This window comes from Methylobacterium oryzisoli (assembly GCF_046557895.1).
In the GTDB taxonomy this organism is placed as follows: Bacteria; Pseudomonadota; Alphaproteobacteria; order Rhizobiales; family Beijerinckiaceae; genus Methylobacterium; species Methylobacterium oryzisoli.
In genome coordinates, this window is sequence record NZ_JBKIBX010000004.1 from 58,771 (window position 1) to 115,372 (window position 56,602).

At 72.0% G+C, this 56,602-nt stretch carries 48 protein-coding genes (1 of these 48 cut by a window edge); 22 read left to right on the forward strand and 26 right to left on the reverse strand.

The window, feature by feature from the left end:
- Positions 1–92: 92 nt before the first annotated feature.
- From ACKUB9_RS05855 to ACKUB9_RS05875, 5 genes are all read right to left on the reverse strand, one after another.
- The gene (locus ACKUB9_RS05855) at positions 93–308 is read right to left on the reverse strand and encodes a DUF6894 family protein (RefSeq protein ID WP_407520154.1); all 216 of its coding nucleotides are present in this window, start codon (positions 306–308) and stop codon (positions 93–95) included.
- A gap of 761 nt (positions 309–1,069) precedes the next feature.
- A complete protein-coding gene (locus tag ACKUB9_RS05860; protein WP_407520155.1) occupies positions 1,070–1,798 on the reverse strand; it encodes a sigma-70 family RNA polymerase sigma factor in 729 nt (242 codons plus the stop codon).
- Between the two features lie 594 nt (positions 1,799–2,392).
- Positions 2,393–2,596 carry a hypothetical protein gene (locus ACKUB9_RS05865; RefSeq protein WP_410825779.1) on the reverse strand — a complete coding sequence of 68 codons (204 nt, stop codon included), beginning with the start codon at positions 2,594–2,596 and terminating at the stop codon, positions 2,393–2,395.
- Positions 2,577–2,711 carry a hypothetical protein gene (locus ACKUB9_RS05870; protein WP_407520157.1) on the reverse strand — a complete coding sequence of 45 codons (135 nt, stop codon included), beginning with the start codon at positions 2,709–2,711 and terminating at the stop codon, positions 2,577–2,579. The genes ACKUB9_RS05865 and ACKUB9_RS05870 overlap by 20 nt, the downstream gene beginning before the upstream one ends.
- Positions 2,712–2,867: 156 nt before the next feature.
- Entirely contained in the window at positions 2,868–4,124 is a 1,257-nt protein-coding gene (locus tag ACKUB9_RS05875; protein WP_407520158.1) for an MFS transporter, read from the reverse strand.
- 343 nt (positions 4,125–4,467) lie between these two features.
- Here ACKUB9_RS05875 and ACKUB9_RS05880 point away from each other — a divergent pair, with 343 nt between their 5' ends.
- Positions 4,468–5,751 (forward strand): YcaO-like family protein, encoded by a 1,284-nt coding sequence (locus tag ACKUB9_RS05880; protein WP_407520159.1) that lies wholly within the window; start codon positions 4,468–4,470, stop codon positions 5,749–5,751.
- Complete coding sequence (locus tag ACKUB9_RS05885) at positions 5,748–6,848, forward strand: TfuA-like protein (protein ID WP_407520160.1); 1,101 nt, start codon at positions 5,748–5,750, stop codon at positions 6,846–6,848. Before ACKUB9_RS05880 ends, ACKUB9_RS05885 begins: the two co-directional genes overlap by 4 nt.
- A 188-nt stretch (positions 6,849–7,036) precedes the next feature.
- On the opposite strand, the gene ACKUB9_RS05890 is transcribed toward ACKUB9_RS05885, so the two are convergent.
- From ACKUB9_RS05890 to ACKUB9_RS05935, 10 genes are all read right to left on the reverse strand, one after another.
- Positions 7,037–9,571: a lantibiotic dehydratase gene (locus ACKUB9_RS05890; RefSeq protein ID WP_407520161.1), complete on the reverse strand. Its 2,535-nt coding sequence runs from the start codon at positions 9,569–9,571 to the stop codon at positions 7,037–7,039.
- Between the two features lie 11 nt (positions 9,572–9,582).
- Positions 9,583–10,425, reverse strand: a complete 843-nt coding sequence (locus ACKUB9_RS05895) for a thiopeptide-type bacteriocin biosynthesis protein (protein WP_407520162.1) — start codon at positions 10,423–10,425, stop codon at positions 9,583–9,585.
- Positions 10,422–10,796, reverse strand: coding sequence for a hypothetical protein (locus tag ACKUB9_RS05900; protein WP_407520163.1), 375 nt, complete (start codon positions 10,794–10,796; stop codon positions 10,422–10,424). Before ACKUB9_RS05900 ends, ACKUB9_RS05895 begins: the two co-directional genes overlap by 4 nt.
- On the reverse strand, positions 10,793–12,919 hold the full coding sequence (locus tag ACKUB9_RS05905) for a B12-binding domain-containing radical SAM protein (protein WP_407520164.1): 2,127 nt from the start codon (positions 12,917–12,919) through the stop codon (positions 10,793–10,795). Before ACKUB9_RS05905 ends, ACKUB9_RS05900 begins: the two co-directional genes overlap by 4 nt.
- Before the next feature lie 28 nt (positions 12,920–12,947).
- Positions 12,948–13,292: a hypothetical protein gene (locus ACKUB9_RS05910; RefSeq protein ID WP_407520165.1), complete on the reverse strand. Its 345-nt coding sequence runs from the start codon at positions 13,290–13,292 to the stop codon at positions 12,948–12,950.
- Between the two features lie 167 nt (positions 13,293–13,459).
- A complete protein-coding gene (locus ACKUB9_RS05915; RefSeq protein ID WP_407520166.1) occupies positions 13,460–15,559 on the reverse strand; it encodes a B12-binding domain-containing radical SAM protein in 2,100 nt (699 codons plus the stop codon).
- Positions 15,544–16,662, reverse strand: coding sequence for a hypothetical protein (locus ACKUB9_RS05920; protein ID WP_407520167.1), 1,119 nt, complete (start codon positions 16,660–16,662; stop codon positions 15,544–15,546). The genes ACKUB9_RS05915 and ACKUB9_RS05920 overlap by 16 nt, the downstream gene beginning before the upstream one ends.
- Positions 16,662–17,030, reverse strand: a complete 369-nt coding sequence (locus ACKUB9_RS05925; protein ID WP_407520168.1) for a TIGR04076 family protein — start codon at positions 17,028–17,030, stop codon at positions 16,662–16,664. Before ACKUB9_RS05925 ends, ACKUB9_RS05920 begins: the two co-directional genes overlap by 1 nt.
- A gap of 93 nt (positions 17,031–17,123) precedes the next feature.
- Positions 17,124–19,064 carry a RiPP maturation radical SAM C-methyltransferase gene (locus ACKUB9_RS05930; RefSeq protein ID WP_407520169.1) on the reverse strand — a complete coding sequence of 647 codons (1,941 nt, stop codon included), beginning with the start codon at positions 19,062–19,064 and terminating at the stop codon, positions 17,124–17,126.
- A gap of 102 nt (positions 19,065–19,166) precedes the next feature.
- Positions 19,167–19,727: a hypothetical protein gene (locus ACKUB9_RS05935; RefSeq protein WP_407520170.1), complete on the reverse strand. Its 561-nt coding sequence runs from the start codon at positions 19,725–19,727 to the stop codon at positions 19,167–19,169.
- A gap of 213 nt (positions 19,728–19,940) precedes the next feature.
- On the opposite strand from ACKUB9_RS05935, the gene ACKUB9_RS05940 reads away from it, so the two are divergent.
- The 4 genes from ACKUB9_RS05940 to ACKUB9_RS05955 are packed head-to-tail and all read left to right on the forward strand — an operon-like array spanning position 19,941 to position 26,828.
- Complete coding sequence (locus tag ACKUB9_RS05940; protein WP_407520171.1) at positions 19,941–21,209, forward strand: NHLP bacteriocin system secretion protein; 1,269 nt, start codon at positions 19,941–19,943, stop codon at positions 21,207–21,209.
- A gap of 43 nt (positions 21,210–21,252) precedes the next feature.
- Entirely contained in the window at positions 21,253–23,406 is a 2,154-nt protein-coding gene (locus tag ACKUB9_RS05945) for an NHLP family bacteriocin export ABC transporter peptidase/permease/ATPase subunit (RefSeq protein WP_407520469.1), read from the forward strand.
- Positions 23,403–26,291 carry an NHLP bacteriocin export ABC transporter permease/ATPase subunit gene (locus tag ACKUB9_RS05950; protein WP_407520172.1) on the forward strand — a complete coding sequence of 963 codons (2,889 nt, stop codon included), beginning with the start codon at positions 23,403–23,405 and terminating at the stop codon, positions 26,289–26,291. Before ACKUB9_RS05945 ends, ACKUB9_RS05950 begins: the two co-directional genes overlap by 4 nt.
- Positions 26,292–26,300: 9 nt before the next feature.
- Positions 26,301–26,828, forward strand: a complete 528-nt coding sequence (locus ACKUB9_RS05955; protein ID WP_407520173.1) for a cyclic nucleotide-binding domain-containing protein — start codon at positions 26,301–26,303, stop codon at positions 26,826–26,828.
- Between the two features lie 960 nt (positions 26,829–27,788).
- Here ACKUB9_RS05955 and ACKUB9_RS05960 read toward each other — a convergent pair.
- From ACKUB9_RS05960 to purM, 3 genes are all read right to left on the reverse strand, one after another.
- A complete protein-coding gene (locus ACKUB9_RS05960) occupies positions 27,789–28,196 on the reverse strand; it encodes a hypothetical protein (protein WP_407520174.1) in 408 nt (135 codons plus the stop codon).
- A gap of 154 nt (positions 28,197–28,350) precedes the next feature.
- The gene (purN, locus tag ACKUB9_RS05965) at positions 28,351–29,016 is read right to left on the reverse strand and encodes a phosphoribosylglycinamide formyltransferase (RefSeq protein ID WP_407520175.1); all 666 of its coding nucleotides are present in this window, start codon (positions 29,014–29,016) and stop codon (positions 28,351–28,353) included.
- A complete protein-coding gene (gene purM, locus ACKUB9_RS05970; RefSeq protein WP_407520176.1) occupies positions 29,013–30,080 on the reverse strand; it encodes a phosphoribosylformylglycinamidine cyclo-ligase in 1,068 nt (355 codons plus the stop codon). The genes purN and purM overlap by 4 nt, the downstream gene beginning before the upstream one ends.
- Positions 30,081–30,225: 145 nt before the next feature.
- Between purM and ACKUB9_RS05975 the strand changes: the two genes are divergently transcribed.
- The 10 genes from ACKUB9_RS05975 to fabF all read left to right on the forward strand — a co-directional run bounded on the left by ACKUB9_RS05975 (position 30,226) and on the right by fabF (position 41,609).
- A complete protein-coding gene (locus ACKUB9_RS05975; RefSeq protein WP_407520178.1) occupies positions 30,226–30,756 on the forward strand; it encodes a CDP-alcohol phosphatidyltransferase family protein in 531 nt (176 codons plus the stop codon).
- Positions 30,757–30,843: 87 nt separating this feature from the next.
- Positions 30,844–31,956 carry an AI-2E family transporter gene (locus ACKUB9_RS05980; protein WP_407520180.1) on the forward strand — a complete coding sequence of 371 codons (1,113 nt, stop codon included), beginning with the start codon at positions 30,844–30,846 and terminating at the stop codon, positions 31,954–31,956.
- A gap of 1 nt (position 31,957) precedes the next feature.
- Entirely contained in the window at positions 31,958–32,662 is a 705-nt protein-coding gene (locus ACKUB9_RS05985; RefSeq protein ID WP_407520182.1) for a P-loop NTPase family protein, read from the forward strand.
- Positions 32,663–32,758: 96 nt separating this feature from the next.
- Positions 32,759–35,026 carry an RNA degradosome polyphosphate kinase gene (locus ACKUB9_RS05990; RefSeq protein ID WP_407520184.1) on the forward strand — a complete coding sequence of 756 codons (2,268 nt, stop codon included), beginning with the start codon at positions 32,759–32,761 and terminating at the stop codon, positions 35,024–35,026.
- Positions 35,027–35,118: 92 nt separating this feature from the next.
- The gene (gene ppx, locus ACKUB9_RS05995) at positions 35,119–36,663 is read left to right on the forward strand and encodes an exopolyphosphatase (protein ID WP_407520186.1); all 1,545 of its coding nucleotides are present in this window, start codon (positions 35,119–35,121) and stop codon (positions 36,661–36,663) included.
- A gap of 86 nt (positions 36,664–36,749) precedes the next feature.
- Positions 36,750–38,033 carry an ArgE/DapE family deacylase gene (locus ACKUB9_RS06000; RefSeq protein WP_407520188.1) on the forward strand — a complete coding sequence of 428 codons (1,284 nt, stop codon included), beginning with the start codon at positions 36,750–36,752 and terminating at the stop codon, positions 38,031–38,033.
- A gap of 88 nt (positions 38,034–38,121) precedes the next feature.
- Positions 38,122–39,057, forward strand: a complete 936-nt coding sequence (gene fabD, locus ACKUB9_RS06005; protein WP_407520190.1) for an ACP S-malonyltransferase — start codon at positions 38,122–38,124, stop codon at positions 39,055–39,057.
- A 15-nt stretch (positions 39,058–39,072) separates the two neighbouring features.
- On the forward strand, positions 39,073–39,813 hold the full coding sequence (fabG, locus tag ACKUB9_RS06010) for a 3-oxoacyl-[acyl-carrier-protein] reductase (protein WP_407520192.1): 741 nt from the start codon (positions 39,073–39,075) through the stop codon (positions 39,811–39,813).
- 232 nt (positions 39,814–40,045) lie between these two features.
- A complete protein-coding gene (locus tag ACKUB9_RS06015) occupies positions 40,046–40,282 on the forward strand; it encodes an acyl carrier protein (protein WP_238235754.1) in 237 nt (78 codons plus the stop codon).
- A 67-nt stretch (positions 40,283–40,349) separates the two neighbouring features.
- On the forward strand, positions 40,350–41,609 hold the full coding sequence (gene fabF, locus ACKUB9_RS06020; protein WP_407520194.1) for a beta-ketoacyl-ACP synthase II: 1,260 nt from the start codon (positions 40,350–40,352) through the stop codon (positions 41,607–41,609).
- 24 nt (positions 41,610–41,633) lie between these two features.
- On the opposite strand, the gene ACKUB9_RS06025 is transcribed toward fabF, so the two are convergent.
- Complete coding sequence (locus ACKUB9_RS06025) at positions 41,634–41,954, reverse strand: HigA family addiction module antitoxin (protein ID WP_407520196.1); 321 nt, start codon at positions 41,952–41,954, stop codon at positions 41,634–41,636.
- Positions 41,944–42,228 (reverse strand): type II toxin-antitoxin system RelE/ParE family toxin, encoded by a 285-nt coding sequence (locus tag ACKUB9_RS06030; protein ID WP_407520198.1) that lies wholly within the window; start codon positions 42,226–42,228, stop codon positions 41,944–41,946. Before ACKUB9_RS06030 ends, ACKUB9_RS06025 begins: the two co-directional genes overlap by 11 nt.
- Before the next feature lie 152 nt (positions 42,229–42,380).
- Between ACKUB9_RS06030 and mltG the strand changes: the two genes are divergently transcribed.
- The 5 genes from mltG (at position 42,381) to ACKUB9_RS06055 (ending at position 49,547) form a co-directional block, all read left to right on the forward strand.
- Entirely contained in the window at positions 42,381–43,742 is a 1,362-nt protein-coding gene (mltG, locus tag ACKUB9_RS06035) for an endolytic transglycosylase MltG (protein WP_407520200.1), read from the forward strand.
- Positions 43,743–43,755: 13 nt separating this feature from the next.
- A complete protein-coding gene (locus ACKUB9_RS06040) occupies positions 43,756–44,631 on the forward strand; it encodes a YicC/YloC family endoribonuclease (RefSeq protein ID WP_407520202.1) in 876 nt (291 codons plus the stop codon).
- Positions 44,632–44,687: 56 nt separating this feature from the next.
- Positions 44,688–45,350: a guanylate kinase gene (gene gmk, locus ACKUB9_RS06045; protein WP_407520204.1), complete on the forward strand. Its 663-nt coding sequence runs from the start codon at positions 44,688–44,690 to the stop codon at positions 45,348–45,350.
- Positions 45,351–45,494: 144 nt separating this feature from the next.
- Complete coding sequence (locus tag ACKUB9_RS06050) at positions 45,495–46,937, forward strand: dihydrolipoyl dehydrogenase (protein WP_407520206.1); 1,443 nt, start codon at positions 45,495–45,497, stop codon at positions 46,935–46,937.
- 12 nt (positions 46,938–46,949) lie between these two features.
- Entirely contained in the window at positions 46,950–49,547 is a 2,598-nt protein-coding gene (locus ACKUB9_RS06055) for a histidine kinase dimerization/phosphoacceptor domain -containing protein (protein WP_407520208.1), read from the forward strand.
- Between the two features lie 15 nt (positions 49,548–49,562).
- Here ACKUB9_RS06055 and ACKUB9_RS06060 read toward each other — a convergent pair whose 3' ends face one another.
- Together ACKUB9_RS06060 and ACKUB9_RS06065 are read right to left on the reverse strand one after the other, a co-directional pair.
- The gene (locus tag ACKUB9_RS06060) at positions 49,563–50,618 is read right to left on the reverse strand and encodes a lysylphosphatidylglycerol synthase domain-containing protein (protein ID WP_407520210.1); all 1,056 of its coding nucleotides are present in this window, start codon (positions 50,616–50,618) and stop codon (positions 49,563–49,565) included.
- Positions 50,615–50,950 carry a (2Fe-2S) ferredoxin domain-containing protein gene (locus tag ACKUB9_RS06065; RefSeq protein ID WP_407520212.1) on the reverse strand — a complete coding sequence of 112 codons (336 nt, stop codon included), beginning with the start codon at positions 50,948–50,950 and terminating at the stop codon, positions 50,615–50,617. Before ACKUB9_RS06065 ends, ACKUB9_RS06060 begins: the two co-directional genes overlap by 4 nt.
- A gap of 327 nt (positions 50,951–51,277) precedes the next feature.
- On the opposite strand from ACKUB9_RS06065, the gene ACKUB9_RS06070 reads away from it, so the two are divergent.
- Entirely contained in the window at positions 51,278–52,426 is a 1,149-nt protein-coding gene (locus ACKUB9_RS06070) for an AAA family ATPase (RefSeq protein ID WP_407520214.1), read from the forward strand.
- 393 nt (positions 52,427–52,819) lie between these two features.
- On the opposite strand, the gene ACKUB9_RS06075 is transcribed toward ACKUB9_RS06070, so the two are convergent.
- The 4 genes in view from ACKUB9_RS06075 to ACKUB9_RS06090 are tightly spaced (at most 4 nt apart) and all read right to left on the reverse strand, a layout consistent with a single transcriptional unit that may run on beyond the window.
- Positions 52,820–53,851 (reverse strand): ABC transporter ATP-binding protein, encoded by a 1,032-nt coding sequence (locus ACKUB9_RS06075; protein ID WP_407520216.1) that lies wholly within the window; start codon positions 53,849–53,851, stop codon positions 52,820–52,822.
- A 2-nt stretch (positions 53,852–53,853) separates the two neighbouring features.
- Entirely contained in the window at positions 53,854–54,897 is a 1,044-nt protein-coding gene (locus ACKUB9_RS06080; protein WP_407520218.1) for an ABC transporter ATP-binding protein, read from the reverse strand.
- The gene (locus ACKUB9_RS06085; RefSeq protein ID WP_407520220.1) at positions 54,894–55,820 is read right to left on the reverse strand and encodes an ABC transporter permease; all 927 of its coding nucleotides are present in this window, start codon (positions 55,818–55,820) and stop codon (positions 54,894–54,896) included. Before ACKUB9_RS06085 ends, ACKUB9_RS06080 begins: the two co-directional genes overlap by 4 nt.
- A gap of 4 nt (positions 55,821–55,824) precedes the next feature.
- A protein-coding gene (locus ACKUB9_RS06090) for an ABC transporter permease (protein ID WP_407520222.1) crosses the window boundary here: on the reverse strand, positions 55,825–56,602 show its 3' portion. It continues 176 nt past the right edge of the window; 778 of the gene's 954 nt are visible here — the last part of the coding sequence; its start codon lies off the right edge, out of view — the gene reads right to left on this strand; the stop codon is at positions 55,825–55,827.

Genomic DNA, 56,602 nt, shown 5'->3' on the forward strand with positions numbered 1-56,602 from the left:
CCCCCGCTGCCGTCGGTGCGACTCCGGGCCGTGCCGCGTGTCCGCGGCCCACATCCGGTTCCGGTCGTCATCGGGATGTCTCGGAAGCGGGCCTAGATGGAGATGATGCTGAGGACGGTGTCGGTGCTCGTGCGGACGAGGAGCTTCCACGATCCTTTGAGGCCGACCAGTTCGCCGTCGGCGCGCATCTCCTGAACCGCCGCTTCGGCCTGTTCCAGCGCGCCCTGTGCGTCGTCAACCTCAACGCCCTCTTCGTCGCGGATGATGGTGTTTCCATCAGTCAGGTCGAAGTAGAAACGTTGTGCCACGCGGCTCTCCCCGGCACGGTTAGCGAGGCCACCGTGTAGCCGCCCGGCTACGCAGTCAACCACAGCCTTACCTCCACACCAAAATATCCCGTATGCGTTTTTCAATTGCGGGCAATGGATGCGACGGCGACAACTTCGACATGATTGTCATTCTTTCGGATTGGTACTATGATAAAAATGGGTAGTCGATTCGGCCGGCTGACTGCAACTCCGCGGCTCACCAGTATGTGAGTGAGCGGTCTTGCACCGCCGGGATCGATTTCAAATGATGGGAATCAGATCAATGTTGATGCTGTCCAGAGCAAACGATGATTTTGTTGAAATCGTTCATTCGGACCAGAAGCAGAGAATACAGCTTCACCTTGCCAAGGTGATCAAGAGCCTGATGGTCTTGCAATCGAGCGTCAGAACATAAGCATTGCCTCATCGCAGACCACTAAGCCCAACGCCATAATTGCTGGGACGGATACGCCCACTTTCCTCATTACATTTCGATTCAGAGCGAAGCCGGAACGAGTGCTCGCCAGCAGCAACAGCGCACTTCCGACATGATCACCTCGCCAGCGTTGCCGCATTGTCACCTGAGAGCGGCGGCCTCACGCATCACCCCGATCATCTGACCTCTCCGCGAGCCACGTCCGCCCCAATGGGCTAGTGCCCTGATCCCGAGGGATCGGGCGACGGCCGGCCCTCGGCACCGCATCGGATTCTCACTCGCGGATGCACGGGACTCGACCAGTGGCGTCGCGACCGTGCCGCCCCTAGGGTGCCGCGGTGCGGGCGAGCCGGTCCTCATAGCCGAGCGCCTGCACCAGCGCGGCCCGCGCCCGGTTGACCCGGCTCTTCACCGTGCCGGTCTGACAGCCCATCAGCGTCGCCGCCGCCTCGTAGGTCAGGCCCTGGGTGGCGATCAGCAGCAGTGCCTCGCGCTGCAGCGGCGGAAGCCGACTCAGCTGCGTCCAGACCTCCCGCAGCTCGATACCGTCCTCCTGGCTGGGGAGCGCGGTCAGTTGCGCGGCGGCGGTGCCGTCGCTGTCCTCGACCTCGCGCTTGCGCTTGCGCATGGTCGTGTAGAACTGGTTGCGCAGGATCGTGAACAGCCACGCGTTCAGGTTCGTGCCGGGCGTGAAGCTGTGCTGGTTCTGCCACGCCCGCAGCACCGTTTCCTGCACCAGATCGTCCGCCTGGGTCTGCGAGCCGGTCAGCGAGGTGGCGAAGGCCCGGAGCGCCGGCAGGGCGCCCAGCAGCGCATCGCGGAACTGGGGCGTTGCCGGCTCGCTCGCGAGCACCTGCTCCAGCCGCCGGGCGAGGTCGAGCAATGGGCCTGGCTGAGCCTCGGTGACGAGGGCCTCGTAGGCCGCGCGCAGCTGCTTGCCGAGGTGGTCGCGCAGGTACGACGGCAGAAGAGGACGGGTATCGTTCGGCGCAGGCACGAGGATCGCAATCGGATGCTGGTCCGCTGGTGTGGTGTGCCTCAGACTGATTGTCATCGCGCGTCGATCTCTCGATTTCGGTTGCAGGTCATGGGTTGGTATGCAGATCGCAAGCTCTGCCGATGTGAGGCGCGATAATTAGATTTTTCATCTAAATATCGATCAAATATTTGATCGGTAGCGAGCGTAGTCGAAGCGATCGTTCGGCTCGTAGAGCGGAATTCTGGAGATCATCATGCGGGCAAATCTCCTCTGACGTTCGCAATCCAAATCACCGCTCACCGTCCAGGCCTGGGAGCGTTCCGTGCCAAGCTCGCAGCCCCATCGCATACAGCAAAGGCCTATGTCGAATTCACTGTACAATCATAGAGCGATTCAAAGCAAGCTCTGCCACCTCGTTGCGGTGGATCACCGAGGCATGGGACCAGGGGCTTGCAGGGGGTTCACGGCGCTGCCGGGTGATCAGCCCGGGGACTCGACCGGACGACCGTCACTGCTCGCTGCGGCGAGCCGCGGGTGTTCGATCCACCCGCCGATGCAGGCCGACACGCGCCCGAACGAGATACGAGGGAGCCCTGTCTGGGCCGCTGACCGCCTGCAGGCGTGCCCGGCTCGACGCGACGCGACGCGCGGCATGGCTCGCCGGCCCGTCTACGAGCGCTGGCGAGCGCGAGTCCTGGCGAGCCAGACCACCGGAACGAGAATCGCGCCCATCAGCACCGCGACGGCGACCAGCCCGGCCGGCGTTGCCCGGGCGGTCGCCTTGAGCGCGATGGCCTCCCCGATTCTCAGGTCAACCGACGCCCGCATCTCCTCCGGGTGCGACGGCCCGGCCTCAGTGCTGTCCGGCGGCATGCGGCCTCAGCCGGCGCAGCGACCGGAACGGCAGCAGCAGCAGCCGGAGAACCGCACTCACGATCAGCACGGCGAACACCGACAAGATCGCCCCGAGCACATTGATCACGCCCATGCCGCACCCCTCGCATTGCCCCGTTCGTGGGGCTGACCGCAAGGCACGCTTCGTTTGTGGCGGTTCGGCGTCGAGATTGCGGCCTCGGTTCGCTTATCGCTGCCCGCCGGCGCGAATCGCAGCCATCTCACGCCGCCCGCGCGGTGGCTGCGGCACTCAGGGCCGGATGATGCCGGCCGGCACCGGGCGCGGGAAGGACGTGGCGACCAGGGCCGCCGCCGCCAGCAGCAGGGGCGGAAAGGTGACCCAGCAGACCGTGTCCCAGCCGTAGGTGGTCAGCAGGCCGCCCGAGGCGAACGAGCCGAGGACCATCATGCCGAACACCGCGAAGTCGTTGAGCGACTGCACGCGCGCCCGCTCCTCCGGGCGGTGGCACTCCAGCACCATCGCGGAGGCGCCCACGAAGCCGAAGTTCCAGCCCACGCCGAGCAGGATCAGGGTGAGCCAGAAATGCGCCACCTCCACTCCGGTGAGGCCGGCGGCCGCCGCCGCCGCGGTCAGCACCAGCCCGGCGAGGACGATCCGCGGCGCGCCGTAGCGCGCGATCAGATGCCCTGTGACGAAGCTCGGCCCGTACATGGCGATCACGTGCCACTGCAGGCCCAGGTTCGACGCCTCCTGCGACAGGCCGCACAGGCGCATCGCCAGCGGCGCCGACGTCATCACGAAATTCATCAGCGTGTAGGAGACCACGCCGCAGATCACCGCCGTCACGAAGCGGGGCTGGCGCACGATCGCCCCCAAGGGGCGGCCCGCGGCCCGGTCCTGCGCGGCCGGGACCGGCAGCCGGACCCCGGCGAGGACCACCGCGCACAGGGCCGCGATGCCGGCGGCGGCGAGGTACGTGATCGCGAACAGGTGGGGCGGCCAGGCATGCATCGTGGCGGTCACGAGCTGCGGGCCGATCACCCCGGCGGCGACGCCCCCCGCCATGACGGCCGAGAGCGCCCGGGCGCGCTTGGCCGAGGGCACGCAATCCGCGGCGGCGAAGCGGAACGACAGCACCACCGCCGCGTAGGCGCCGCCGAAAACCGTGGCGACGCAGAACAGCCAGAAGGCGCTAAGCACAATCGCGGCGGCGGCCAGCAACCCGACGAGGATGCCGCAGGCCGTCCCCGCCAGGAAGGCGGCGCGGCGGCCGTGGCGCTGGGCGATCCATCCGGCCGGCAGGGTGCAGAGCGCCATGCCGACCACGAAGAGCGAGATCGGCAGGGTCGCGAGCGCCGGGCTCGGCGCCAGCGTGTGTCCGATGATGGCGCCGGTGGCGAAGACGATCGTGGCGTTCGCCCCGCCGAGCGCCTGGGCGATGACGAGCCGGGCGAGGTTGCGGCGCTCGTCGCGCGGGTCGACCGCGTCGCTCGCCGCGGCCACGAAGCCGGGCGCCGCGGCGGCATGGTGTCCTGCACGAGTCATCGATCGTCTCTCGCTGCGGTCTTCGCCCCGGCTCCCGTCCGAAAGACCGCTCCGCGCCCGCCGGTGCGGTGCTGGACCGGCCGGACGGCCTCCCCCTGGCGCACGTCTTCTCCGCAGGCCGCTCGACCGGAGAAGATTCGTATCGCCAGATCCCCCAAAGGTCAGAAAAATCTCCCCCGATCAACCGTCGTCACGACAGGTCGTGTCGCCGCCGGCTGCATACCTCGACCATGCGCGCGGGGCGCAAACACGGGACGTCGCCTGTCGAGCGAATGCCGTGAGGTCGGCCGCGCGCGATGCTATGCTGTTTCCCGGGTCCGATCGCGATCCTCGGGGCAGCAGCATGGCCTTGGTCCCGCCGCCCGGCCCATCGGCCGGGACTTTTTCGCCCGACCGCCCGTCGGCTGACCGCCGATCGGCCAAGCAGGCCCTGACCAACGGCAGCCGCGTCGTGCCGCCGGAAACGACGTGGGAGCGCATCAGGCCGCACCTGCCGGATCTCGGCGTCACCCGGGTCGGCGAGATCACCGGGCTCGACCGGATCGGCATCCCGGTCTGGTTCGCCGTGCGCCCCAACGCCCGCACCCTGTCGGTGTCGCAGGGCAAGGGGCTCACCGATGCCGCCGCCCGGGTCTCGGCCACCATGGAGGCGGTCGAACTCGCGCATGCGGAAGAACCCGGGCTGCCGGTCCGCCACGCGCGGCTGGAGGAGATCGCCGCCGCGGGCGAGGTGGTGGATGTCGCGGCGCTGCCGGCGGCGCGCCACGCCCTGTTCGGGGCGCGCACCGCGATCCCCTGGACGCAGGCGCGGGACTGGGCGACCGGCGCGCCGGTCTTCGTGCCCTACGAACTCGTGCACGCGGACGCGACCGTTCCGCGGATGCCGGGAATGGGCGCCTTCCTGCACAGCACCAACGGGCTGGCCTCCGGCAACACCCTCGCGGAGGCGGTCCTGCACGGCCTGTGCGAGTGCATCGAGCGGGACGCGGTGGCGCTCTGGTGGCAGGCCGGGGCCGCCCGGCAGGCCGCGACCCGGCTCGATCTGGCGCCGATCGCCCACCCGGCGGTCCGCGACCTCCTCGACCGGTTGCGGCAGGCCGGCGTGTCGCCGGCCGTGTGGGAGGCGACGAGCGATGTCGGCGTCGCGACGGTCCGGGCCGTGCTGTCGGACGACGCGGCCGATGCCGAGACGCGGCCGATGCCCGGCAGCGGCGGGGCCGGATGCCATCCGGACCGCGTCGTCGCGCTCTGCCGCGCCCTGACGGAGGCGGCGCAGAGCCGGCTGACCGCGATCGCGGGCGCGCGGGACGATCTCGGCCGGACGCAGTACGGCGAGACCCAGAGCGCGCAGGCGCTCGGCACGGTCCGGGCGCTGGCGGGCGCCGCCGGAAGCCGGCCCTTCGCGGCCGTGCCGACGCACGAGGCCGGCAGCGTCGAGAACGACCTCGCGTACGTGGTCGGGTGCCTCGCGCGGGCCGGGCTCGACCGCGTGCTCGTCGTGGACCTGTCTCGAAACGGCCTGCCGGTCCGCGTGGCGCGGGTGATCGTGCCGGGCCTCGAAGGGCCTGTGGACTCGCCCTCCTGGGTGCCGGGCCGGCGCGCGCGGGCCGCCGGGGCCGCCGCATGAGCACCGTCGTCTTCCTCGGCCCGAGCCTGCCGCGCGAGCAGGCGGCGCGCATTCTCGATGCCACCTACCTGCCGCCGATCCAGCAGGGCGACCTCCTGCGCCTCCTCGACCACGCGCCGCGCCACGTCGGCATCGTGGACGGCTACTTCGAGACGGTCCCGGCGGTCTGGCACAAGGAGATCCTGATCGCGATGAGCCGGGGCGTCCGCGTCTACGGCGCCGCCAGCATGGGGGCGCTGCGGGCCGCGGAGTTGCACGGCTTCGGCATGGTGGGGATCGGCACGATCTTCGAATTGTACCGCGACGGCCGGATCACCGCGGACGACGAGGTCGCGGTCCAGCATGCCCCCGAGGGCCTCGGCTACCTGCCCCTGACCCAGGCGCTGGTCGACATCCGCGCCAGCGCCGAGGCCGCGCGCGAGGCGGGCGCGATCGGGCCGGAGGCTGCCGCGGCGGTCGTCGCGGCGGCCCGGGCGCTGCATTACGGCGAGCGGACCTTCGAGGCGGTCGCGGCCCGGCTCGCGGGCAGGGTCGCGGCGCGCGAGATCGCGGCGTGGCACGACCACGCGCGCACGAATTTCGTCAGCCTCAAGGCCCGCGACGCGGCGGCGCTGCTGGCCGAGATCGGCCGCGAGGCGGCGCAGCCCTGGGTGCCGCGGCCGGCCGGCTACACGGTGGCCCACACGGTGTTCGTGGAGCGCCTCCTGAACGAGATCGCCCTCGAGCGGGCGGGCGGGGGCGGGCCGCTGCCCGCGGGGCTGCGCGAAGCGGCGCTGCTCGCGTTCATCGCGCGCGCCGCGTCCCGCGAGTTCGGCTGGTCGCCGGGGCCGGACGAGATGACGGAGGCGGCCGGCGCGCTGTTCGCCCGGCTCGGCCTGACCGACCCGGCGCAGGTGACCGCCTGGATGCAGGCGCACGGCCTGACCGAGGCGGCGGTGTGGGGACGCCTGCGCGACGACCTGCTCGTCGCCCGCCTGATGCGCCAGCACGAGGTCGAGATCGCCAGGGCGTTGCCCGACGCGCTGCGCCTCGCGCGGGCGTTCGGAGATCCCGGCACATCCCCTCACAAATCACCACCCCCTTTCCCGGACGACTGAAGCGCAGCGGAAGGAGATCCGGGACCCAGCCAAATGAAGTCGCGAAGCGTCCGCTTGTCTGCAACAGTGCAAAAGCGGATCCGCTTCGCGGCACATCTCTCCGGGATCCCGGATCTCCTTCCGCTGCCGCTTCAGTCGTCCGGGAAAGGGGGAGAACCACCGCTGGCTACCGTCAGCGAGAGGGTGAGTCAGGCCGCCGGATAGCCGCCGAAGAACGCGGGGTCCCCGGCCCAGGCGACGGCGAGTTCGGCGAAGTAGCGCTGGCCCTCCGCGTCCCGCACGACGAAGCGGTCGGGAGCGGGATGCACCTCCTGGAGCCGGAAGGCGGGGCCGTGGGCCGCGAGGTCCTGCGCCAGGATCTCGACGCCGAGCGCGCTCGCGGTGGCGAGCAGGCTCTCGGTCTGGTGGCGGCCCTGGAAGGTATGGACGAAGGCGGGCAGGCGGGCCTCCCGGACGAAGCGGCGCCAGAGGATGAACCGCTGGGCGCCGCGCGCCGCGACGAGACCGGCGCCGAAAGCCTCGGGCGGCGTCCAGCGCTCGGGGCTGATCGTCGTCGCCCCCAGATCGAGCCGCGGCAGGTGGTGCCATTCCGCGATCTCGCGCGACAGCCGCGGGATCGGGGCGAGCAGGGCCGGCCGGCCGAGACCGACCGCGACCCCGGACAGGATCGAGGCGAAGCGGTCGAGCCCGCCCAGATAGGCCGCCGAGCGGGCCGAGGGGATCAGGCCTACGGATTCTCCGGCGCGCTGCAGGACCGGCCGGCCGGCCGTGTCGCACGAGACCAGCGCGTCCCGCAGCGTCGCGGCATCGAGCGGGTCGAGGAGGTCGGGCGAGAAGCGCGGGCGGGCGGCGACGTTGGGCGCGCGATGGTTGCGCACCGCGAGGTCCGGGAAGCGCAGGTGCGGCGCGCGCGCCTCGATGGCGCGCAGCGACGCGTCCAGCCAGACCCGGAACGGGTCGGGGCCCCCGCTCCCGAACAGGTGGGAGAAGCGCGCGTAGAAGAAACACGGTTCGGGCGTGATGCCCCCGAGGCGCAGCACCGGCTCCTCCCCGCCGGCTCCGACGAGGAGAAGCGCCGATCCGGGCGGCAGCAGCACGCCGCCGCCGTCATCATCCGCCGGAAGGGCGAGCGAAGGCGCGGCGAAACGCGGCGCGATGGCGCGCTCCCAGCAGGCGAAGGCCGCCCGGGCCTGCGGCGCCTGATCGTCCGCGGCGGGCAGCACGCGCTCCTCCCAGGAGAGGCCGTGCGGTGCGGGCTCGGTGTCGAGGCCGCGGATCAGGAAATCCGCCAGCGGCACCGCTTCGCCGGCCGCCATGTGTCCGAACAGGCGGCGCTGCGCGATCCGTGATTCGATCGCGCCGAGGCCGAAGCGGTCGAAGGCGAAGGCGGCCCGGCAGTGCCGGTCGATCCCGCGCGCGAAGGCGTCCGTGAGGGCGAAGCGGAACGGCGCGCTCCGGTCCACCACCAGCACGTCGCCGCGCGGTCCGCGCGGCCCGTAGCGGTCGAGCAGGCCGGCCGCCACGGCGTTCGCCGCATCGAGCTCGGCCCGCAGCGCGTCGGGCGCAACCTGCTCGATTTCCGCCTCGATCGCATCCGCGATCCGCCGCAGCGCGTCGCGGCAGGTGCGCCACAGCGCCGCCTCCGGGGCGGGCAGGGACGCTGCGATCAGGTCGAGCGCCTCCCAGGTGTCGGCGTAGATCGCCGGGAAGGCGGCGTCGGACCAGAGCAGGCCGGCCTCGATCCAGCCCTCGGTGATCGCCCGCGCCACAGCGGGCGGGGCGTGGCGGCCCAGATCGGCCTGGATCTCCGCCAGTCGGCATGCGCCGCGCGGCGCCCTGGCCGCCAGCCAGTCCAGCACGGGGTGATGCGCCACCTCCAGGGCGTGCCAAGTGCCGTCCGCCACGGTGCCGAAGACCCAGCGGTCTGGATCGGCCCGGCGCAGGGTCGGGTTCACCCGCCACCCCACCGCCTCGATCCAGGGCCGCTGCCGGTTGAGGGCGTCCAGCGCGCGGGCGAAGGGCGCGAGGGCCGGGCTCACGCGCGTCACCGCGGCGGCGGGCCGGATGTCGAGGGGCCGCGCCGCCGCCATGCCCGGATCTTCGAGGGCGATGCCGGCCCAGAGGCCATTTGGCGTGGCGCGGCCGACCGCCCGCATCAGGTAGCGGTGCAGGGTGGCCTGAAGGCGTCGGCGGCTGCGCTCGCTCGGCTCGCCCGCGCCGGCCCGGTGCCATTGCCGGTAGGTCGAGGGGCTGGCGAGGCAGAGCGCCCGCAGGAAGGCGTCGCCGCGCGCGATCCGCGCGAGTTCCGCCCCCGCTCTGGCGAGTTCGGCCGCGTGAGCGGCCTCGATGGCCGCGCGCTCCGCCGCGTGCGCGTCCTGCCGCCGAACCATCCGGGCGAGCAGGTCCCCGGCCTCCGGGGGCAGGGCGGGCGAGCCGAGCAGGCGCGCCACCGCCTCGCCGGGCAGCGGCTTCGCCCCACGGTGCAGCCGGCGCTTGAGGGCGAGGGCGGCGCGCCGCTCCGCCCGGTCGGTCAGGCTCGGGATGAGGGCGTGCAGGCGCTCGGCGAGCGTCGCCCCGTCGCGGTCGATCGCCTCCCCGGCCTCGATCCAGGCATCCACGCGGGCCGCGAAGCCATCACAGCGCAGGGGTGCGAGCGTCTCGATCGGCCACGCCGCGATCCGCAGGATCGCCGGGCCGAGGGGCCGGTCGGGGACGGTCGGCACGCCGGGCGCCCTCACACGGCGCGCGCCCGCGGGCGGTCGTCCGGCGCGGCGCCACGCAGCGCCTGCCGGGGATCCCAGGCCGCCCTCATGGTGCGGGTGAGGGCGGCGGCCTCCGGCTGCCCGAGTCCGTGCCGGTTGAGGGTGAACAGGGCCACGAAGGGCAGGATCGTCCGCAGGCCTCCGGTCAGCCGGCCGCGGCTCCACGTGCGCAGGAGGCCCTGCGCCAGGGCTGCGTTGGCGCGGGCGTAGCCGTCGAGGAGTGCGGCCTCCGCCGCACCCGCAGGGGCGAGCGTGTCGAGCCCCGGCGGCGCGCCGGGATCGGCTTCTTCCGCCTCGTCCCCCAGTATCGCCGCGAGGTTGCACCACGTGTCCCAGACCTCCGGCCCGTCGCCCAGCGTGCGCCAGAAGAGGTCGTTGAGAAGGGCCGTCAGCAGCAGCGGCGTCGCGATGCGGGCGGCGCCGGCCTCGGCGAGGCGGTCGCGCGCGATCCAGGCGAGGCCGTCCGCCTCCCAATGGGCATGCACGCAGGCCATCGCCTCCCGCCCGCCGAACTGGCGTATTTCCGGCTCGTAAACACTCCAGAACCGCGCGGTGACGTGGCCCTCGGCCGCCAGTTGCGCGAGGAACGGCCGCAGCCGCGGGATCAGGGCCGCGCGCGGCGCGCGGAAGCGCAGGCGCAGGTCGGGCGGCTTGCGCTGGAAGACGAACCGCGTGACGAGGCGATCACGGCGCAGGGCCGGCAGATCGTCGGCGAGCCCGCGCAGCAGGGCGCGGGCGGCCGGCAGCGCCGAGCCGTCCGAACGCGCGAGTCCCACGTTGAGCTGAACCCACTCGCGGGCGGGACGCGCGCTCACGCGGGCGCCGCCCGCAGGCGGGCCGTGCTCACCGCGATCTGATCCGATACCAGCCCGTCGATCTCGCGCGCCAGCCGATCCTCCAGGAGGCGCACCAGCGCGAAATCGTGCATGGCGGTGGCGAAGGCCGCGCCGCTGAGGCCGGCCGTGTCGAGCCAGCCCGCCAGCGCCGCGTCGTCGTGCAGGCCGGCGGCAGCCCGAAACAGCGCCGCCTCGGCCTCCACCGCGGCCTGCGTCACGGCGAGCCCGCCGCGCGCGGCCTCGCGGCGGGCCAGGATGCGCAGGAGCGCCTTCTTGCGCACCACCGCCAGGGTCTCGCCGCAGGCGGTCGGTTCATCGGCCCCATCCGCGCGCGCAGGGCCGCCGTTCATGGCGCAGCCGCTTCCGGCGCCGCGGCTCCCGGGGCCGCCGGCACCACATCGAGGAGGCGGTGGCGCACGAGGTTCGTCACCACGTCGCGCGCGAAAGCGACATCCTCCCGGCTCGCGCCCTCGCCCGACAGGCCGACGATGATCTCGGCGGCGGCGCGATAGCGCGGATCGCCGCCGAGCGCCCGGAAGGTCGCCGGATCGAGCGCGATGCTGCCGCGGCGCGAGGTGATGACGCAGCGCTCCGCGTCCTCGTCCACGGCCGCCGCCCGGCTCCAGGCGAGGCGCCAGAGGGAGGAATCCGCACTTTCCGGCACCGAGACCCGGTACGGGAAGGTCTGCCCGAAATAGGCGGCGGCGTAGCAGAGCGACCATTCCTCCTGCGCCGGCCACAGGATCGGCGGCCACGCGTGGAAGCGGGAGAAGCGCGCGGCGATGCGCCCGTTGGCCTCCGCCATCAGGGCGGCGATCTCCGGCCGGCTCAGGCCCCGGGTGTTGTCCCAGGCGGTGCCGATGCCGAACAGGAAGTCGCGTCCCTCCGTCGGCGCCAGCAGGCGAAGCCCGAACCGCTCGGGCTCGGCGAAGTACGGCGTGTCGGTGAGGAGTTCGAGTTCGTGGATGTCGAGGGAATTGCCCGGATCGTCGAACAGGGCGGCGTTCTCGTCGAAGAAGGCCATCGTCGCCCGCGCGCTCGCCTCGTCCTCGCCCGGGAAGCCGATCATCGAAAAAACGTGGAAGCGGATGCCGGCCTCGGCGCAGTGGCGCAGCACCGGCGCCGCGTTCTCGACCCGGATGCCCTTGCGCATCCCGTCGAGGGTCGCCTGGCTTGCGGATTCGAGGCCGAAATAGAGCCGCCGCAGGCCGACCCGGGCGAGTTTCCGGCACAGGTCCGGGGTGAAGCCGGGCTCCAGCCGCGCGTAGCCCGAGAAGGCGCAATCGGTCGTGCCCTGCGCCTCGAGCGCGTCGGCGATGCGGTCGAGGATGCGTGGCGGCAGCGCCTCGTCGGCGATGAGGAAGTGGCGGCAGCCGTGCCGCCGGGAGAGCGCCCGGATGTCCTCGGCCATCGACTCGGGCCGGCGCGCGCGGTAGCGCTTGGGCGAGATGCGGTTGATGAAGGGTATGTCGCAGAACGTACACTCGTCGTGGTAGCAGCCCTTGCCCACGAGGACCGGCAGCACGAGGTGCGGGCTGAGGTAGCGGTCGAGCGGCAGGCCGTCGAAATCCGGCGTCGGGACGGCGGCGTAGTTCTCGATGTGGGTCGGGCCGGCCCGCACGGCGTCGCCGTCCTTGAACAGGAAGTTCGGCACCCGCGCGAGGTCTCGCCCGCCCTGCAGCTGATCGACGAGTTCGAGGAGCGCCGCCTCGCCCTCGCGGGTGACGACCCCGTCCGCGAAGGTCTCGAAGAAGGCGGGCAGGTGCGGCAGCCGGTGGGCGATCTTGGCGAGCGCCGTCCCGCCCAGCACCACCCGATGCCCGCGCTCCCGCAGCCGTCGGGCGAGCGAAAGGCCCGGGATGAGCTGCCAGCGCAGGGTCAGCGTGATGCCGATGAGATCGTAGCCGCCGCGGTCGAGGGCCGGGAGCACCTCGGCCTGCCAGTGATCCTCGAACAGGTTCGCACCCGGATCGGCCGTGACGGCGAGGAGGTCGGAAAAGCGGCTCGGATCGACGCCCTCCACGTCGTAGCGCAGCACCTCGGTCTGGTAGCGCAGGCGCCGGGGCGCCGCCGCCGAGACGAGGTCGAACGAATCGTAGATGCGCTCGCGCGCCGCGTTGAGCCGGGTCGGGTCGAGGAAGCGCACCGGATCGCGCAGGGTCGCGAGCGCGTCCCCGATGCTCTCGGCGAGTTCGGGCGCGCGGAAGGCCAGTTTCTCGTCGGCGTCGCGCTCCTCCGCGCTGCCAGCGTGCGCGCTACCCGCGTGCGCGCTGCGCGCGTGGCGGGCGTGCAGCGTCACGCCCGCCCGCGTCAGGACGTCCGGGCGCAGGAGCGCCAGGACGCCGTCGATGTCGAGGTCGAACAGGTCGACATGGACGCCCGCCGGGCGCAGCACCGCGGCGAGCGCCGGGAGCGGCAGCCGCGGCGCCCGCGGATCGCCGCCCGGCGGGTAGATGAGGGCTATGCGAGCCATGCGGTGGCGCCCGCGCTCGGCCCCCGTCCTACCAGGGGCACATCACGGTCGAGTAGGAGATCTTGGAGGCGTCGAACTTGCCCCCCTTGAGCGATGCCGCCTTGAGCGCGCTCGGGTTGAGCTGCGGGATGTTGGCGATGCCCGGCAGGCCGCCCGCGCCCATCATCCCGCCGCCGCCCGCGACCGCGTCCAGCGCCTCGCTGCTCAGCTCGTCGTTGCTGCCCGGAGCCGCGGCCGCCATGCCGGACTTGAGCTTCTGTACGTCCTCGTCGGGCATCTTCGCCTGTTCGAGGATCTCCGACCGCAGGTAGTAGTAGTTGCCCGCATCATCGGTGATCACCAGTCCGGACGGGCTGTCTTGCTGCTCGGCCATCTGACACCTCCTGATCTGTTAGGGCGTGGAAATCCAAAGTACACGTGTCGCGGCCCTGTCGCAACAGTGCTCCCAAGTATCGACGGTCGTCTCGCGCTTGATCGTCTTGGGGATTTCGGAATGGAACGCGCGCCATCCAGTCCGAATCCGGTCGGAACCGGCCGCCGTCAGGCGATGGCCGGTTCCGGCACACGCTGCTCCGGCGCGCGAGGAGCCGGGCCGTCGCGCGCCAGGGTGATCTGCAGGAGCCGCGCGCCGATCATCGCGTTGATCGCCGCGCGCGTCCCCGCCGGGTCGGCCTCCCCGCCCTCGATCGCAGCGCAGGCCGCCAGGAAGTCTCCGACGCGGCAGGGACGCGGGGCGGCGAGCAGGCCGAAGACCGGTTCGCCGACCGCGACGGCGCCGGTCCGCGAGGCGACCTGCACCAGCCCGTCGCCGCGTTCGGTCGCGGCGGCGGGATTCCAGGCGATGGTGAAGGGCCGCGGGTCGGAATCCTCCGGCAGGGCGGTCCGGTACGGGAAGTCCCGGCCGCGGTAGTGGTCGCCGTAGAGGATCGCGTATTCCTCGAAGCCCGGCCAGAGATGCAGGGGCGTGTTGTGGTGGCGGGCGTAGATCGTCCGCAGCACCGCGCCGTACCGGGCGACCAGCGCCATCACCTCGTCCTGCGACAGGCCGCGGGAATTCGACCAGCCGGTCCGCACGCCGATCACGAAGTCCTTGGCCAGCGCCTCCTCGGGCACGCCCACGCCGAGCTGGGCCGCATCCGCGAAGTAGCCCGTGCGCAGTTCGAGCCCGAAGGGGTGGATGTCGAAGGTGTTGCCCGGATGGTCGATGACGTCGGCGTTCTCCTCGAAGAAGCGCAGCGTGGTGCGGGCGCTCGCCTCGGTTTCTTCCGGGAAGCCCACCATCGAGAAGATGTGGAACAGGATGCCGGCCTCGCGGCAATGGCCGAGCACCGGGCGCACGTCCTCGATCCGGATGCCCTTGCGCATGTGGTCGAGGGTGGCCTGGTCGCCGGATTCGAGGCCGAAGAAGATCTTGCGCAGGCCCATGCGGGCGATCTTGGCGCAGACCTCCCGGGTGAAGCCGCGCTCGAAGCGCGCGTAGCCGACGAAGGAGAGGTCGCGGTCCCGGTAGGGCTCAAGCGCCTCCGCCAGCCGCTCCAAGAGCCGCGGCGGCAGGGCCTCGTCCGTGAACACGAAGTGCCGGCACCCCGTGCGCTCATTGAGCGTCAGGATGTCCTCGACGATCCGCTGCGTGGTGCGGACCCGGTAGGGCTTGCGCGAGACGTGGTTGATGAAGGGAATGTCGCAGAACTTGCACTCGTTGAAGTAGCAGCCCTTGCCGACGAGGATCGGCAGGACCGGCTCGGGCGCGAGGTAGTCGCCGAGCGGCAGTCCCGCGAAATCGGGCGTCGGCAACGCGTCCACGTCCTCGACGCGGGTCGGCCCCATCCGCACGCGCCCGTCCGCCACGGACAGGAGGTTCGGGACCTCGGCGAGGTCGCGCCCGTCGCGCAGCGCCTCCACGAGGGCGAGGATCGCGGTCTCGCCCTCGTAGGCGACGAGGCCGTCCGCGAAATGGGCGAAGAACTCGGGCCGCGCGAGGAGCGGCCCGACGAACTTGGTGAACACCGTGCCGCCGATGACCACGCGGTGCCCCCGCGCCTTGAGGCGTCGCGCGAGGGCGAGGCCGGGCAGGATCTGCTGGCGGTTGACGATCGACAGGCCGACGAGGTCCGGGCGCTCGCCGTCGAGCGCGGGCAGCAGCACCTCCCGCCAATGGTCCTCGAACAGGTTGGCGCGCGGATCGGCGGTCGCCGCGATCAGGTCCGGCAGCCGCTGCTCGTCGATGCCCGCGACGTCGTAGCGGATCGGGCAGAGGTCGTAGCGCACGCGGGTGCCTGCGGCGGCGAGCTGGACCGCGTCTTGGATCGTCTCGCGGGCGAACGCGAAGGCGTGCGGATCGTAGAACTGCACTCTGTCGCGCAGGATGCCGAGCGCGCGCGGCACGTCCTCCAGCAGGCGCTCGCCGCGCCGCAGAAGCCGCGCGATCTCGTCGGCGTCGTGGCCGGGCGGAGCCTGCGCGGCGCGGCGCAGGTGATGCGCCACGGATTCGGGCCTGAGCAGCCAGAGCAGGCCGCCCAGATCCGCATCCACCAGCGTCGTCGCGACGCCGGCCCGGCGCAGCACAGCCGCGAGGTAGGGCAGGGCGAGGTGGGGCGCCCGCGGGTCGGTGGCGGGCGGGAAGATCAGGCAGACGCGCATGCGAGCCTCCCCAGCACGGGCGAGGGCCACATCCGCTCCGGCGCGAGGGCGACCGGGCCGAAGCGCGCGAGGTAGAGCCGCGGCGACAGGTAGACCGTCACGGCGGGGCGCCCGCCCGCGCCTTGCAGCGAGGCCCAGCCGTGCAGGCCCTCGCCGTCGCCGGACTCCTCCCCGCCGAGCGCGCGGAACGCGGCTTCGTAGGGGGCGGAGGGGAGGCCGAGGCGGTGCAAGGCCGCGCAGAGGCGGTCGCGCAGCATAGCATCGGAGGCCCCGCAATGGGGAAACAGCCGCAGATGCGTGGTGACCCGGGCCGGCTCCGGCGCATCCGGCCTCAGGTGAAGGGCACTCAGCGCCCCCCGCCGCACAATGCGCCCAGGCCCCGCCAGACTTTCCACGAAGGCGCGGACCGAATCGCGGCTGTCGGGATCCGCAGCTTCAGCGAGCCGCGCCGCATCGGTCTCGGCGTGGCGGAGGTAGAGCTTCACCCGCGCCGCATCGCCGGGCAGGAGGTCGAAGCCGAGGAAGAGCAGGTCGTCGTCGGGGCCGAGCCGGGCGGCGATGCCCTCCCAGGTCGCGCCGAGGCCGAGGCGGTCGAGGGCTGCGCGGGCCGTCGCGCGGGCCTGCCGCCGGCCCGCCGCCATCAGGTGGAGGTAGACCTTGAACCAGGGCGCCTGCCCGCCGCGAAAGACCGCGCCGTGCCAGAGCACGCCTGCCGCCTCCGGGTCGAGATCCGCCAGGACCGGCAGCACGGCGCGCAGCCGCGACAGGTCGGCGCCGTAGCGGGCCTCCAAGGTGTCCGAGAGGGCGAGCGCCGCCGCGAGGTAGGAGCGGGGGGAGGGGGGATCGCCCTGCGCCTCGACGGTGACGCGGATCTCGCGCTGCTCCCCGCCGAGGACGAGGGAGAGGTCGCAGCCGCTCGCATCCGCCCCGAGGCCCGACCAGGGCGGAGGATCGGCGAGCGGCGCGTCGGCCCAGGACGCGGCGAGCACGCGCAGGCAGGCCACCATCGCGGCCGTCTCGTCACCCGGAAAGCCCAGGCTTCCGGCGAGCGCGCGCAACGGGCCGCAGGCCGCCTCGAACCGGGTCGGGGCGGCGGCGCCCATCAGTCCGCTCCGTCCTCGACCTTGGCGTCGACTTTGGCGTCGACCTTGGCCACCACCCGCCCGAGCCTGACGGCCGGGGAAGACGGCTCGGCCGGCGCCTCCTCGGTCACGCGCCGCAGCTCGACCGTGAGGAGGTTCAGCGTGTCGGGGCATTGCAGTTCGACCACGTCGGCGGCGCCCCAGGGCACGCTGCCGCCGAACTGCAGCATCAGGATCGCCGGATGGGCCGCGTGGTAGAGGTAGCCGCACATCCCGGCGGTGTTGCGCGCGCTCACCTCCAGCATGTCGCCGACCTTGTGCCCGGCGTTGCAGGTGCCCTTGATGCAGGTGACGGTGGCCCGGACGGGATACCCTCTCTCGCGGTTCATCGCGCCTCCTCGGATCCTGGCCCGGCCGCCGGCCCGGCGGCGAGAACGATGCAGACACAACAACTTGAGCGGAGCGGCCCGGGGCCGCTCCGCTCAGATGCGTAGGGTCTCGGTATGGGCGAAGGCGAGCCGCCGCCGCTCGGTGCCGACGCGCAGGTCGCCGATGTCGATGCGCGGCAGCGCCGTGTTGGTCCGGTGGGCGAGGTTGCGGCTGCGCTGCGCGATCAGCCGCTCGCCGATCTCCGGCTCGGTGACGAGGGAGACGTAGCGCTTCTCGTGCAGCAGCACGAAGCCGAGCGAGACGAGGAAGTCGAGTTTCTCGCGGTGCTCGGGCGGCACGCGCAGCTGCGACACCGGCTGCTTCACCGAATCGAGCACCGCCGCGAGGTCCGGCGTCAGCAGACAGTTCGGCACCCTGGCGACGGCCCGCGTGTCGGTGATCTCCATCCAGCCGCCGCCCCGGCGCGACAGGCTCAAGGTGGGCGGACCGCCCTCGGCGCTCCACGAGTTCGTCCAGTCGAGCACCGCCTGGTCGAGCTGCGCGACCAGATCCGGGTTGTCCATGAACTCGGTGGTGTACTCGCCGAAGAAGTGCAGGGCGATGCGGTCGGCGTACTCGCCGAACAATTCGTAATAGGCCGCCCAGGCCCGCAGGCCGCGGATGCCGTACCGCTCGGGCTGGTTGTGGTAGGGGCTGTAGCGCGAGATGCGGATCGGCCCCCAGCGCGTCGGCGGGCGCAGGTGCTGCATCAGCGGCAGCATCGCCAGCATCCGCTCGTAATCCACGCAGGTCTCGCCCGGGATCGCCGTCAGGATGTTCCAGACGACGCGCAGGCCGCGCGAGCCGGCGTCGCGCAGGACGCGCACGTTGTCGAGCCCGCTCACCCCCTTGTCCATCCCCTTGAGGATGTCGGTGGAGAAGGATTCGATGCCCGGCTGGATCTCGAAGATGCCGGCGAGGACGAAGCGGTCGAGGTCCTCGGCGCGGATCGGCGACTTCACCTCGTAGCTCAGCGCGCAGGGCGTGCCGCGATGGGCGAGCGCGTCGAGCACCGATTCGGGGAAGTCCCGGGCCATGATGTTGTCGCTGGCGTAGAATTTCGGCACTTGGTAGCGCTCGATCAGCGCCTCCAGTTCGCCCACGACGCGGTCGGGCGACTTCGCCCGGTAGTTCGTGCCCGGGAAGTTGTAGCCGCAGAAGGTGCAGGTCTTCTTGTCTCCCCACCAGCAGCCGCGCGAGGATTCGAAGATCAGGAAGTGCGGGGCGCTCGCCGCGAGCGCGTCGTTCTCGCGCAAGGGGGCGAGTTCGTCGAAGTAGTCGTCGTAGTCGGGCGGGGGCACGTCGTCGAGCTTGGGCACGCCGCGACCGCGGATGATGCGCTTGTCCGGCCGCCGCCCGTCCTCGATGTAGGCCTTGCAGAAGCGCGGGAACTCGACGTCGGATTCACCCGAGAAGACGAGGTCGAACACGTCGGTGAGTTCGAGGAGCGCGCTGCCGATCGGCTCGGCCGCGTTGGCGCCGCCCAGCACCGTCAGAATCGTCGGGTCGAGCCGCTTAACCTCGCGCGCGATGGCGATGCTCGCCATCGTCTGCTGCACCATGGTCGAGAAGCCGATGATCTTCGGATGTCCCGCGACGAGCCGCGCCGCGGTCTCGCGGATGTAGTCGGGAATCTCCCGCACCACCCGGGCGACCTGATCGTCGCTGGCGGAGGGGGGCCGGACGAGCTGGCGCAGCTTGGCGTCGGCCTCCGCGTCCTCCTTGAGCATGTCGAGCAGCCGGTCGAGCCGGTCGGCCCGTTCGGGAAAGGCCATCCCGAGGAAGATCGCCTCGCCGAGCAGGGTGCGCGACCCCGCGATCCGCACGCAGGCCTCGAACCCGAAGCGGGCCGCGAAGCTCAGGTTCGCGTAGTGCACCCGCGCCGAGACGCCCAGCGCGCGGCAGGCCGGAGCCAATATGCTCGGGCCGAGCGTCGGGATGCCGGGATACAGCACCGGCGGCACGACGAGGAGAACCTGTTCGGTGAACGACACGGGCAGTCCTCCGTCGCCGGACAAGTCCAAACGGATACCAGGAAGACTATAAAACGTCTTCGGGACTTGTAAAGAGCGTCTGCTTCGTCTGTGTGATACACATCACAAACGCGGTTGGACCGCCTTCAAGATCGCCTCGGCGTCGTCGATGAACTGGAGCGCCTGCCTCGTCTTGCCGGCCGCGACGGGATGGCGGGCGCACTGCTCGGAGAGGTCGCCGAGCCGGCGTCGCTCCGTGCCCAGGATCTTGAGAGCGTTCTCCACCGCGAAGCGCAGCACGCCGCGCAGCGCCCCGTCATCGATGGAGTCGTTCAGCTCGCCCTCGATGGTGATCAGGTACTCGTAGCTCCTGAGCTCCTCGGAGATCTGCAGGAGCGAGCGCATGGTCGAGCGGATGCACTCGCTGTCGCCCGCCGCGAGGTTCGGCCGCTCCGCCGTCTGGGTGACGTCGGTCAGCACCTCGGCGAAGAGCGGCTTGATCCTGGCGACAGTGGCGAGGTCGATCTCGCTCAGGATCCGGGCTTGGACGGGGCCGGGCAGGATCGCCGGGGCGGGCGCCAGCACGAGCACCGCTCCGAGCGCCGCGGCGGCGCGCACCCGCTGGCGGCGCGGGCCGCCGGGTCCGGCGCGAGGCCGCTCGGAACGCGTCGCGGTCGGGGTCATGTCCTGCCCGCCCTCTGCCGTTTGCGCCGATGGTAATCCTCAGGCCTCGAACGCGCCAGTTCCCAGTTGAGAATCCCCCGTGCGGTCCGCGCGACGACTTGGTCGTATCTCGCGGGCGCGGCCGGCGCCCCGCTGGTCATCCTGCCGAATCTCACTATGATGCCATCTGACCCACCGGCCGGGGCGGCGGGTCGGATTTCCGGACGAGGCGACATGAGCGGCAGCTCGCAGAAGCCCTTCCGCGCCATCGCGCTCGAACGCGCGACCTCGCCGGAACAGCTCGACCACCTCGTGCGCATCACCAAGCCGGTGGACTGGGTCCTGGCCCTGGTCATCCTGGTGTCGCTCGTCACCGCGCTGGTCTGGAGCATCGTCGGCAGCATCCCGACCCGGACTTCCGCCGAGGGCATCCTGGTCGCGAGCGGCGGCCGGGTGGTCGATGCGGTCTCGGCCGCGCCGGGCCGCCTCGCCTCCGTCGAGGTTGCGGTGGGCGACCACGTCGCGCAGGGGCAGCCGGTCGCCCGCATCGCCCAGACCGACATCGAGCAGCGCCACCGCGCCGCGATCGAGGTCTACCGCGAGCGGGAGCGCGAGCACGCCACCCTGGCGGCCAACGCCGAGGCGGAGATCGCCGCCAAGGCCCGGAATTTCGCCAAGCTCGAAGAGGCCTTCAACCAGATCGTCCAGGCCACCGACCAGCGGATCGACTACCTCGTCACCGAGATGAAGAACCTCGAGAGCCTGCTGGCGAAGGGCATCACGACCCGGCGGGTGGTGGAGGAGCGGCGGCGCGACCTCACCGACGCGCGCCAGCGCCGGGAGGACGCCCAGAACGAGGTGCTCAAGCTCAGGGTCCAGAAGACCGACCTCGAAACCCAGCGCCGGCGCGAGGTGCAGGAATCGCAGTTCCGCCTCAACGACGCGCGCCGGCAGGTGGAGCAGTTCGCCGGCGAACTCGGCCGCAACACGCAGGTCCTGAGCCCGATCGCCGGCCGGGTGCTGGAGATCAAGGTCGCGCCCGGCTCGGTCCTCAACGTCGGCACGGCCGTGCTGGCCGTCGAATCCGAGGGCGCGACGCTGGAGGCGGTGATCTACATCCCGGCCGACCGCGGCAAGACCGTGAAGCCCGGCATGGAGGTGCGCCTCGAACCGAGCACGGTGAAGCGCGAGGAGTTCGGCACCATGGTCGGCACCGTGGTGACGGTCTCCGACTTCCCCATCACCCCGCAGGGCATGGCGGCGGTGCTGCACAACGACAGCCTCGTCACCCGCTTCTCGCGCCAGGGCGCCCCCTACGCGGCGGCGGTGCGCCTCGCCCGCGACGAGCGCACGGTCAGCGGCTACCGCTGGGCGGTGGGGCAGGGGCCGGCGCTGCGCCTGACCAGCGGGACGCTGGCCCAGGCGGAGATCACCACGCGCGAGCAGCGCCCGCTCGACCTCGTGGTGCCGATGCTCAAGCGCCTGACCGGCCTCGCCGGCTAGCCCGCGGGACCCGCGCGTGCCCCGCTTCCAGAGCCTCTTTCGGATGGTGCCGGGGTGGCCGGGCGGCGGGCGGGTGAAGCGCACGCCGACCATCCTCCAGATGGAGGCGGTGGAGTGCGGCGCGGCCGCGCTCGCGATGGTGCTCGCCCATCACGGCGCCTGGGTGCCGCTCGAACAGCTGCGCGTCGCCTGCGGCGTCTCCCGCGACGGCAGCAAGGCCAGCAACATCGTCAAGGCGGCGCGCGGCTTCGGCTTCGCCGCCAAGGGCTTCCGCAAGGAGCCGACGACGCTTGGCGACCTGCCGATGCCCTGCATCATCCACTGGAACTTCAACCACTTCGTGGTGCTGGAGGGCATCGACGGCGACCGCGTCTACATCAACGACCCGGCATCGGGCCGGCGCCGGCTCAACATGATGGAGCTCGACCTCGCCTTCACGGGCGTGGCGCTGGCGATGGAGCCGACCGAGGCGTTCCGGCCCTTCGGGCAAAAGCCCCAGGGCCTGCGCCTGCTCCTGCGCGAACTCGCGAACTCGCGCGCCGCGGTGGCGCTGGTGATCGCGGTCAGCCTCGCGCTCATCGTGCCGGGCATCGTCATCCCGGGCTTCACCAAGATCTTCATCGACGAGATCCTGATCCAGCGCACCACCGGCTGGCTCACGCCGCTCCTCATCGGCATGGGCCTCACGGCCCTGTTTCGCGCCGGGGTGACGGCCCTGCAGCAATCGCTGCTCCTGCGCCTGCAGACCAAGCTCGCCGTGGTGATGATCAGCCGCTTCCTCTGGCACGTGATGTCGCTGCCGATGGAGTTCTTCGCCCAGCGCCACGCGGGCGACATCGCCAGCCGGGTCGCGGCCAACGAGCAGATCGCCCGGCTGCTCTCGGGCGGCGTGGTCAGCAACGTGCTGGGCCTGACCTCCGTGATGTTCTTCGCCGCCGCGATGGCGGTCTACGACGTGCTCCTCACGGCGATCGGCGTCGCGCTCTCGCTCGTCAACGTCGTGGCGCTGAAGCTGATCGGCCAGCGCCGCGAGGACCTGAGCCGCAGCCTCGCCCTCGAACAGGGCAAGCTCATCGGCAGCACCATCGGCGCGGTGCGGACCATCGAGACCCTGAAGGCGAGCGGGCTGGAGGACGAGGCCTTCGGGCACTGGGCCGGCATCCAGGCGAAGTCGCTCAACGCCGAGCAGGAACTCGGCGCCTCGTCGATCCTGCTCGACATGGTGCCGACGCTGCTCTCGGGGCTGACGCTGGCGGCGATCCTCGGGCTCGGCGGCCTGCGGGTGATCGAGGGCTCGCTGACGCTGGGCGGCCTCGTCGCCTTCCAGTCGCTGATGGCGAGCTTTTCCGAGCCGATCACCGGCCTCGTCAACCAAGTGGGCAGCATCCAGACCATCAAGGGCGGTCTGGAGCGGCTGGAGGACGTCTACAACTATCCGCTCGACCGGCCGAAGCCCGCCGATGCCGTGCCGCCGAAGCTCGTCGGCCGGATCGACCTCGTGGGCATCGAGTTCGGCTACTCGATCCTGGAGCCGCCGCTGATCCGGGACCTGTCGATCACCATCGAGCCGGGCCGCCGCGTGGCGCTGGTCGGCCTGTCGGGCAGCGGGAAATCCACCCTCGGGCGCCTGATCTGCGGCCTCTACAAGCCGTGGTCCGGCGAGGTGCGCATCGACGGCCGCCGGCTCGACGAGATCCCGCGCGACGTCTTCGCCAACTCGGTCGCCTACGTGGACCAGGACATCTTCCTGTTCGAGGGCAGCGCGCGCGAGAACCTGACCCTGTGGGACCCCACCGTGGCCGAGCCCGACCTGTCGCTGGCCCTGAAGGACGCGTCGATCCACGCCGAGATCGCCACCCGGGCCGGCAACTACGATTGCCACGTGCTGGAGGGCGGCACGAACTTCAGCGGCGGCCAGCGCCAGCGGATCGAGATCGCCCGCGCTCTGGTGGCGAACCCCTCGGTGATCGTCCTCGACGAGGCCACGGCCGCCCTCGACCCGGTGACCGAGAAGGCGATCGACGACAATCTGCGCCGGCGCGGCTGCACCTGCGTGATCATCGCCCACCGGCTCTCGACGATCCGCGACTGCGACGAGATCATCGTGCTCAAGCAGGGGCGGGTGGCCGAGCGGGGCACGCACGAGCACCTGATGGCGCAGGGCGGCGCCTACGCCGACCTCGTGGCCCAGCAATGAGCGACGCCCGGCTGCGCCCCGTCCCGGCCCCCGGCGAGGCCGCCCTGACCCGGCGCCTCGTCCTCGACGGGCGCGAGCCCCGCCGCCTCGACACGGCCGGCCCGGTGCTGGAGGTCACGGCAGGCTATGCCGACCTGTTCGCGGTGCGGTTCACCCCGGACGGAATCGGCGAGAGCGCCCGCGAGCACCTCTTCCGCGTCGAACCGGGCGAGATCATCGCGCCGATGCCGGACCGCGCCGACGGCGAGGGGCGCCTCGCGATCATCGCGGTGGGCGGGCCGGACACCGAGGCGGAGGCCTCGCCCCGGGAAACCTTCGACCGGCTCGACCTCGTCCAGGGCTGGCTCATGCGGCTCGCCTGGGTGATCGCCGGCCCGAACCCGGCCTGGGACATCCGCGAGGCCGAGGGCGGCGAGATGGAGATCGAGCCTGGCGCGCGCCGCCGCGGCCCGGCCCGGGCGCTCGCCTGGGTGAGCGTCGCGGCGGGCGGCGCCCGGCTGATGGGGGCCGGGCCGGAGATCGCGCCGGGCGATCCGCCCGTGCCGCTCGCCGCAGGCGTCTGGATCGAGGCCGGCCCGGAGGGAAGTCGCCTCGTGCCCGCGCCCGCGCCGGATGCCGCCGTCACCTGGGCGGCGCTCGACCGCTTCCATGCCGTCGCGCTCGATCGGCTCCACGACCAAGTGGTGGAGCGGCCGGCCCGCGAGGCGGAGCGGCTGGCCCGCCGCGCCGATCTCGATACTGCCCGCCGGGTCGAGCTGTTCGACCGCCTCGCCGGGATCGTGGTCCGGCGGCCGGCGCGCGCGCCGGCGGCGGCCGACCCGGCCGACCCGCTGCTCGCCGCCTGCCGGATCGTCGCCGAGACCATCCCGGCGCTCATCGTGCGCCCGCCCGGCCGCAGCGCCGCGCGCGAGGATTTTTCCGAGGTGATCGAGATCGCCCGCTCGTCGCGCCTGCGGGTCCGCCAGACCCTGCTGCGCGGCGACTGGTGGCGGCAGGATGCCGGGCCGCTCCTCGCCTGGCAGGGCGAGGCGCGCGCGCCCGTGGCGCTGCTGCGCGAGGCCCGGCGTTACGTCCTCGTCGAGCCCGGCAGCGGGCGGCGCCGGGTGGTCGACCGGCGCCTCGCGGAAGAGCTCCATCCCGAGGCCGCGAGCTTCTATCCGACGCTGCCCTCGCGCCCGCTCGGCTTTCGCGACCTCCTCGCCTTCGTCCTCCGCCACGCCGCGCAGGGCAACGTGCTGCGCATCGTCCTGCCCATCACGCTCATGGGCCTGCTGACGATGGTCTCGCCGCTGATCACCCAGGCGCTCGTCAACTCGGTGATCCCGCGCAGCGAACTCGACCAGCTCCTCGTCTGCGCCATCGCGCTCGCCATCACGGCGCTCGCCACGGCGGGGGTGCAGACCGTGGAGGGGCTGGCGATGCTGCGCGTCGAGGGGGTGATCGACTGGAAGCTCCAGGCCGCGATGATCGACCGCCTGCTGCGGCTGCCGGCCTCGCTCTTCCGCGACTACACGGTGGGCGACCTCGTGGACCGCTCGCTCGGGATCGACGCGGTGCGGCGCATCCTCACCGGGCGGACCCTGCGCAGCCTCGTGGCGGGCTCGTTCTGCTGGTTCAGCATCGCCCTGATGCTGGTCTACGACGCGACGCTGGCGCTGATCGCCGTGGTGCTGGCGGTCCTGCGCGGCCTGATCATCATGGCCACCAGCGGCCTGCGCCTCTACCACGAGGGCCGGCACTTCGCCGTGCAGGGCAAGGTCTCGGGGCTGGTGCTGCAATTCCTGTCGGGCATCGGCAAGCTCAAGGTGGCGGACGCCACCGTGCGGGCGCTGGCGGTCTGGTCGCGGCACTTCGCCGACCAGCGGCGGCACTTCATCGCCTCGCAGCGCACCGCCAACCTGCTCGAAGTGGTGGAATCGGCCTACACGCCGCTCGCCACCATCGTGATCTTCGCCGCGGCTTCCGCCACCGGCAGCACGCTGACCGAAAACCTCGGCGCGTTCCTGGCCTTCTTCGCCGCCTTCGGCCAGACCATGGGCGCCATCGGCTCCTGGGCCTCGGGGGTGAGCGAATCGCTGGTGGCGATCCCCCACCTCACCCGGCTCAAGCCCCTCATCACGCAGGCGGCGGAAATCTCCGACGAGCGCAAGCCGCCGGGCGAACTCGCCGGGGCGCTCGAACTCTCGCGCGTCACCTTCCGCTATCAGCCGGGCGGGCCGCCTGTGCTCGACGCGGTGTCGCTGCGGGTCGCGGCCGGCGAGTACGTGGCGATCGTCGGGCCGTCCGGCAGCGGCAAGTCCTCGCTGTTTCGCCTGCTGCTCGGCTTCGAGCGACCGGAATCCGGCGCCGTCTTCTACGACGGCAAGTCGCTGGACACGCTCGACACCAGCGCGGTGCGCCGCCAGCTCGGGGTCGTGCTCCAGAACGGGCGGCTCGCCACCGGCAGCCTCTACGACAACATCTGCGGGGGCGTGCGCCTCTCGCTCGACCAAGCCTGGGAGGCCGCGCGCCTCGCCGCCCTCGACGGCGACATCCGCGCCATGCCAATGGGCATGCACACCCTGGTGGCCGAGGGCGTGAACACCCTCTCGGGCGGCCAGCGCCAGCGCCTGCTGATCGCGCGCGCCATCGCGCGCCGGCCCCGGATCCTGCTCCTCGACGAGGCGACGAGTTCCCTCGACAACCGCTCCCAGGCGGTCGTCAGCGCCTCGCTCGGCGCGCTGAACGTCACGCGGCTCGTCATCGCGCACCGCCTGAGCACGGTGCGCGAGGCCGACCGCATCGTGGTGCTGGTCGACGGCAAGATCGTGCAGGAGGGGACCTACGAGGCGCTGAGCAGCGCGGCGGGCGTCTTCCTCGACTTCACGCGCCGGCAATTGCTGTAGGGGCTCCGCATGCGCAAGGTGCTCTACATCTTCGGCTTCCTCACCGACGGCGACATCGCCTGGATGGCTCGCACGGGCACGCGGCGGCGGCTCGCCGACGGCGAGGTGGTGATCCGCGAGGGCCGGCAGCCCGAGGCCCTGGTCCTGCTCCTCGACGGCGAGTTCGTGGTCACGGGCGAGGCGCACGGCGAGATCGCGCGGCTCGGAGTCGGCGAGATCGTCGGCGAGATGTCGCTGGTCGATACCGGCCCGGCCTCGGCCACCATCACGGCCCGCGGGGAGAGCCTCGCGCTCTTCCTCGACTACCCCGCGCTGCGCGACAAGCTCGATCAGGACGAGGGTTTCGGCGCCCGTTTTTACCGGGCGCTCGCGGTCTTCCTGGCCGACCGCCTGCGGGCCACGCGCCTCGCCCGGGCGCCGCTCGGCGACGCGGACGCGCTGTCGCTGGACGAACTCGATCTGACGATCATCGACCACGTCCAGGCGGCGGGCGAGCGCTTCACCCGCATGCTCACCATCCTGAGCGGGCCGCGCTGATCGATCGTCGTGCAGCTCGCGGCAATCCCTCGTCTGCCCGGGCGACGCCATGCCCACTGCGCCCAGCGTGGCGCGGGGAACCCCACTCCCGTGCGGGCGATGGCCTGTGCGGACATGCTCCGGTTGCGGCGAATTGGGCGTCTTTGCGGGTCAGCGGAGACGGCCGATGCAGGGACCGGGGTCGGCGACGTGCACACCGAAGCGCGCGGCGCGTGGCTGTTCGAGCGGATCGTCACGGCCGGCAGCGTGGTGCTGAGCACGGTGGGCGACAGCCAAGCCGGAACGGCGTCCCGCGACCTCCTCGCCCTGCACCGATTGGCGCGCCATCCTGCACGCCTGCACGGCGCGCCCGGGCCTGCGCCGAGCGTTCGATCGTGGCCGGCAGGACACCAGCGAGATCAGCTTCACCCCCGCCGCGACGGGCCGCCATGGCCTGGGGCCAGCCGGCAACGGCCGCAATCCCGGCCTCGTCCTGCACCGGAGCTGGGGGCGTGTGCGAGGGTCGCACGCAGCGCCTGCGCGATCCTCATCCCGTCGGCCATCTCTCGTGGCTGAACTGGATCGTGGCCCGCCATGGCGGCTGGAACGCTCCCAACACGCCCTCGGTCCCGAGGTCACCGCGCGCGGTTGGGAGCGCTTCTCCGCCCTGCCGGCCGGCGCCCACTGGGCCAGGGACTCATACCAACGGTCATTTCCAATGACCGTTGGTTCCGCTCTCGAATTTTCGTCAAGCCCAGGATCTCGGATTTCTGGGCTTGATGTCGAAAATTCGAGATTATTCAACGGCCCGATGCGTCAGCATCCTGGGCCGTTGGTATCACTGTCGTTCAGGCCCTGGCCCGCACGGGAGAGCGATCCCGCGCCCTGATCGTCAGGGTCGCGACAACGACGACGAGCGCGGTCTCCTGCAAGGCACGACGATCCGACCCGGAGTACCGGGGTCCGGTCCGTGCCTTCACCTCACCGCGCCGCCGGCTTCTTGGCCGGGTCCTGGGCGGGGAGGCTGCCGGTCTGGGCCACCTTGTCGCGGGCCTGGTCGAGGCGCTTGGTCACGGCGGCGAGATCGCGCTGGGTGGCGGCGAGCTGCGCCTTGGCCTTCTCGCGGGCGGCGCTGGTCTGGACCACCTCGTCGCGCGCGGCGGCGATCCGGCCCTGGACGTCGCGCAGCTCCGCCTCGGCGTCCTTGAACTGCTTCTGCCAGCTCTGGAGCGCGTCGCGCTCGCCGCGCACGCTGGCCAGTTCGGTCGTCAGGCTGCGCTGGTTCGAGGCGGTGAGGGCGAAGGAGCCCCAGCCGAACAGGGCGAGGCCGCCGAGCGCCACGGCGAGCAGACCGGCAGGGGTGGGGCGGGGGGTACGCAGGACCATCATCGAAGCCTCGTCAGGAGCTAGGAGCCGACGACGGGGGCGGGCTCCCGAAACATCCCGCGCGATCGGTCGGAGACATCCACCACCATGACGAAGTTTCGTTAACGCGTGCTTGCCGCGAATCACTCCGGCCCGTCCCGGAACGCGCCCGAACCGGTCAGACGGGCAGGGAGTGGAGCGCGCCCGCGGCGCAGCCGGCCTCCGGCGCGAACACCACGCGCCCGTCCTCCAGCCGCGCCCGGCCCGACGCCACCAGGGCGAGAGCGGCCGGGTAAAGCCGGTGCTCCTCGGCCAGCACCCGGGCGGCGAGGGTCTCGGCATCGTCGTCCGGCCGGACCGGGACGGCCGCCTGCGCGACGATCGGCCCGGCATCGAGTTCGGGCACCACGAAGTGCACCGTGCAGCCGTGCAGCCGCACGCCCGCCGCCAGGGCCTGCGCGTGGGTGTGCGTGCCGCGAAACAGCGGCAGCAGCGAGGGGTGGATGTTGAGCATCCGCCCCGACCAGGCCTCCACGAAGCCCGGCGTCAGCACCCGCATGAACCCCGCCAGCACCACGAGGTCGATGGCGTGGGCGCGCAGCCGCGCATCGAGTGCGGCGTCGAAGGCGGCGCGGTCCGCGTAGACGCGGTGGTCCACCGCCTCGGCCGCGAGGCCCGCCTCCTGCGCATGCGCCAGCCCCGCCGCTTCCGGGCGGTTCGAGAGCGCGAGCACGAAGCGGCCCGGGAAGCCGGGCTGCGCGGCCGCCCGCAGCAGCGAGACCATGTTGGAGCCGCGCCCCGAGATCAGCACCGCCATGCGCGGGGCGTCGGGCGGGTGCGTCACAGGCGCAGCGTGCCCGCGAAGGTCACGGGCGCCTCGGCCCGCGGGGTGATGCGGCCGAGCCGCACCGGCGCTTCGCCCGCCTCGCGCAGGGCCGCCTCGACGGCATCGGCCCGCGCGGCATCGACCACCGCCACCATGCCGATGCCGCAGTTGAAGGTGCGCAACATCTCCTGCGGCGCCACGTTCCCGGTGCGGGCGAGCCAGCCGAAGACCGGCGGCACGGCCACCGCGTCGAGGTCGAGGTCGATGCCGACGGCGTCGGGCAGCACGCGCGGCAGGTTGTCCGGGAAGCCGCCGCCCGTGATGTGGGCCAGCGCCTTGATGGCGCCGGGGCCGGTCGCCCGCAGGGCCGCGAGCAGCGGGCGCACGTAGATCCGGGTCGGCGTCAGCAGCGCCTCGCCCAGGGTCTGCCCGGCGGCGAAGGGCGCGGGCGCGTCGTAGCCGAGGCCGGCGGCCGAGACGATCCGGCGCACGAGCGAGTAGCCGTTCGAGTGAACGCCCGAGGAGGGCAGGCCGAGCACGAGGTCGCCGGGGGCGATGCCGGGGGCCGGCAGCAGCGCGCCGCGCTCGGCCGCCCCGACCGCGAAGCCCGCGAGGTCGTAATCCTGGCCCTCGTAGAGGCCCGGCATCTCGGCGGTCTCGCCGCCGATGAGCGCGCAGTTCGCCTGCCGGCAGCCCTCGGCGATGCCGCGCACGATGGCGGCGCCGATTCCCGGCACCAGCTTGCCGGTCGCGTAGTAGTCGAGGAAGAACAGCGGCTCGGCGCCCTGCACGATGATGTCGTTGACGCACATCGCCACGAGATCGATGCCGATCGTGTCGTGCCGCCCGGTCTCGATGGCGATCTTGACCTTGGTGCCGACCCCGTCGTTGGCCGCCACCAGGATCGGGTCGCGGAACCCGGCCGCCTTCAGGTCGAACAGACCGCCGAAGCCGCCGATCTCCGCATCGGCGCCCGGCCGGCGCGTGGCCCGCACCAGGGGCTTGATCGCCTCGACGAGGGCGTTGCCCGCGTCGATGTCGACCCCGGCCTCCGCATAGGTCAGCCCGCGCTCGCCCGTCATCACCCTCGATCCCGCCTGGACCCGAACCGGCTCCCCTGTAGCGGCTTCTGCGCCCGGCCGCGAGTCGGGCGCGCCCGGCCCGCGCTCGGCAGCAGGCCGGGCCAGGGGGCTTCATCGCGGGCGCGCCATCCCGTAACCCTGGGGCATGACGCTCCCGAACCTCATCACCATCGGCCGCCTCGTCCTCGTGCCCTTCGTGATCGCGATGATCCAGCAGGGCGCCTGGGGGCTCGCCTTCGCGGGCTTCGCGGTGGCGGGCCTGTCGGACGCCGTGGACGGCTGGGTGGCGCGCCGCTTCGACATGAAGAGCGAACTCGGGGCCTATCTCGACGCGCTCGCCGACAAGGCGCTCCTCGTCTCGATCTTCGTCACCCTCGCGGTGACGGGCGTGGTGCCGGGCTGGCTCGCCATCGTGGTGGTGTCGCGCGACGCGATGGTGGTGGCGGCGATCATCGTCTCCTGGCTCCTCGACCGGCGCCTCGCCATCCGCCCGCTCATGATCGGCAAGCTCAACACGGCGGCGCAGATCGTCTTCGCGGGCGGCATCCTCGGCCTGCGCGCCTTCGGCATCGACGGCGGCCCGTTCGAGGCTTGGGCGGCGGTGCTGGTGGCGGCCCTCGCGGCGGGCTCGGCGGCGGTCTACGGGGTGATCTGGCTGCGCCACATGGCCGGCTGACCGGTCGCGCTTGCTTGACCGAAGGGAGCCCCGCTCCCTATCTCGACCCGGACGGCGCGAGGGGGCGCCCGGGCGGAGGGATGAGTGATGCCGATCCAGCGCCGGGCCGCCGTCGCGCTGGCCGCACTCGCGGTCGTGATCTTCCTGCTCTACCTGCTGCGCGACGTCCTGCTGCCGTTCGTGGCCGGCGCGGCGCTCGCCTACATGCTCGACCCGGTGGCCGACCGGCTGGAGCGGCTCGGCATCGGCCGGCTCGCCGCCACGCTGATCATCCTGGCGGTGTTCGTCCTCGGCCTGGTGCTGATGCTGATCATCGCGGTGCCGCTCGCCGCCCGCCAGATCGGCGCGCTCGCCGCCTCGATGCCCGCCACCGTGTCGCGCATCCAGGCCATCATCGCCGACCACGCCGGGCACCTGCTCGACCAAGTGGGCGGCACCGGGACGCTGCAGGACCTGCAATCCATGGTCGGTCGCCTCGTCGGCGCCGCAGGCTCGTGGCTCGTCAACGTGCTGGGCTCGCTCTGGACCGGCAGCCAGGCGATCATCGGCATCCTGTCGCTCCTCGTCGTCACGCCGGTGGTGGCCTTCTACCTCCTCGTCGACTGGGACCGGATGATCGCCGTCGTGGACGGCTGGGTGCCGCCCCGGCACCGCGACACGGTGCGCCCGCTCGCGCGCGAGATCGATCAGGCCATCACCGCCTTCATCCGCGGCCAGAGCCTCGTCTGCCTGATCCTCGGTACCTTCTACGCGGTCGGCCTGTGGCTGATCGGCCTGAATTTCGGTGTGCTGATCGGGATGATCGCCGGCTTCCTGACGTTCATCCCGTATGTGGGCTCGCTCACCGGCTTCCTGCTCTCGATCGGCGTGGCGATCGTCCAGTTCTGGCCGGACTGGACGTGGATCCTCGCGACGCTCGGGGTTTTCCTGGCCGGGCAGTTCCTGGAGGGCAACGTCATCCAGCCCAAGCTCGTGGGAGACGCCGTGCGGTTGCATCCGGTCTGGCTGATGTTCGCGCTCCTCGCCTTCGGCTCCCTGTTCGGCTTCCTCGGTCTGCTGCTGGCGGTGCCGATCGCGGCCGCGCTCGGCGTCATCGCCCGCTTCGCCGTGCGCCGCTACCTGGACAGCGCCCTCTACCGCGCCGAGGCGCCGCCGCTTCCGGCCCCGCCGGTGGCGGAGATCGAGCAGCGGCGGGCCTGAGATGTCGGAGACGCCCCGCCAGCTCGCCCTCGACCTGCCGGTCGACCCCCGCTTCGGCGCCGAGGATTTCCTCGTCGGGCCGAGCAACGAGGAGGCCTACGCGGCGATCGAGGCGTGGCCCGACTGGCCCGACCGGGTGCTGGTGCTCACCGGCCCGCCGGGCAGCGGCAAGAGCCATCTCGCGGCGATCTGGGCCGCCCGGGCCGGGGCCGTGACGCTGCCGGCCGCCGCGGTCGCGCCCGCGGCGATCCCGGCGCTCGCCGCTCATCCCGCCCTGGTGATCGAGGATGCGGACCGGCCGGCGGGGCGCGACGAGGCGGCGCTGTTCCATCTCCTCAACCTCGCGCGCGAGCGCGGGCTCGGCCTCGTCGTCACCGGGTCGGGACCCGTCGAGACCTGGGGCATCGCGACGGCCGACCTGCGCTCGCGCCTGCGGCTCGCACCCGGCGCGGCCATCGCGCCGCCCGACGATGCGCTGCTGCGGGCGGTCCTTGTGAAACTGTTCGTGGATCGTCAGATCGTGGTCGATACCAGCGTGATCGACGCGCTGGCCCTGCGCCTCGACCGCTCGCTCGGCCGGGCCCGCGACGTGGTGGCGATCCTCGATCGCGAGGGCCTGAGCCGCGGCCGGCGCATCACCCGCCCGCTGGCCCTCGCGACCCTGGCGGCACTGGACCAGGACGGGGAGGAGGCAGGCCCGGAATGAGACGTCCTCGCCACCCCTTCATCCAAATGTCAAACTGACCTGTCACGCCCGCGCCACACCCCGCACGCGACTGGTCGAACTCAAGGAGGCTCCGCCGTGACTGGACCCGCAGCCGTCGCCAAGACCGCCGAGGCCCCGGACGAGATCCTCGACCGGGTGGAGGACGTGACGGCGCTCGACGCCGACGCAGTGGAATCCGGTGCGGCCCAGGAGGCCGTCGCGGCCGGCCGCGCCCTGCGCAAGGAGCCGGCCCGCTTCGTCAACCGTGAGCTGTCCTGGCTGCAATTCAACCGGCGCGTGCTGGAAGAGGCCTCCAACACCGGCCACCCGCTTCTGGAGCAGCTCCGCTTCCTGTCGATCTCGGCCAACAACCTCGACGAGTTCTTCATGGTGCGGGTGGCGGGCCTGCACGATCAGGTCCGGGCCGGCATGGCCACGCCCTCGCAGGACGGGCTCAGCCCCACCGAGCAGCTGGCGCGGATCGGCGCAGAGGTGTCCGAACTCGCCCGCGACCAGCAGCGCCGCTGGCGGGAGCTGCGCGAGGACCTGCACCGGCACGGGATCGACCTCGTGGAGGCGCCCGGCCTCTCGGCCGAGGAGGCGGGGTGGCTGGAAGAGTACTTCCTGCAGCACATCTTCCCGGTGCTCACGCCGCTCGCCATCGATCCGGCGCACCCCTTCCCGTTCATCCCGAATCTGGGTTCGACGCTCGCCCTGATGCTGGTGCGGCCCCGCGACGGGCGGGTGCTGCGCGCGCTGATCCGCCTGCCCTCGGTGATCGAGCGCTTCGTGCGCCTGCCCGATCTCGCCGGGACCGGCACGGCACGCTTCATCGCCATCGAGCAGGTGATCGTGCTGTTCACCAGCCGCCTCTTCCCGGGCTACCTCGTGAAGGGCCAGGGCGGCTTCCGGGTCGTGCGCGATTCGGACCTCGAGATCGAGGAGGAGGCCGAGGATCTCGTGCGCCACTTCGAGACGGCGTTGAAGCAGCGCCGCCGCGGCGTGGTCATCCGGCTGGAGGTCGATTCCGGGATGCCGGAGGACCTGCGCGCCTTCGTGGCCGACGAGCTGGAGATCCCGGTCGACGCGATCTTCCTCGTCGAGGGCATGCTCGCCCTCAACGAATTGTCGCAGATCGTCTCGATCGACCGGCCGGACTTGAAGTTCAAGCCCTACAACCCGCGCTTCCCCGAGCGCATCCGCGAGAGCGGCGGCGATTGCTTCGCGGCGATCCGTCAGAAGGACATCATCGTCCACCACCCCTACGAATCCTTCGACGTGGTGGTGCAGTTCCTCACCCAGGCGGCCCGTGACCCGAACGTGGTCGCCATCAAGCAGACGCTCTACCGCACCTCGTCGAACTCCCCGGTCGTGGCGGCCCTGGCCGAGGCCGCCGAGGCCGGCAAGTCGGTGACGGCGCTCGTCGAGCTGAAGGCCCGCTTCGACGAGGAGGCCAACATCCGCTGGGCGCGCAACCTCGAGAAGGCGGGCGCGCAGGTGGTGTTCGGCTTCATCGAGCTGAAGACCCACGCCAAGCTCTCGATGGTGGTGCGGCGCGAGGGCGACAAGCTCGTGACCTACTGCCACGTGGGGACGGGCAACTACCACCCGATCACCGCGCGGATCTACACCGATCTGTCCTTCTTCACCGCCGACCCGGTGATCGCCCGCGACGTCTCGCGCGTCTTCAACTTCATCACCGGCTACGCGGAGCCGGCGGAGCTGGAGCGCATGGCGGTCTCGCCGCTCACCCTCAAGCCGCGCCTCCTCCAGCACATCGAGGAGGAGGTGGCCCACGCCAAGGCCGGCCGGCCCGCCGCGATCTGGATCAAGTGCAACTCGCTCGTCGATGCCCAGATCATCGATGCGCTCTACGACGCGTCGCAGGCGGGCGTGCAGATCGACTGCGTCGTGCGCGGCATCTGCTGCCTGCGGCCGGGCGTCCCCGGCCTGTCCGAGACCATCCGGGTGAAGTCGATCGTCGGGCGCTTCCTGGAGCACACCCGCGTCTACGCCTTCGGCAACGGGGCGGGCCTGCCGCACCCGAAGGCGCGGCTCTACATCTCGTCGGCCGACCTGATGAGCCGCAACCTCGACCGCCGGGTGGAATCGCTGCTGCCGATCCTCAACCCCACCGTGCATCAGCAGGTGCTCGATCAGATCATGATCGCGAATCTTCTGGATAACGAGCAGAGCTGGCGCGTGCTGGCCTCGGGGGCGAGCGAGCGCGTGCAGCCTGCCGAGGGCGAGGAACCCTTCAACGCGCACAAGTATTTCATGACCAACCCGAGCCTGTCCGGCCGCGGGAAGGCGTCCAAGAAGTCGAGCCCGCGGGCCCTGAGCCGACGCGCCCAGCGCGGCTGACACGGCGGCACCTTTTCGGCCATAAGGCCCCTCGACCGGGGAGGGCGCGGGCATCCGCCTTCGCCACCCTCGCCGCTCGCACGAGGATCCGGATGGGCCTGCATTCCGCCGCTCCCGCATCGTTCCCGGCGCAGGCCGCCCTGGCCCGCGTCGAGCCCGGCGAGCCGATCGCCATCATCGACATCGGCTCGAACTCGGTCCGCCTCGTGGCCTATGCGGGCCTCAGCCGGGCGCCGACGCCGCTCTACAACGAAAAAGTCCTGTGCGGGCTCGGCCGCAACGTCCTCTCGACGGGGCGGCTGCACGAGGAGGGGATGCGCCGGGCGCTCCAGGCCCTGGCGCGGTTCCGCGAACTCTGCCGCACCATCCGGGTCGGGCGGACCTTCGTGCTGGCCACCGCGGCGGCGCGCGACGCCGAGAACGGCCCGGCCTTCCTCGAAGCCGCGGAGGCGGCCTGCGGCGAGCCGATCCAGCTCCTCTCCGGCCGGCGCGAGGCCGAATTGTCGGCCTTCGGGGTAATCTCGGGTTTCCACGCCCCGGACGGCGTGGTGGGGGATCTCGGCGGCGGCTCGCTCGAACTCGTGGACGTGCGGGGCGCCGCGGTCGGTCGGGGCGTGACCACGCCGCTCGGCGGGCTGGCGCTCCAGGACCTCAGCGGCAATTCGATCAAGAAGGCGCGCAAGATCGCCGCCGACACCCTGAAGAAGGCCGCTCCCCAGCTCGAAACGCTGCGCGGGCGCACCTTCTACGCGGTCGGCGGCACGTGGCGGGCGCTCGCGCGCCTGCAGCAGGCCGCCCGCAACTATCCGCTGCGCGTCATGCACGGCTACGGCATCGACCCGGCCGAGGAGCTGCGGTTCCTCGACGTGGTCGAGAGCGTCGATGCGGCGACGCTCGCCGCCGTCGAGAGCGTGTCGGAGGCCCGCCGGCCGCTCCTCGCCTTCGGGGCGGTGGTGCTCGAAGAGATCATCCGCACCGGGCGCCCGCGCGAGATCGCCATCTCGGCCACAGGGGTGCGCGAGGGGCTGCTGTACGAGCTCCTCGACTCGGCGAGCCGCAGCCTCGATCCGCTCCTCGTCGCGGCGAGCGACCTCAACCGCATGCGCGCGCGCTGCCCCGGGCACGGGCCGGAGCTGCAGGACTGGACCGACGCCTTCATGGCGAGCCTCGACACGCCCGAGACCGCCGACGAGCGCCGCCTGCGCCACGCCGCCTGCCTGCTCGCCGATGTCGGCTGGCGCACCCATCCGGATTACCGCGGCGAGCAGAGCCTGAACCTGATCGCGCACGGCGCCTTCGTGGGCATCGACCATCCGGGCCGGGCCTACCTCGCGGTGTCGGTTTTTTTCCGCCACGAGGGCGTCGCCCCCGAGAAGGCGAGCCCGACGCTGCGCCAGCTCGCGGGCGCCCGGCTGTTCGAGCAGGCGCGGCTCCTCGGCGCGGCCTTGCGCGTCGCCTTCCCGATCTCGGTGGCGATGGAGGGCGTCTTGCCGCGCACCCCGCTCCTGGTGGAGGACGGCGCGCTGGTGCTCCGCCTGCCCGAGGATCTGCGCGCGCTCGCGAGCGACCGCCTCTCCAGCCGCCTGCGGGGCTTGGCCCGCCTGCTCGGCGTCGAGGCCCGGATCGCCGTGGCGTGACCCCGACCGCCCCCGTGCGGGACGCGTCCGCGACCGGCCCGATCGCTGCCAGGATCGAACGGCCTGGCCCAGAACCCGGAGATGACATGCCCCTCGATCCCGCGCTGCGCGACCGGATCGCCGCTTCGGTCGAAGACGGCTTCAAGGACCAGATCGCCCACACCCAGGCCCTGGTCCGCTTCCCCTCCACCCGCGGCGACGAGCAGGCGATCCAGGATTTCGTCTTCCGCGCCTTCCGCGACCGCGGCCTGGCGATGGATCGCTTCGGCATGGACCGGGCGCAGATCGAGGCGCATCCGGGCGGGGCGGCGTTTTCCCCGGCCCATTCCGAGGCGCCGATCGTGGTGGGCATCCACCGGCCGAGAGCCGAGGCCGGCCGCTCGCTGATCCTCCAGGCCCATGTCGACGTGGTGCCGGCCGGCCCCGCCGACCTCTGGACGCACCCGCCCTTCGATCCGGTGGTGGAGGGCGACTGGCTCTACGGCCGCGGCGGCGCCGACATGAAGGCGGGGCACGCCGCCAACCTGTTCGTCCTCGACGCGCTGCGCCGTATCGGCCTCCAGCCGGCCGCGACCGTGACCATGCAATCCGTGGTCGAGGAGGAATCGACCGGCAACGGCGCCCTGATGACCCACCTGCGCGGCTACCGGGCCGACGCGGTGCTGATCCCCGAGCCCGAGGACGAGAAGCTGGTGCGCGCCAACACCGGTGTGCTCTGGTTCCAGGTCGAGGTGCGCGGTCGCCCGGTCCACGTGCGCGAGATGGGCACCGGCGCCAACGCCATCGACGCCGCCTACCGGGTGATCGCGGCCCTGCGCGGCCTGGAGGAGCGCTGGAACGCCGCCAAGGCCGGCCGCCCGCACTTCGAGGGTGAGGCGCACCCGATCAACCTCAATGTCGGCCGCATCGAGGGCGGCGACTGGGCCTCCTCGGTGCCGGCATGGTGCCGGATCGACTGCCGTATCGCGATCTATCCCGGCATCACGGCCGCCGAGGCCGCTCGCGAGATCGAGTCCGCTGTGCTCGATTTCTCCCGGGCCGATCCCTTCCTGTCGAACGCGCCGCCGCGCGTCACCTTCCACGGCTTCTTCGCCGAGGGCTACGAGCTGGCGGAAGGATCGGAGGCGGAAGCCGCGCTCGGCCGCGCGCACCAGGCCGCCACCGGCAAGCCCCTGCAGAGCTTCATGACGGCGGGCTACCTCGATACCCGGGTGCATGCCCTCTACGACCGGGTGCCGGCCCTCTGCTACGGGCCGGTGAGCGAGAATATCCACGGCTTCGACGAACGCGTGAGCCTGTCCTCGCTCAAGCGCATCACCACCGCGATGGCGCTGTTCGTCGCCGAGTGGTGCGGGGTCGAGGAGGCGTGATCGTCTCCTGCTCCGCTTGACTGCGGGCGACAGCGGTGCGACTGGCGCGCCCCAACCAACCGAACGTCAGCAGGGCAGGAAACCTCCCGTGTCGCGCGCCTTCATCTTTCCGGGCCAGGGCAGCCAAGCCGTCGGCATGGGTGCCGGCCTCGCCCAGGACCACGCCGCCGCCCGCGCGGTCTTCGCCGAAGTGGACGAGGCCCTGGGCCAGAACCTGTCGCGCCTGATGTTCGAGGGGCCGGCGGACGACCTCACCCTCACGGCGAACGCCCAGCCGGCCCTGATGGCCGCGAGCCTCGCGGCCCTGCGGGTGCTGGAGGCCGAGCGCGGCCTGGACCTCGCCCGCGACGTGGCGTTCGTCGCCGGCCACTCGCTCGGCGAGTACAGCGCGCTCGCGGCCGCGGGCGCCCTCACGCTCGCCGACACCGCCCGCCTGCTGCGCCTGCGCGGCGAGGCGATGCAGCGCGCCGTGCCGGTGGGCACCGGCGCGATGGCCGCGCTGCTCGGCCTCGACGTCGAGGCGGCCGAGGAGATCGCGGGCGAGGCCGAGCAGGGCGAGGTCTGCGACGTCGCCAACGACAACGGCGCCGGGCAGGTCGTGGTCTCGGGCCACCGCGCCGCGGTCGAGCGCGCGGTGGCGCTGGCGCAGGGCCGCGGCGCCAAGCGGGCCGTGATGCTCAACGTCTCCGCTCCCTTCCACTGCGCCCTGATGCGGCCGGCCGCCGAGACCATGCGGGCCGCCCTCGATCAGGTCGAGATCGTCGCCGCCTCGGTGCCGGTGGTGGCCAACGTGCTCGCCGCGCCGATCCGCGAGCCCGCCGCGATCCGCGACGCGCTGGTGCGGCAGGTCACCGGGACGGTGCGCTGGCGCGAATGCGTGACCGCGATGGCTCATGCCGGCGTGGACGCCTTCACCGAGATCGGCACCGGCAAGGTGCTGGCCGGCCTCGTCAAGCGCACCGCGCCGGGCGCGACCGCCGCGTCCATCGGCACGCCGGCCGACATCGCCGCCTTCAGCCTCTGAACGGGACCCGACCGCATGTTCGCTCTCACCGGCCGCAAGGCTCTCGTCACCGGCGCCACGGGCGGCCTCGGCGGCGCCATCGCCCGCGCCTTCCACGCGCAGGGCGCCGACGTGGCGATCTCCGGCACCCGCCGCGAGGCCCTCGACGCCCTGAAGGCCGAACTCGGGGGCGAGCGCGTCCACGTGGTGGAGGCCAACCTCGCCGACACCGCGGCGGTGGAAAACCTCGTGCCGGCCGCCGAGGCGGCGCTCGGCGGCCTCGACATCCTCGTCAACAACGCCGGCATCACCCGCGACAACCTCTTCCTGCGCATGAAGGACGAGGAATGGGACAGCGTGATCGCCGTGAACCTGACGGCCGCCTTCCGGCTGTCGCGCGCCGCCGTGAAGGGCATGATGCGTCGCCGCTACGGCCGCATCGTCAACATCGGCTCGGTGGTGGGCTCCACCGGCAATGCCGGCCAGGGCAACTACGCGGCCGCCAAGGCGGGCCTCGTCGGCCTCACCAAGGCGCTCGCCGCCGAGGTCGCGAGCCGCAAGATCACCGTGAACTGCATCGCTCCCGGCTTCATCGCCTCGCCGATGACCGACGCGCTCAACGAGAAGCAGCGCGAGGGCATCCTCGCCGCCGTCCCGATGGGCCGGCTCGGAGAGGGCGCGGAGGTGGCGGCGGCGGCCGTCTACCTGGCCTCGGACGAGGCCGGCTACGTCACCGGTCACACCCTCCACGTCAACGGCGGCATGGCGATGCTCTGAGGCACGGAACGGCCTCTCCGTCCCCCCTGAACCGGTGCTGAACCACCTCTCGCCAGGGCGGAATCCCTGTGTTAAGCACCCGGCCGGCCGTACAAGGGGATTGACGGTCCGGCCGTCCGCGGCTTTCCACGACACCGTCGGCCGGGACACCGGCCGCACCACCAGCTTCCGGGGCAGGCCCGCTTAGGCGCGGCACCCCGCTCTCTCCACGAGACCAACCGAGGACCATCAGATGAGCGATATCGCGGACCGGGTGAAGAAGATCGTTGTCGAGCACCTCGGCGTGGAGGCCGAGAAGGTGACCGAGAACGCGAACTTCATCGACGATCTGGGCGCCGACAGCCTCGATACGGTCGAGCTGGTGATGGCGTTCGAGGAGGAGTTCAACGTCGAGATCCCGGACGATGCCGCCGAGACGATCCAGACGGTCGGCGACGCGATCAAGTTCCTGGAGAAGAACTCCGCCTGAGGGTCGGGAGTTCTAGAACGTCGGAGCGTCGAGCGAAGCGCCAATGGGATCGGGTCGGGATAACGCGATGCGTCGGGTCGTCGTCACGGGCCTCGGGATGGTCACGCCGCTGGGCAGCGGCGTCGACGTCACGTGGCGCCGCCTCATCGAGGGACGGAGCGGGGCTGCCCGCGTCGAGGCCTTCGACGTTTCGGACCTGCCCTGCCGCATCGCCTGCTCGATCCCCCTCGGCAATGCCGGGGAGGGCGCCTTCGACGCCGACGCCTACGTGGAGCCGAAGGAGCAGCGGAAGGTCGACCCCTTCATCGTCTACGCGATGGCGGCCTCCGCGCAGGCCCTCGACGACGCGGACTGGCATCCGACCTCCTACGAGGATCAGGCCGCGACGGGCGTGCTGATCGGCTCCGGCATCGGCGGCATCGGGGGCATCTACGACGCCTCCGTGACGCTGTACGAGAAGGGGCCGCGCCGCATCTCGCCGTTCTTCATCCCGGGCCGCATCATCAACCTCGCCTCCGGGCAGGTGTCGATCGCCCATGGGCTGAAGGGACCGAACCATGCCGTGGTGACGGCCTGCTCCACCGGCGCGCACGCCGTGGGCGACGCCGCCCGGCTGATCGCGCTCGGCGACGCCGACGTGATGCTGGCGGGCGGGGCGGAATCGCCGATCAACCGCCTCTCGCTCGCGGGCTTCGCCGCCTGCCGCGCCCTCTCGACGGGCTTCAACGACCGGCCGCAGCAGGCCTCCCGCCCCTACGACCGCGACCGCGACGGGTTCGTGATGGGCGAGGGCGCGGGCATCCTCGTGCTCGAAGAGTACGAGCACGCCAAGGCGCGCGGCGCCAAGATCTACGCCGAGGTGATCGGCTACGGCCTCTCGGGCGACGCCTACCACATCACCTCGCCCTCGCCGGACGGCGACGGGGCCTTCCGCTGCATGAGCGCGGCGGTGAAGCGGGCCGGCATCGCGCCCGCCGACATCGACTACATCAACGCGCACGGCACCTCGACCCCGCTCGGCGACGAGCTGGAGCTGAAGGCGGTCGAGCGCCTGATCGGCGAGGCCCAGGGCGTCTCGATGTCCTCGACCAAGTCCGCCACCGGCCACCTGCTCGGAGCCGCGGGCGCCATCGAGGCGATCTTTTCGGTGCTCGCCATCCGCGATCAGGTCGTGCCGCCCACCCTCAACCTCGACAATCCCTCCGTCGAGACCGCGATCGATCTCGTCCCGCAAGAGGCCAAGCGCCGCAAGGTGGACGTCGTCCTGTCGAACTCCTTCGGCTTCGGCGGCACCAACGCCTCGCTGATCCTGCGGCGGGTGGCCTGAGGGGTCTTCCCAGAACGCAGGCGGTCAGGCTGCGCGCTCGGTGTCGATCTTGGCGATCTCGTCCCGAAGCGAGCGCTCCGCGTGCCAGAGATCGTGGGCGGCCTGAAGGCGGAGCCAGAGGCCCGGGCCGTTGCCGCAGAACTTTCCGAGCCGAAGCGCCATTTCCGGCGAAACCGCAGCGGTGCCGGCCAGGACGCGATGCAGTGCTTGGCGAGTCACGCCAAGCTTCTTTGCTGCGATCGACACCGGCATGCCGAGTGCAGGCAGAACCTCATCACGCAAGATCTCGCCGGGATGGGTCGGCGGGAAGTCAGGGCTGCGCCGAACGTCGCCGTCATCGCCCATGGTAATCCTCCAAATCGACGTCGACCGCATCGTTCCGATCGAACCGGAAGGTAAGGCGCCAGTTCCGGGACACGGTGAGTGCAAAGCGGCCGGCCTGATCACCCGTGAGCGGGTGAAAGCCGGAGCCGGGGGTGTTCAATTCGTCCGGCTGCTCGGCGGCATCCAGGCGGTTGAGGAGACTGCGCACCCTCGCGGCCCAGTCGGGACGAATCCCGGACGGATCGTTCCGCGTCCAATATCGCTTGAGCGCCTTGCTGCGGAAGCTTCTGATCACGTCCGGATTGTAACCTGACGCGTTACAGCGTCAATCGTCGCGTCCGGCACGTGCCGGCTCCATTTCGCCATAAAGGCTGGTAGGGTCTGGCGGCCCAGCGCGGATGCCGGGCGAGCGCGCGTCCGTCAGGGTCGCGCCACGACAGGACCGCCATGTTCCGCAAGCGAAAGACCGACGCGCCGCCGAGTGCGCCGGACGAGCCGGCTCAGCCGAGCCGCCTCGCGCCGCGCAGCCCGAGCGAGGCGATCAAGCCGACCGCCGCTCCGCCCCCGCCCGCGGCCCCCGTGCGCGAGCGCGGCGGCATCCTGTCGGCGGTGAGCGGGTTCCTGACCCTGTTCGTCGTGCTGGGCCTCGGCGCGATGCTCGGCCTCGTCGTGATCGACCGGCAGATCAACGAGCCGGGCCCGCTCGCCACCGACAAGGTCGTGGTGGTGCCGGCCCGCTCCGGCGTCGGCGAGATGGCGAGCCTGCTCCAGCGCGAGGGGGTGATCGCGCACCCGACCCTGTTCGAACTCACCGCGCGCTTCGCCCGCAAGCAGCCCCTCAAGGCCGGCGAATTCAACTTCAAGGCCCATGCCAGCATCGACGACGTGCTCGACACCCTGATCCAGGGACGCCCCGTCCAGCACGCCGTCACCTTCCCGGAGGGGCTCACCAGCGAGCAGATCGTGGCGCGTCTGCGCGACAACGACATCCTCACCGGCGAGCTCAACGAGATTCCGCCGGAAGGCTCGCTCCTGCCCGACACCTACAAGTTCGAGCGCGGCGACAGCCGCCAGAAGATCGTCACGCTCATGCGCGCCAAGCAGGGCGAGGTGCTCAAGCGGGTCTGGGCCAGCAAGGCCGCGGAGGTTCCGGTGCGCACGCCCCAGGAACTCGTCACCCTCGCCTCCATCGTCGAGAAGGAGACCGGACGGGCCGACGAGCGCCCGCGGGTGGCGGGCGTATTCATCAACCGCCTGCAGAAGCGGATGAAGCTGCAATCCGATCCGACCATCGTCTACGGGCTCGTCGGCGGGCGCGGCACGCTCGGGCGCGGCATCCTGCGCTCGGAGATCGACCGGCCGACCCCCTACAACACCTACGTGATCGAGGGACTGCCCCCGGGGCCGATCGCCAATCCGGGCCGCGCCGCCCTCGAAGCGGTGGCCAACCCCTCCCGCACCAAGGACCTGTACTTCGTCGCCGATGGCACCGGCGGCCACGTCTTCGCCGAGACGCTGGACGCCCACAACCGCAACGTCGCCCGCTGGCGCCAGATCGAGAGGGCCAAGGCCGCCACCGACCCGGGCGCCGCGCAATCCGTCGACAAGGTCGAGCCCGTGCCGGGCGCCGATCCGTCGGCGGGGCCGAGCCGCGGCCTGCCGGCCTCGCCGATGGCCTATGACGGCGGCGAGGCGGGCGCGCGCTCGCGCGCCTTCGACGCCTCCGAGGGGACGGCGCGCGACCCCCTCCGCAACAAGACCTACGACCTGAGCTACCCGAAGTCGGTCCCGGTCCTGCGCAATCCCTGACGGCGAGGACCGCATGAGCATCGCGAGCATGACGGGCTTCGCCCGCGAGGCCGGCACGACCGGCGCGGTGCAGTGGGCCTGGGAGGTCCGCAGCGTCAACGGCCGCGGCCTCGACGTGCGGCTTCGGGTGCCGCCGGGCTTCGACGCGGTCGGCGAGGAGGCCCGCGCCCAGGTGCAGAAGCGCCTCTCGCGCGGGCAGTGCCAGCTCACGCTCACGCTGACCCGCGGCGAGGCGCAGCCGCGCCTGCGGGTCGACGAGGCGCTGCTCGCCTCCCTGCTCGACTCCCTCTCGCGCCTGCGCCTGCCCGAGGGCGTGCGCCCGGCCTCGCTCGACGGGCTGCTGCAGGTGCGCGGCATCATCGAGGTCGAGGAGAGCCGCGAGGATCCGGCCGTGCTCCAGGCGGAGCTGTCGGCCGCGGCCGGGCGCCTCGCCGACTCGCTCCTGGCGGCGCGCCGGGAGGAGGGACGGGCGCTCGCCGCCCTGATCGACGACCAGCTCACCCGCATCGCCGCACTGACCGAGGCGGCGGAGGCCTGCCCGGCCCGCCGGCCCGAGGCGATCCGCGCGCGTCTCGCCGCCCAGGTCGCCGCGCTCTCGGAGGCCGCGGGCCTCGATCCCGACCGCCTGCACCAGGAGGCGGTGCTGCTGGCCGCCAAGGCCGACGTGCGCGAGGAGATCGACCGCCTGCGCGCCCACGTGGCCGCGGCCCGGGACCTCGTCGCCGCGGGCGGCGCCATCGGCCGCCGGCTCGATTTCCTGGCCCAGGAATTCGGCCGCGAGGCCAACACGCTCTGCGCCAAGGCCAACGACATCGCGCTCTCGCGCATCGGCCTCGACCTCAAGGCGGTCGTTGAGCAATTCCGCGAGCAGGTGCAGAACGTCGAATAGCGGGCGGGATCGCGCCCGGCGGGCGAAGCGAGCGGCGCGGCGGGGAACGGGTGCAGATGGGTGTTGAGTTCGAAGCGACGTCGCCGGTGACGCGGCGCGGTCTGGTGCTGATCCTGTCCTCGCCCTCCGGGGCCGGCAAGACCACGCTCACCCGTGCGCTGGCGCGGCAGCCGGAATGGAAGCTGGACCTGTCGGTCTCGGTCACCACGCGGACGCGCCGTCCCTCCGAGATCGACGGACAGCATTACCGCTTCATCGACCGCGAGACCTTCGAGAGCATGCGCGAGCGCGACGACATGCTCGAATGGGCGGAGGTGCACGGCAATTTCTACGGCACGCCCCGGCGCCCGGTGGAGGCGACCCTGGCCGCCGGCCGGGACATGATCTTCGACATCGACTACCAGGGCACGCGGCAGGTCCGGGCGAAGCTGCGCGAGGACGTCGTCACGATCTTCATCCTGCCGCCCAGCATGGCGGAACTGCGCCGCCGCCTGGAGCGGCGCGCGGAGGACACCGCCGAGACCATCGACCGGCGCCTGCGCAACGCCCGCACCGAGATCGAGCGCTGGGCGGAATACGATTACGTGCTGATCAACGACGACCTCGACCGCTCCTTCAAGACCCTGGAGGCGATCCTCACCGCCGAGCGCCTGCGCCGCCAACGCCAGATCGGCCTCGATCGATTCGTGGAGGGCCTGCTCGCCGAGACCGGCGCCTAAGGCGATTCGCCGGGGAACGATACGGCCCCGTTTGCCGTTGGGAGCGATTGCAGGGGCAGGTCGCATGACATCACGGCAACCGGACCGCGCAGGGCCGGGGCGCACACCCGCCGCCGGGTGGGTCCGGTCGCGCGCGGTCACCCCATGACGGAGGCGACGGGCGACGGGATCACCTGCGACGTCGCGGTGATCGGCGCCGGGACCGCCGGCCTCGCCGCCTGGGATGCGGCGACTCAAGCGGGGGCCCGGGTGGCGCTGATCGAGCGGGGGCCGGGCGGCACGACCTGCGCCCGGGTCGGCTGCATGCCCTCCAAGCTCCTGATCGCGGCGGCGCGGGCGGCACACGAGGCTCGGGGCGCGGGCCTGTTCGGGATCGAGGTGCCGCGGGTCGGCGTCGACGGACGGGCGGTGATGCGCCGCCTGCGGGCCGAACGCGACCGCTTCGTCGCCTCGGTCCGCGAGGGGCTGTCCCGGATCCCCGAGGATCTGCGCATTGCCGGCACGGCGCGCTTCACCGGGCCGGCGACGCTCGTGGTGGACGGGCGCTTGGAGGTCCGCGCGAAGGCCGTGGTGATCGCCACCGGGTCGAGTCCGAGTCTGCCGCCGAGCCTCGCCTCCGTCGCCGGGCAGGTGCTCACCACCGACACGCTGCTCGAGATCGAGGACCTGCCCGAGTCCCTGGCGGTGATCGGGGCCGGACCGGTCGGCCTGGAGATCGCCCAGGCGATGACGCGGCTCGGCGTGCGGGTCACGGTGTTCGATCCCGCCGAGACGATCGGCGGCGCGATCGACCCGGCGGTGGCCGCCTGCGCCGAGACCATCATCGGCCGTGAGGTCGACCTGCGCCTGCGCACCGAGATCACCGGCGCGTCGGCGGAGGGCGAGGGCATCCGCCTGTGCTGGCGGACGGGCGAGGAGAGCGGCAGCGGCACGTTCGCCCGGGTGCTGGCGGCGGCCGGACGGCCGCCGAACCTCTCGGATCTCGACCTGCCGCGAGCCGGCCTCGCCCTCGCCGAAACCGGCCGGCCGAGCGTCGATCCGCGCAGCCTGCAATGCGGGACGGCGCCGGTTTTCATCGCGGGCGATGCCAGCCACCTGCGTCCGGTGCTGCACGAAGCGTCCCGTCAGGGGCGGATCGCCGGCCGCAACGCCGCGCGCTTCCCTGCCGTCGAGGCGGTTGAGCCCTGGCCGGCCTTCGCGCTGGTGTTCAGCGATCCGGAGATGGCCGCCCTCGGGCGCGCCTTCGACTCCGAAGCCGCCCGCGACTGGCTGATCGGCGAGGTCTCGTTCGCCGATCAGGGCCGCGCGCGCGTGATGGGGCGCAATGCCGGCCTGGCGCGGATCTACGCGGAGGTGGATGGGCGCCTGATCGGGGCCGAGATGATCGGCCCCGGCGTCGAGCACCTCGCCCACCTGCTGGCCGTGGCGATCCAGGAGGGCTGGACGGCGCAGCACCTGCTGGCACGTCCCTACTACCATCCTACGCTGGAGGAGGCGCTGACCACCGCCCTCGGCGAGATCGCCGCGCGAGCGGGGGGAGCCACCCCCGATTCCCCCCGGGTTTCCTCGCCGCGGCCGATCCGGTAAGGTCATCTTGCCTTGACCATCGTCTCATCACCGCCACCGGCCCGCGTGGACACCGGACATCTCGATACACTGACGATCGAGCAAATCGACGGCCTCGCCGACGGTGTCGTTCAGATCGATGCGAGCGGGACGATCCTGATCTACAACGAGGCTGAGAGCCGATTCTCCGGCCGCACGCCGGAACGGGTACTCGGGCGCAACTTCTTCAGCGAGGTCGCGCCCTGCACGCGCGTGCCCGGTTTCTACGGCAGGTTCCGGGAAGGTGTGCGCCGCGGGCTGCTCGATGAGTCTTTTTCCTTCGTCTACGGGTTCGACCCGCAGCCGGTGCGGGTGCGCATCACCCTGCGCCGCGCAGCCGCGCCGGATCGGTACTGGATCGTCACCCGGACCGTCGGCGCGGTCACGGTGCCGGGGGACCGCGAGGCCGTTCGCCGCGCGGTCGGGCAGCGCGTCAGGGCGACGCCGGTGGATCCCTCCCTGTGTGAGCGCGAGCCCATCCACATCCCGGGGGCGATCCAGCCCCACGGGCTCCTGCTCGTGGCCGAGGCCGGCACGCTGACGGTGGTGGCCTGCTCGGCGAATGCCCCGGACGTCATCGCGCCTCCCATCGGGCAGCCGCTCGCGACCCTGCTGCCGGAACCCGTGGTCGGGTCCATCCGCGCCCGGCTCTGCGGCCCGGACGTGGAGGACGGGCGCGTTCTGCGCGCCCGCGCGGCGCTCCCGCCCGGATCCGTCCCCTACGAGGTGGTGGCGCACCGGTCCGGCGCGCGCATCCTCGTCGAGTGCGAGCGCGTGCCGCTCCATCCGGAGGACTTCGCCGCGGCAAGCCCGATCGACGTCGAGGCGGCGGTCGGGCGGCTGCGCGGGGCCGGCGACCTGATGGAGGCCGCGGCGGTGGCCGCCCGCGAGACGCGCGCGCTGACCGGCTTCGAGTGCATCCTCGTCTACCGCTTCGATCCGGACTGGAACGGCGAGGCGATCGCCGAGGACAAGGCCGAGAGCTGGGACCGTTCCTTGCTCGGCCTGCACTTCCCGGCGAGCGACATCCCGGCCCAGGCTCGGGCGCTCTACACCCGGTCGAAGAGCCGCTTCGTCATCGACCGCGACTACGTGCCGGTGCCGCTCACGGCGGCGCCGGGCAGTACCGACACCCCCATCGACCTCTCTCACGCGCAGGGGCGCAGCCTCTCGCCGATCCACTTGGAGTACCAGCGCAATCTCGGCGTGAACGGGTCGATGTCGGTCTCGATCCTGGTCGAGGGCCGGCTCTGGGGCCTTCTGATCGGGCACCACCGCAAGCCGCATTACGTCGCCCCCGAGACCCGGGCCGCCGCCGCCACGCTGGCCGACGCCTTCGCGATGCGCGTGCAGGAGATGGAGAGCATCCGCCTCTGGCACGCGCAGCAGGAGCACATGGCCGTCGAGAGCCGGCTCGTGCGCGAACTCGCCCGCTCGGACGATTTCGTGGGCGCCCTCACGCAGGGCCCGACGACGCTGCTCGACCTGTTCGAGGCGGGCGGCGGCGCCACGGTCTCGGACGGCTCCGTTCGCCTGCTCGGGTGCACGCCGCCCGCCGAGGCGGTGCTGGCCATCGCGGATCACCTGCGGGCCACGCTGCCGCCGGGGCGCACCAGCTACGTCTCTTCCGAGTTCGCCGCCGACCACCCGGCGAGCGGGCCGTGGATCGCGCAGGCGAGCGGCGTGCTCGCCGTGTTCGTCGATCCGGACCGCGCCCACCTGCTGATGTGGTTCCGGCCCGAGGTGCCGAGCACCGTCACCTGGGGCGGCGACCCCCGCAAGCCAGTGCTCGGCGCGGCCGGCTCCGCCGCCGTGCTGCCGCGGCGCTCCTTTGAGCGCTGGGTCGAGGAGCGCCGCGGCGCCTCCACGCCCTTCGCCGCGTGGCACGTCGGCATGGCCGAGGCGCTCGCCCAGGCGGTCGAGGGCGTGGTGCTGCGCCAGCGCCGCAAGATCGCCGAGCTCACCGGGCTCCTCGACGAGAAGGAGCGGCTCCTCGCCCAGAAGGACCTGCTCGCCCGCGAGATCGACCACCGGGTGAAGAACTCTCTGCAGATCGTCTCGGCCTTCCTGCACATGCAGCGCCGCCAGGTGAAGGATCCGGTGGCGAAGGAGGCCTTCGCCGAGACGATCGGGCGCGTCATGAGCGTCGCGCGCGTCCACGACAGCCTGTACCAGGCGGAGACCGTCGAGGAGGTCGATCTCGGCCAGACGATCGAGCACCTCTGCGCCGACCTCGCGGTGATGGCCGGGGAGCGCCACACCCTCGCCCTCGATGCCGAGGCCGGCCTGATGGTGCCCTACCGCAAGGCCGTGGCCCTGTCGCTGATCGCCACCGAACTCGTCACCAACGCCTTCAAGTACGCCTACGACGCCGAGGGCGGGCGCGTGGAGGTCAGCATCGCGGGGGCGAGCGAGGGGCGGGTGCGCCTCTCCGTCTGCGATGAGGGGCGGGGCCTTCCCGCGGAATGGTCGGAGGGGCAGGCCCAGGGGACCGGCCTCGGCATGAAGCTGATCCGGGCGATGCTCGACCAGATCAACGCCCGCCTCGACGTGACGAGCGAGAGCGGCGCCTGCTTCACCGTCACGGCCTGAGCGGCGGCTCCCCGCCTATGGCGCACCGCGGTCCGGCGCCACGAGGTGGCGGCGGCCCTCGATCATCTGCCAGGCGATCAGCGAGGGCAGGCCGAGCACCACGTCCGGCACCCGCTTGACCAGCGAGAGCGCGAGCGCCGCATCGGCGTCGATGCCGAACAGGCCGCCGAGGAGCACGAAGCCGCCCTCCTGCACGCCGAGCCCGCTCGGGACCGGGAAGGCCGCCGACTTGATCGCCTGACTGAGCGATTCGAGCACGATCGCCTCCGCGACGGTGACCTCGAAGCCCATGCAGCGCAGGGCGATCCAGATCTCCAGCGCGCCCAGGAACCACGCGGCCACGTGGAGCACCGCACCTTCCGTGAGCGGCCACCAGCGGCGCCGGTCCCACATCGCATCGAGGGCCGCCTGCACGCCCGGCCGCGTGCCCTCGGAGGGGGACGCCTCGCGCAGGAAGCGGCGGCCGAGCGTCGCGATCCAGCGCTCCACCACCCCGGCGCCGCCGAAGCGCTGGACGGCGAAGAAGCCCGCGAGCACGACCGCGCTCACCACGAGCCCCTTCGCGCACCATGCGGCGAGCTGCGCGGCCTGCCCGCTCTCCAGCTGCCCCAGCAGCAGCACCCCCGTGAGCGAGAACAGCGCCAGCGCGGCGACTTGGAAGAACATGTCGACGATGATGCCGGCCGCCGCCACCCCGCCGGCCACGCCCCAGAAGGTGAGGAGGCGCCCGCCCAGCACGTCCCCGCCGACCGAGGCCACCGGCAGCAGCACGTTGACGCCCTCGCGCACGAAGCGCAGCAGCAGAAAGGGTCCCGTGCCGACCACCGCCCCCGCGGTGACCCGCGCCCAGGCGATGCCGCAGAGCAGGATGATCGCCACCCGCACCAGCACCACGGCCGAGAGGCCGAGGAACCCCACCCGCCCGAAGGCCGACGCGACGGCGCCGGCATCGTTGATCGCCACCAGCCACGCGGCGAGCGCGATGCCGACGAGTGCCCCGAGCAGCGGCACCCGCCGCAGCAGGGTGCGGCCGAGCGAGGGACGCGGCCGGTCGGAGAGGGCCTGCGTCATGCGGGATCGGCCGCGGGTGCCGGAACCAGCGCCTGCACCAGCGCGTCGGGGGCGGTCGCCGGATCGACCACGATGAGGCGACCCGCCCGGAGCGAGGCCGTGGTGGCGAAGGTGAGGCTGCGCTTGGGGCACAGGCCGAGGCAGCCGGTCTCGACCACCCGGACCTTGCGGCCCGGCTGTCCGCGCTTCAGCTCGCGCTTGATGTCGCCGCGGACCGCCTTGGCCCGCACGCCCTGGCGCTTGGCGCATTTGGCGCAGACCACCACGATCTCGCTCCACGGCGCCGAGGCCGCCTTCGCGCGCGCGCCGGTCTCAGGCCATCGCTTGCTCAAACCGTCCCGCTCTCCCTCGAGGCCCGCATCGGGTCGGATGCTTGGTTAGCGGCCCGGCTTTCTTGGTGCAACGCGGCATCCTGGGCCAGTCTCGGACCGGCAGTCCGCGAATGCCGCCACTGGCCCGGCGGCGGGATCGCGCCTTCACGGCAGCAGCCTCCTTGTTGCGCGGCCTGACCCTGCGTCATACTCATCGGTGAGACCGACTCCGTCGCAGGCGACGGGGCGGCCCAGGCCGCGCCTCATTCCGCGGCGCAGGATGGCCTGCGTCGCCTCAAGCGTCCCGTGCCGATGCCGAGAGAGGTGCGTGTCTGAAGGAGCCGGTTCGTGATCTCGCACCTCGCCATCAGCGGATACCGGTCGCTGCGCGACATCCGCGTGCCCCTCGGGCGGCTGACGATCGTCACGGGTGCGAACGGCAGCGGCAAATCCAGCCTCTATCGGGCCCTGCGCCTGCTCGCCGACGTCGCGCAGGGCCGGCTGATCCAATCGCTCGCCCGAGAAGGCGGCATGCCGTCGACGCTCTGGGCCGGCCCCGAACGCATCAGCCGGGAGATGCGCGCCGGCCGGACGCCGATCCAGGGCACCGTCCGATCCGGCCCCGTCGGCCTGCGTCTCGGCTTCGCCGGCGACGATCTCGGCTACGCGATCGACCTGGGATTGCCCCTGCCCGACGCGGCCTTCCCGCTCGACCCCGAGATCAAGGTGGAGGCGCTGTGGAGCGGGGGCGTTCTCGGGCGGTCCAACCTGTTCGCGGAGCGCCGCGGCCGCATGGTGCGCCTGCGCCGGGCCTCGACGGGCGAGTGGCGGACCGGGTTCGAAGACCTGCCTCCCTTCGACAGCATGGTCACGTCCTTCTCCGACCACGAGGACGGGCTCGAACTGCTCCAGATGCGCGAGCGCATGCGCCACTGGCGGTTCTACGATCACCTGCGCACCGACCTCGACGCCCCGGCGCGGCGCCCGCAGGTCCCGACCTACACGCCCGCCCTGGCGAATGACGGGTCCGACCTCGCGGCGGCGATCCAGACCATCCTGGCGATGGGCGATGCGGCGGCCTTCCGGAGCGCGATCGAGGATGCGTTTCCGGGTGCCTCCGTCGAGGGCGAGGAGGGCAGTGTCGTCATGCGGCAGCGCGGCCTGCTTCGCCCGCTGCGCGCCGGCGAATTGTCGGATGGGACCTTGCGCTACATCCTGCTGTGCACCGCCCTGCTGGCGCCGAGCCGGCCACCCATCCTCGTCCTCAACGAGCCGGAAGCGAGCCTGCATCCGTCCCTGCTCGTTCCGCTCGCGAGCCTCCTGACGACGGCATCCGAGCGCTGTCAGATCGTGGTCGTGTCGCACAGCGAGCCCTTGGTTGCGGCACTCGCCGGCCACGCGGCTGCGCGGATCGTCCGCCTGGACAAGGATTGCGGCGAGACCGTTTTCCACGGGGACGATGATCACTCCTTCCGCTGGGTCTGGCCGTCCCGCTGACGCTCATCATCAAGCGCGGGGAACCCCTCTCCCGTGCGGGCTTGCGGATTCACACGTCGGGTCGTGCACATTCTCCTCTCCCCGCGTGCGGGGAGAGGGCTTGGGGATCGAAGATCCCACCCGACCTCGTCGTCGGCAGAGCAAGGCGGCAGCCGAGGGTGAGGGGGCGGCGCCGAATGAGGCTCCTCAGGAAGCGCCCCCTCACCGTCGCGTTTGGCCCTATCGGGCCAACACGGGCTCGCTGCCGACCCGACGAGGGGTCGGCAGCCCTCTCCCCGCACGCGGGGAGAGGAGATCCCGCGTCTCATTCGGCGATGTGTGCATCTGCAAGCCCGTGCGGGAGAGGGGTTCCCGCGCTCGGCTTCCGCACCGGAGAGCGATGCTTCCCGCGCCTCACGCCGCAGCGGGCGGGGCCGCTCCCAGCCCTTCGCCGATCCGCACGCAGCGCCCGGCGTGGCCCGGCGCCACCGCGATGCGCTCCGGCAGGCCGTCGCGGCACGGGGGGATGGCGAGGCTGCAGCGGGGCTCGAAGGGGCAGCCAGGGGGCGGGTCGGCGAGGTCGGGCGGCGCACCGGGGATCGTCGCGAGGCGGATCCCCTTCGGCGAATCCGGCGTGATGCGGGAAGCGAGCAGCCCCCGCGTGTAGGGATGCGCCGGGGTGCCGATCACCTCGCCGCTCGATCCCACCTCCACGAGGTGGCCCCCGTACATCACGGCGACGCGATCCGCGACCTGCACGGCGACGCCGACGTCGTGGGTGACGAAGATCACCGCGAGGCCGAGGTCGCGCTGCAGCTCGCGCAGCAGCAGCAGGATCTGGATCTGCACCGTGGCGTCGAGGGCCGTGGTCGGCTCGTCGGCGAGCAGCAGCTTCGGCTTGCAGGCGAGCGCCAGCGCGATCATGGCGCGCTGGCGCATGCCGCCCGACATCTCGTGCGGGTAAGCATCGAGGCGCCGGGCCGGGGAGGGGATGTGCACCCGCTCGAAGAGTTCGAGCGCCCGCGCCCGGCCCTTGGCGTAGCTCGCCCCCTCGTGGCGCACGACCGCCTCGGCGATCTGATCGCCGATCTTGTAGACCGGATCGAGGGCGAGGCCGGGATCCTGGAAGATCATCGCGACGGTGCCGCCGCGGAAGGCCGCGAGGCTGCGGCGCCCGAGCGCCAGCACGTCCTGGCCATCCACCCGCAGCGTGCCCCCGATGCGGGTGCGTTTTTCGGGCAGGAGCCGCATCAGCGCGCGCAGGGTGACGCTCTTGCCGGAGCCGGATTCGCCGAGCAGCGCCAGCGCGTCGCCGGCCTTGAGGTCGAAATCGACGCCGCCGACCGCGCGCACGGGCTTGCGCCCGCTCAGGAAATCGACCGTGAGGCCGCGGACGTGGACGAGCGCGTCGGTGGCCGCGTCGGGCTTGAACAGGGGTGCGTTCATGCTCAGGCCGCCATCGGGAGGGAGGGAGCCTCGGGGTGCCCCGAGCCCGGCACCGCCATGTGGCAGGCGGCGAAGTGGGCGGGCGCGACGGGATCGAGGCCGGGCTCGCGGGCGCTGCACACTGGCGCGGCGAAGCGGCAGCGGGTGTGGAAGCGGCAACCCGGGGGCGGGTTGATCGGATTCGGCGGATCGCCGGTGAGCGGCGCCTCGCTGATGCGGGCGTGCGGGTCGGTGGAGGGCTGCGAGGCGAGCAAAGCCGCCGTGTAGGGGTGGCGCGGCGCGGCCAGGATGTCGTCGGCCGGGCCGAGTTCGGCCACCTGCCCGAGATACATCACCATCACCCGGTCGGACATGAAGCGCACGACGTTGAGGTCGTGCGAGATGAAGATGTAGGTGAGGCCGAAATCGCGCTTGAGGTCGGCCAGCAGGTTGAGCACCTGCGCCTCCACGGACTTGTCCAGGGCCGAGACGGCCTCGTCGAGGATCAGCAGGCGCGGTTCGAGCGCGAGCGCCCGGGCGATGTTCACGCGCTGGCGCTGCCCGCCCGAGACCTCGTGCGGGTAGCGCCCGCCGAAGCGGCGCGGTTCGAGGCCGACGCGGCGCAGGAGGTCGTGCGCGCGCCCGAGCGCCGCCTTGCGCGACAGCCCGTGCGATTGCGGCCCGAACGCCACCGTCTCCTCGACGGTCAGCCGCGGGTTCAGCGAGGCGTAGGAATCCTGGAAGACCATCTGCACCTGGCGCCGGTAGGTCTTCAGGTCCAGCGCGCGCGAGCCGAGCAACTCGCCGTCGAAGACGATCTCGCCGCGGTCGGGCTGGTTGATCTGCATGAGCAGGCGGGCGGTGGTGGACTTGCCGCAGCCGGATTCGCCGACGACGCCGAGCGTCTCGCCCTTCATCACCTCGAAATCGACCCCGTCGACGGCCCGCACGGTCGGTCCCGCGGAGAAGAGGCCGCCCTTGGAGGCGAAATGCTTCACCAAGCCCCGGACCGCGAGGAGGGGCTGCGCCGGGCCGCCGCGGTCGCGCGTGTCGAGGGTCTCGCTCATTGGCGCACCTCCATGGCCGAGCGCAGCCCGTCCGAGAGCAGGTTGAAGGAGATCGAGGTGAGGAAGATCATCACCCCGGGCAGCGCCGCGACCAGCGGGTTGACGTAGATCGCGGTGCGCAGGGTGTTGAGCATCAGGCCCCATTCCGGCTCCGGCGGCTTCACGCCGAGGCCGAGGAACGAGAGGCCCGAGGCCAGGATCATCGACACCGAGATCAGGCTCGTCGCGTAGACGAAGACCGGGCCGAGCACGTTGCCCAGCACCTGCACCCGCACCACCCGGATGGGGTTGGCCCCCGAGATGCGCGCCGCCTCCACGTAGTCGCGGTTGCGGATCTGCACCGTGACGCTCTCGGCCACGCGCGTGATCTGCGGCACGAACACGACGGTGAGCGACACGATGGAGTTGAGGATGCCGGCGCCGAGCGCCCCCGAGAGCGCGATGGCGAGCAGCACCGACGGGAAGGCGAAGAAGACGTCGACCACGCGCATGATCAGCGTGTTGATCCAGCCGCCCGCGTAGCCGGCCAGGATGCCGAGGCTGGAGCCGATGAAGAACGCGATCACGACCGGCAGCACGCCCATGAACAGCGACAGGCGGCCGGCGTAGAGGAGGCGGCTCAGCATGTCGCGGCCGAGCTCGTCCGAGCCGAGCCAGTAGGTGGCGTCGCCCACCGGCTTGAGGCGGCGGATCATCGAGCCCTTGAACGGGTCCATCGGGGCGATCAGCGGCGCGAAGATCGCCGCCAGGATGATGCACAGGATCACGAAGGCCGCCGCCATGGCGACCGGATCGCGCACGAGGCGAGCGAGCACGCTGCCCCAGTAGCCGCGCCCGGCCCGGATCGGGGCCTCGGCGATCTCCACCGGCACCGCGGCGGCGGCCCCGGGGTCGGCGGAGGCGAGGGAGGTCGGCGTCGTCATCGTCTCACGCCCTCTGGATGCGGGGGTCGAGGGCGGTCTGCACCACGTCGACCAGGAGGTTCAGGGTCACGAAGAACATCGCCAGCACGAGGATCGTCCCCTGGAGGAGCGGCAGGTCGCGCTGGAAGATCGCGGCGTTGAGCAGGAAGCCGGTGCCCGGCCACGCGAAGACGGTCTCGATCAGGATCGAGCCGCCGAGCAGGTAGCCGAGCTGCAGGCCCATGATGGCGATGGCGGTCGGCGCGGCGTTCTTGACCACGTGCTTGAACACGCCGAACTCGGACAGGCCCTTGGCGCGCAGCGCCTGCACGAAGTCCTGGTGCAGGATGTCGCCGACGAGCGCCCGCACGGTGCGGGAGATCACGCCCATAGGGATCACCGACATGGTGATGGCGGGCAGCACGAGGTAGCGCAGGTGCTCGGCGTCCGGCCACCAGTTGCCCGATCCCTGCGGCCCCGCGCCGGTGGGCGGCAGCCAGCCCAGCGTCGCCGAGAAGATGATGACGAGCACGATGCCGAGCCAGTAATGCGGCACGCTCACCCCGAACACCGCGATGGCCGAGGCGGTCCGGTCCAGCCACGAATCGCGGGCGTAGCCCGCCACGAAGCCGAAGAAGGTGCCGAAGGTGAAGCCGATCAGCGTGGCGACGGAGGCGAGGATCAGGCTGTTGCTCACCGCCCGCCCGACCTCCGAGAGGACCGGGCGGCCGGTGGCGATCGAGGTGCCGAGGTCGCCGTGCAGCACCTTCCAGAGCCAGAGTCCGTACTGGACGGGCAGCGGC

What these genes read in the sequence shown, in the direction of transcription:
- ACKUB9_RS05860 (WP_407520155.1), bottom strand. Translation starts at nt 1,798, where the DNA reads ATGACAATCAGTCTGAGGCACACCACACCAGCGGACCAGCATCCGATT.
- ACKUB9_RS05865 (WP_410825779.1), bottom strand. Translation starts at nt 2,596, where the DNA reads ATGCCGCCGGACAGCACTGAGGCCGGGCCGTCGCACCCGGAGGAGATG.
- ACKUB9_RS05870 (WP_407520157.1), bottom strand. Translation starts at nt 2,711, where the DNA reads ATGGGCGTGATCAATGTGCTCGGGGCGATCTTGTCGGTGTTCGCCGTG.
- ACKUB9_RS05875 (WP_407520158.1), bottom strand. Translation starts at nt 4,124, where the DNA reads ATGACTCGTGCAGGACACCATGCCGCCGCGGCGCCCGGCTTCGTGGCC.
- ACKUB9_RS05880 (WP_407520159.1), top strand. Translation starts at nt 4,468, where the DNA reads ATGGCCTTGGTCCCGCCGCCCGGCCCATCGGCCGGGACTTTTTCGCCC.
- ACKUB9_RS05885 (WP_407520160.1), top strand. Translation starts at nt 5,748, where the DNA reads ATGAGCACCGTCGTCTTCCTCGGCCCGAGCCTGCCGCGCGAGCAGGCG.
- ACKUB9_RS05900 (WP_407520163.1), bottom strand. Translation starts at nt 10,796, where the DNA reads ATGAACGGCGGCCCTGCGCGCGCGGATGGGGCCGATGAACCGACCGCC.
- ACKUB9_RS05905 (WP_407520164.1), bottom strand. Translation starts at nt 12,919, where the DNA reads ATGGCTCGCATAGCCCTCATCTACCCGCCGGGCGGCGATCCGCGGGCG.
- ACKUB9_RS05910 (WP_407520165.1), bottom strand. Translation starts at nt 13,292, where the DNA reads ATGGCCGAGCAGCAAGACAGCCCGTCCGGACTGGTGATCACCGATGAT.
- ACKUB9_RS05915 (WP_407520166.1), bottom strand. Translation starts at nt 15,559, where the DNA reads ATGCGCGTCTGCCTGATCTTCCCGCCCGCCACCGACCCGCGGGCGCCC.
- ACKUB9_RS05920 (WP_407520167.1), bottom strand. Translation starts at nt 16,662, where the DNA reads ATGGGCGCCGCCGCCCCGACCCGGTTCGAGGCGGCCTGCGGCCCGTTG.
- ACKUB9_RS05925 (WP_407520168.1), bottom strand. Translation starts at nt 17,030, where the DNA reads ATGAACCGCGAGAGAGGGTATCCCGTCCGGGCCACCGTCACCTGCATC.
- ACKUB9_RS05935 (WP_407520170.1), bottom strand. Translation starts at nt 19,727, where the DNA reads ATGACCCCGACCGCGACGCGTTCCGAGCGGCCTCGCGCCGGACCCGGC.
- ACKUB9_RS05940 (WP_407520171.1), top strand. Translation starts at nt 19,941, where the DNA reads ATGAGCGGCAGCTCGCAGAAGCCCTTCCGCGCCATCGCGCTCGAACGC.
- ACKUB9_RS05945 (WP_407520469.1), top strand. Translation starts at nt 21,253, where the DNA reads ATGGTGCCGGGGTGGCCGGGCGGCGGGCGGGTGAAGCGCACGCCGACC.
- ACKUB9_RS05950 (WP_407520172.1), top strand. Translation starts at nt 23,403, where the DNA reads ATGAGCGACGCCCGGCTGCGCCCCGTCCCGGCCCCCGGCGAGGCCGCC.
- ACKUB9_RS05955 (WP_407520173.1), top strand. Translation starts at nt 26,301, where the DNA reads ATGCGCAAGGTGCTCTACATCTTCGGCTTCCTCACCGACGGCGACATC.
- ACKUB9_RS05960 (WP_407520174.1), bottom strand. Translation starts at nt 28,196, where the DNA reads ATGATGGTCCTGCGTACCCCCCGCCCCACCCCTGCCGGTCTGCTCGCC.
- purM (WP_407520176.1), bottom strand. Translation starts at nt 30,080, where the DNA reads ATGACGGGCGAGCGCGGGCTGACCTATGCGGAGGCCGGGGTCGACATC.
- ACKUB9_RS05975 (WP_407520178.1), top strand. Translation starts at nt 30,226, where the DNA reads ATGACGCTCCCGAACCTCATCACCATCGGCCGCCTCGTCCTCGTGCCC.
- ACKUB9_RS05980 (WP_407520180.1), top strand. Translation starts at nt 30,844, where the DNA reads ATGCCGATCCAGCGCCGGGCCGCCGTCGCGCTGGCCGCACTCGCGGTC.
- ACKUB9_RS05985 (WP_407520182.1), top strand. Translation starts at nt 31,958, where the DNA reads ATGTCGGAGACGCCCCGCCAGCTCGCCCTCGACCTGCCGGTCGACCCC.
- ppx (WP_407520186.1), top strand. Translation starts at nt 35,119, where the DNA reads ATGGGCCTGCATTCCGCCGCTCCCGCATCGTTCCCGGCGCAGGCCGCC.
- ACKUB9_RS06000 (WP_407520188.1), top strand. Translation starts at nt 36,750, where the DNA reads ATGCCCCTCGATCCCGCGCTGCGCGACCGGATCGCCGCTTCGGTCGAA.
- fabG (WP_407520192.1), top strand. Translation starts at nt 39,073, where the DNA reads ATGTTCGCTCTCACCGGCCGCAAGGCTCTCGTCACCGGCGCCACGGGC.
- ACKUB9_RS06015 (WP_238235754.1), top strand. Translation starts at nt 40,046, where the DNA reads ATGAGCGATATCGCGGACCGGGTGAAGAAGATCGTTGTCGAGCACCTC.
- fabF (WP_407520194.1), top strand. Translation starts at nt 40,350, where the DNA reads ATGCGTCGGGTCGTCGTCACGGGCCTCGGGATGGTCACGCCGCTGGGC.
- ACKUB9_RS06025 (WP_407520196.1), bottom strand. Translation starts at nt 41,954, where the DNA reads ATGGGCGATGACGGCGACGTTCGGCGCAGCCCTGACTTCCCGCCGACC.
- mltG (WP_407520200.1), top strand. Translation starts at nt 42,381, where the DNA reads ATGTTCCGCAAGCGAAAGACCGACGCGCCGCCGAGTGCGCCGGACGAG.
- ACKUB9_RS06040 (WP_407520202.1), top strand. Translation starts at nt 43,756, where the DNA reads ATGAGCATCGCGAGCATGACGGGCTTCGCCCGCGAGGCCGGCACGACC.
- gmk (WP_407520204.1), top strand. Translation starts at nt 44,688, where the DNA reads ATGGGTGTTGAGTTCGAAGCGACGTCGCCGGTGACGCGGCGCGGTCTG.
- ACKUB9_RS06050 (WP_407520206.1), top strand. Translation starts at nt 45,495, where the DNA reads ATGACGGAGGCGACGGGCGACGGGATCACCTGCGACGTCGCGGTGATC.
- ACKUB9_RS06060 (WP_407520210.1), bottom strand. Translation starts at nt 50,618, where the DNA reads ATGACGCAGGCCCTCTCCGACCGGCCGCGTCCCTCGCTCGGCCGCACC.
- ACKUB9_RS06075 (WP_407520216.1), bottom strand. Translation starts at nt 53,851, where the DNA reads ATGAACGCACCCCTGTTCAAGCCCGACGCGGCCACCGACGCGCTCGTC.
- ACKUB9_RS06080 (WP_407520218.1), bottom strand. Translation starts at nt 54,897, where the DNA reads ATGAGCGAGACCCTCGACACGCGCGACCGCGGCGGCCCGGCGCAGCCC.
- ACKUB9_RS06085 (WP_407520220.1), bottom strand. Translation starts at nt 55,820, where the DNA reads ATGACGACGCCGACCTCCCTCGCCTCCGCCGACCCCGGGGCCGCCGCC.